This window comes from Pseudomonas sp. TSO6 (assembly GCF_056098905.1).
Genome location: NZ_JBLZWV010000068.1, coordinates 113,508 through 165,948, shown reverse-complemented (window position 1 = coordinate 165,948; position 52,441 = coordinate 113,508). Strand labels below are relative to the sequence as shown.

The 52,441-nt window shown below is 63.9% G+C and carries 51 protein-coding genes (1 of these 51 running past the window's edge); 23 read left to right on the top strand and 28 right to left on the bottom strand.

What is annotated here, in order from left to right; all coding sequences use genetic code 11:
* Positions 1-100: 100 nt before the first annotated feature.
* The 17 genes from ACN6NG_RS26895 to ACN6NG_RS26815 form a co-directional block, all read right to left on the bottom strand.
* Positions 101-616 carry a GNAT family N-acetyltransferase gene (locus tag ACN6NG_RS26895; protein ID WP_019473594.1) on the bottom strand — a complete coding sequence of 172 codons (516 nt, stop codon included), beginning with the start codon at positions 614-616 and terminating at the stop codon, positions 101-103.
* Between the two features lie 31 nt (positions 617-647).
* Entirely contained in the window at positions 648-1,346 is a 699-nt protein-coding gene (gene urtE / locus ACN6NG_RS26890; RefSeq protein WP_043200837.1) for an urea ABC transporter ATP-binding subunit UrtE, read from the bottom strand.
* A gap of 146 nt (positions 1,347-1,492) precedes the next feature.
* Positions 1,493-2,350, bottom strand: coding sequence for an urea ABC transporter ATP-binding protein UrtD (urtD, locus tag ACN6NG_RS26885; protein ID WP_063422745.1), 858 nt, complete (start codon positions 2,348-2,350; stop codon positions 1,493-1,495).
* Positions 2,347-3,426, bottom strand: coding sequence for an urea ABC transporter permease subunit UrtC (gene urtC, locus ACN6NG_RS26880; protein WP_258654149.1), 1,080 nt, complete (start codon positions 3,424-3,426; stop codon positions 2,347-2,349). Before urtC ends, urtD begins: the two co-directional genes overlap by 4 nt.
* The gene (urtB, locus tag ACN6NG_RS26875; protein ID WP_474317074.1) at positions 3,426-4,946 is read right to left on the bottom strand and encodes an urea ABC transporter permease subunit UrtB; all 1,521 of its coding nucleotides are present in this window, start codon (positions 4,944-4,946) and stop codon (positions 3,426-3,428) included. The genes urtC and urtB overlap by 1 nt, the downstream gene beginning before the upstream one ends.
* A 106-nt stretch (positions 4,947-5,052) precedes the next feature.
* Positions 5,053-6,318, bottom strand: a complete 1,266-nt coding sequence (gene urtA, locus ACN6NG_RS26870; protein ID WP_016395201.1) for an urea ABC transporter substrate-binding protein — start codon at positions 6,316-6,318, stop codon at positions 5,053-5,055.
* Between the two features lie 188 nt (positions 6,319-6,506).
* Complete coding sequence (gene cycA / locus ACN6NG_RS26865) at positions 6,507-7,913, bottom strand: D-serine/D-alanine/glycine transporter (protein ID WP_016501840.1); 1,407 nt, start codon at positions 7,911-7,913, stop codon at positions 6,507-6,509.
* Between the two features lie 238 nt (positions 7,914-8,151).
* On the bottom strand, positions 8,152-9,519 hold the full coding sequence (locus ACN6NG_RS26860; protein ID WP_063422747.1) for a PepSY-associated TM helix domain-containing protein: 1,368 nt from the start codon (positions 9,517-9,519) through the stop codon (positions 8,152-8,154).
* 58 nt (positions 9,520-9,577) lie between these two features.
* Positions 9,578-11,644: a TonB-dependent copper receptor gene (locus tag ACN6NG_RS26855; RefSeq protein WP_474317070.1), complete on the bottom strand. Its 2,067-nt coding sequence runs from the start codon at positions 11,642-11,644 to the stop codon at positions 9,578-9,580.
* A gap of 66 nt (positions 11,645-11,710) precedes the next feature.
* A complete protein-coding gene (locus tag ACN6NG_RS26850) occupies positions 11,711-12,142 on the bottom strand; it encodes a DUF2946 domain-containing protein (RefSeq protein WP_063422749.1) in 432 nt (143 codons plus the stop codon).
* A gap of 22 nt (positions 12,143-12,164) precedes the next feature.
* Positions 12,165-12,650: a copper chaperone PCu(A)C gene (locus ACN6NG_RS26845; protein ID WP_063422750.1), complete on the bottom strand. Its 486-nt coding sequence runs from the start codon at positions 12,648-12,650 to the stop codon at positions 12,165-12,167.
* 46 nt (positions 12,651-12,696) lie between these two features.
* Complete coding sequence (locus ACN6NG_RS26840; protein ID WP_474317067.1) at positions 12,697-13,086, bottom strand: DUF2946 domain-containing protein; 390 nt, start codon at positions 13,084-13,086, stop codon at positions 12,697-12,699.
* A 221-nt stretch (positions 13,087-13,307) separates the two neighbouring features.
* Positions 13,308-14,162 carry an SPFH domain-containing protein gene (locus tag ACN6NG_RS26835; RefSeq protein ID WP_016501834.1) on the bottom strand — a complete coding sequence of 285 codons (855 nt, stop codon included), beginning with the start codon at positions 14,160-14,162 and terminating at the stop codon, positions 13,308-13,310.
* A gap of 26 nt (positions 14,163-14,188) precedes the next feature.
* The gene (locus ACN6NG_RS26830; RefSeq protein ID WP_474317064.1) at positions 14,189-14,626 is read right to left on the bottom strand and encodes an NfeD family protein; all 438 of its coding nucleotides are present in this window, start codon (positions 14,624-14,626) and stop codon (positions 14,189-14,191) included.
* A gap of 242 nt (positions 14,627-14,868) precedes the next feature.
* Positions 14,869-15,660 carry a cobalt-precorrin-6A reductase gene (locus ACN6NG_RS26825; RefSeq protein WP_240979184.1) on the bottom strand — a complete coding sequence of 264 codons (792 nt, stop codon included), beginning with the start codon at positions 15,658-15,660 and terminating at the stop codon, positions 14,869-14,871.
* A complete protein-coding gene (locus ACN6NG_RS26820) occupies positions 15,657-16,751 on the bottom strand; it encodes a cobalt-precorrin-5B (C(1))-methyltransferase (protein WP_016501831.1) in 1,095 nt (364 codons plus the stop codon). Before ACN6NG_RS26820 ends, ACN6NG_RS26825 begins: the two co-directional genes overlap by 4 nt.
* Positions 16,744-17,955, bottom strand: a complete 1,212-nt coding sequence (locus ACN6NG_RS26815; protein WP_063422752.1) for a bifunctional cobalt-precorrin-7 (C(5))-methyltransferase/cobalt-precorrin-6B (C(15))-methyltransferase — start codon at positions 17,953-17,955, stop codon at positions 16,744-16,746. Before ACN6NG_RS26815 ends, ACN6NG_RS26820 begins: the two co-directional genes overlap by 8 nt.
* A gap of 243 nt (positions 17,956-18,198) precedes the next feature.
* Here ACN6NG_RS26815 and cobG point away from each other — a divergent pair, with 243 nt between their 5' ends.
* From cobG to ACN6NG_RS26780, 7 genes are all read left to right on the top strand, one after another.
* Positions 18,199-19,530 carry a precorrin-3B synthase gene (cobG, locus tag ACN6NG_RS26810; protein WP_081237785.1) on the top strand — a complete coding sequence of 444 codons (1,332 nt, stop codon included), beginning with the start codon at positions 18,199-18,201 and terminating at the stop codon, positions 19,528-19,530.
* Positions 19,523-20,149, top strand: a complete 627-nt coding sequence (locus tag ACN6NG_RS26805; RefSeq protein WP_016489386.1) for a precorrin-8X methylmutase — start codon at positions 19,523-19,525, stop codon at positions 20,147-20,149. Before cobG ends, ACN6NG_RS26805 begins: the two co-directional genes overlap by 8 nt.
* Positions 20,149-20,880 (top strand): precorrin-2 C(20)-methyltransferase, encoded by a 732-nt coding sequence (locus ACN6NG_RS26800; protein ID WP_063422754.1) that lies wholly within the window; start codon positions 20,149-20,151, stop codon positions 20,878-20,880. Before ACN6NG_RS26805 ends, ACN6NG_RS26800 begins: the two co-directional genes overlap by 1 nt.
* On the top strand, positions 20,868-22,565 hold the full coding sequence (cobJ, locus tag ACN6NG_RS26795) for a precorrin-3B C(17)-methyltransferase (RefSeq protein ID WP_474317059.1): 1,698 nt from the start codon (positions 20,868-20,870) through the stop codon (positions 22,563-22,565). Before ACN6NG_RS26800 ends, cobJ begins: the two co-directional genes overlap by 13 nt.
* A 93-nt stretch (positions 22,566-22,658) precedes the next feature.
* Entirely contained in the window at positions 22,659-23,339 is a 681-nt protein-coding gene (locus tag ACN6NG_RS26790; RefSeq protein ID WP_063422756.1) for a hypothetical protein, read from the top strand.
* 59 nt (positions 23,340-23,398) lie between these two features.
* Entirely contained in the window at positions 23,399-24,088 is a 690-nt protein-coding gene (locus ACN6NG_RS26785) for a hypothetical protein (RefSeq protein WP_197864407.1), read from the top strand.
* Positions 24,085-24,708 carry a hypothetical protein gene (locus ACN6NG_RS26780; RefSeq protein WP_474317056.1) on the top strand — a complete coding sequence of 208 codons (624 nt, stop codon included), beginning with the start codon at positions 24,085-24,087 and terminating at the stop codon, positions 24,706-24,708. Before ACN6NG_RS26785 ends, ACN6NG_RS26780 begins: the two co-directional genes overlap by 4 nt.
* On the opposite strand, the gene ACN6NG_RS26775 is transcribed toward ACN6NG_RS26780, so the two are convergent.
* The 9 genes from ACN6NG_RS26775 to ACN6NG_RS26735 all read right to left on the bottom strand — a co-directional run bounded on the left by ACN6NG_RS26775 (position 24,705) and on the right by ACN6NG_RS26735 (position 36,087).
* The gene (locus tag ACN6NG_RS26775; RefSeq protein ID WP_016489380.1) at positions 24,705-25,301 is read right to left on the bottom strand and encodes a MarC family protein; all 597 of its coding nucleotides are present in this window, start codon (positions 25,299-25,301) and stop codon (positions 24,705-24,707) included. The two genes, ACN6NG_RS26780 and ACN6NG_RS26775, sit on opposite strands and share 4 nt — an antisense overlap.
* Positions 25,302-25,475: 174 nt before the next feature.
* Positions 25,476-28,247, bottom strand: coding sequence for a hybrid sensor histidine kinase/response regulator (locus ACN6NG_RS26770; RefSeq protein WP_063422759.1), 2,772 nt, complete (start codon positions 28,245-28,247; stop codon positions 25,476-25,478).
* Positions 28,248-28,397: 150 nt separating this feature from the next.
* A complete protein-coding gene (gene purD, locus ACN6NG_RS26765) occupies positions 28,398-29,693 on the bottom strand; it encodes a phosphoribosylamine--glycine ligase (RefSeq protein ID WP_016501820.1) in 1,296 nt (431 codons plus the stop codon).
* Positions 29,694-29,875: 182 nt separating this feature from the next.
* On the bottom strand, positions 29,876-31,483 hold the full coding sequence (purH, locus tag ACN6NG_RS26760; protein ID WP_063422760.1) for a bifunctional phosphoribosylaminoimidazolecarboxamide formyltransferase/IMP cyclohydrolase: 1,608 nt from the start codon (positions 31,481-31,483) through the stop codon (positions 29,876-29,878).
* An 81-nt stretch (positions 31,484-31,564) separates the two neighbouring features.
* Positions 31,565-31,885 carry a DNA-binding transcriptional regulator Fis gene (gene fis / locus ACN6NG_RS26755; protein WP_003249693.1) on the bottom strand — a complete coding sequence of 107 codons (321 nt, stop codon included), beginning with the start codon at positions 31,883-31,885 and terminating at the stop codon, positions 31,565-31,567.
* The gene (gene dusB / locus ACN6NG_RS26750) at positions 31,882-32,895 is read right to left on the bottom strand and encodes a tRNA dihydrouridine synthase DusB (protein ID WP_016501818.1); all 1,014 of its coding nucleotides are present in this window, start codon (positions 32,893-32,895) and stop codon (positions 31,882-31,884) included. The genes fis and dusB overlap by 4 nt, the downstream gene beginning before the upstream one ends.
* 256 nt (positions 32,896-33,151) lie before the next feature.
* Entirely contained in the window at positions 33,152-34,510 is a 1,359-nt protein-coding gene (locus ACN6NG_RS26745; protein WP_063422761.1) for a DUF3426 domain-containing protein, read from the bottom strand.
* Positions 34,511-34,552: 42 nt separating this feature from the next.
* Positions 34,553-35,431: a 50S ribosomal protein L11 methyltransferase gene (gene prmA, locus ACN6NG_RS26740; RefSeq protein ID WP_016501816.1), complete on the bottom strand. Its 879-nt coding sequence runs from the start codon at positions 35,429-35,431 to the stop codon at positions 34,553-34,555.
* Between the two features lie 200 nt (positions 35,432-35,631).
* A complete protein-coding gene (locus tag ACN6NG_RS26735; RefSeq protein ID WP_063422762.1) occupies positions 35,632-36,087 on the bottom strand; it encodes a MaoC family dehydratase in 456 nt (151 codons plus the stop codon).
* A 143-nt stretch (positions 36,088-36,230) separates the two neighbouring features.
* Here ACN6NG_RS26735 and ACN6NG_RS26730 point away from each other — a divergent pair, with 143 nt between their 5' ends.
* The 3 genes from ACN6NG_RS26730 to ACN6NG_RS26720 are packed head-to-tail and all read left to right on the top strand — an operon-like array spanning position 36,231 to position 37,906.
* Positions 36,231-36,593 carry a CidA/LrgA family protein gene (locus ACN6NG_RS26730; protein ID WP_016501814.1) on the top strand — a complete coding sequence of 121 codons (363 nt, stop codon included), beginning with the start codon at positions 36,231-36,233 and terminating at the stop codon, positions 36,591-36,593.
* Entirely contained in the window at positions 36,590-37,306 is a 717-nt protein-coding gene (locus ACN6NG_RS26725) for an LrgB family protein (RefSeq protein WP_016501813.1), read from the top strand. Before ACN6NG_RS26730 ends, ACN6NG_RS26725 begins: the two co-directional genes overlap by 4 nt.
* Before the next feature lie 9 nt (positions 37,307-37,315).
* Positions 37,316-37,906, top strand: a complete 591-nt coding sequence (locus ACN6NG_RS26720) for an LON peptidase substrate-binding domain-containing protein (protein WP_016501812.1) — start codon at positions 37,316-37,318, stop codon at positions 37,904-37,906.
* 66 nt (positions 37,907-37,972) lie between these two features.
* Here the strand turns inward: ACN6NG_RS26720 and ACN6NG_RS26715 are convergent, their stop codons facing one another.
* Together ACN6NG_RS26715 and ACN6NG_RS26710 are read right to left on the bottom strand one after the other, a co-directional pair.
* Complete coding sequence (locus ACN6NG_RS26715) at positions 37,973-39,289, bottom strand: bifunctional DedA family/phosphatase PAP2 family protein (RefSeq protein WP_063422764.1); 1,317 nt, start codon at positions 39,287-39,289, stop codon at positions 37,973-37,975.
* Positions 39,290-39,291: 2 nt separating this feature from the next.
* Positions 39,292-39,960: a DNA-3-methyladenine glycosylase gene (locus ACN6NG_RS26710; RefSeq protein WP_063422765.1), complete on the bottom strand. Its 669-nt coding sequence runs from the start codon at positions 39,958-39,960 to the stop codon at positions 39,292-39,294.
* A 254-nt stretch (positions 39,961-40,214) separates the two neighbouring features.
* Here ACN6NG_RS26710 and ACN6NG_RS26705 point away from each other — a divergent pair, with 254 nt between their 5' ends.
* From ACN6NG_RS26705 to ACN6NG_RS26645, 13 genes are all read left to right on the top strand, one after another.
* Positions 40,215-41,486 (top strand): glutamate-5-semialdehyde dehydrogenase, encoded by a 1,272-nt coding sequence (locus tag ACN6NG_RS26705; RefSeq protein WP_016489368.1) that lies wholly within the window; start codon positions 40,215-40,217, stop codon positions 41,484-41,486.
* Between the two features lies 1 nt (position 41,487).
* Entirely contained in the window at positions 41,488-42,147 is a 660-nt protein-coding gene (gene nadD / locus ACN6NG_RS26700) for a nicotinate-nucleotide adenylyltransferase (protein ID WP_197864411.1), read from the top strand.
* A gap of 43 nt (positions 42,148-42,190) precedes the next feature.
* Positions 42,191-42,622, top strand: coding sequence for a ribosome silencing factor (rsfS, locus tag ACN6NG_RS26695; protein WP_016489366.1), 432 nt, complete (start codon positions 42,191-42,193; stop codon positions 42,620-42,622).
* Between the two features lie 9 nt (positions 42,623-42,631).
* Positions 42,632-43,099: a 23S rRNA (pseudouridine(1915)-N(3))-methyltransferase RlmH gene (gene rlmH, locus ACN6NG_RS26690; protein ID WP_003249722.1), complete on the top strand. Its 468-nt coding sequence runs from the start codon at positions 42,632-42,634 to the stop codon at positions 43,097-43,099.
* Between the two features lie 16 nt (positions 43,100-43,115).
* Entirely contained in the window at positions 43,116-45,005 is a 1,890-nt protein-coding gene (mrdA, locus tag ACN6NG_RS26685; protein ID WP_016501807.1) for a penicillin-binding protein 2, read from the top strand.
* A gap of 38 nt (positions 45,006-45,043) precedes the next feature.
* Positions 45,044-46,147: a rod shape-determining protein RodA gene (rodA, locus tag ACN6NG_RS26680; RefSeq protein WP_049275595.1), complete on the top strand. Its 1,104-nt coding sequence runs from the start codon at positions 45,044-45,046 to the stop codon at positions 46,145-46,147.
* Positions 46,148-46,164: 17 nt separating this feature from the next.
* Positions 46,165-47,175 (top strand): lytic murein transglycosylase B, encoded by a 1,011-nt coding sequence (gene mltB / locus ACN6NG_RS26675; RefSeq protein WP_063422768.1) that lies wholly within the window; start codon positions 46,165-46,167, stop codon positions 47,173-47,175.
* On the top strand, positions 47,175-48,176 hold the full coding sequence (locus ACN6NG_RS26670) for a septal ring lytic transglycosylase RlpA family protein (RefSeq protein ID WP_016501805.1): 1,002 nt from the start codon (positions 47,175-47,177) through the stop codon (positions 48,174-48,176). The genes mltB and ACN6NG_RS26670 overlap by 1 nt, the downstream gene beginning before the upstream one ends.
* 272 nt (positions 48,177-48,448) lie before the next feature.
* Complete coding sequence (locus ACN6NG_RS26665) at positions 48,449-49,609, top strand: D-alanyl-D-alanine carboxypeptidase family protein (RefSeq protein ID WP_016489361.1); 1,161 nt, start codon at positions 48,449-48,451, stop codon at positions 49,607-49,609.
* 73 nt (positions 49,610-49,682) lie between these two features.
* The gene (locus tag ACN6NG_RS26660; protein WP_063422769.1) at positions 49,683-49,958 is read left to right on the top strand and encodes a DUF493 domain-containing protein; all 276 of its coding nucleotides are present in this window, start codon (positions 49,683-49,685) and stop codon (positions 49,956-49,958) included.
* Positions 49,958-50,605, top strand: a complete 648-nt coding sequence (gene lipB / locus ACN6NG_RS26655) for a lipoyl(octanoyl) transferase LipB (RefSeq protein WP_063422770.1) — start codon at positions 49,958-49,960, stop codon at positions 50,603-50,605. The genes ACN6NG_RS26660 and lipB overlap by 1 nt, the downstream gene beginning before the upstream one ends.
* Positions 50,606-50,607: 2 nt before the next feature.
* Positions 50,608-51,624 (top strand): lipoyl synthase, encoded by a 1,017-nt coding sequence (gene lipA / locus ACN6NG_RS26650; protein WP_016501803.1) that lies wholly within the window; start codon positions 50,608-50,610, stop codon positions 51,622-51,624.
* An 87-nt stretch (positions 51,625-51,711) separates the two neighbouring features.
* Positions 51,712-52,441, top strand: the 5' portion of a protein-coding gene (locus tag ACN6NG_RS26645; RefSeq protein ID WP_063422771.1) for a S66 peptidase family protein. Its footprint extends 212 nt past the window's final position; 730 of the gene's 942 nt are visible here — the first part of the coding sequence; its start codon is at positions 51,712-51,714; its stop codon lies beyond the right edge, outside the window.

Sequence of the window (52,441 nt, the reverse complement as noted above, 5' to 3'; positions counted from 1 at the left end):
CTGTTGCAGGACGGGCAGCAGTGGCGCAGCGAGAACCGCATGCTGCGCCAGCGGCTGGGCTGGTTTACCCGCGAAGAGGCCAGCACAGCCGACATCAATTTCAGGTCGGTTCGGCCCCGGGGTTCAGCACCAGTTGCATGAAGGTCAGGTCCAGCCAGCGGCCAAACTTAACCCCCACCTGCGGCATCTGCCCGGTCACCACGAAGCCCAGCCGCTCATGCAGGCGCACCGACGCTGCATTGCCACTCTCGATGGCTGCCACCATCACATGCTTGCCACAACCGCGCGCACGCTCGACCAGCGCTGCCATCAACACCGGCCCCAGCCCTTTGCCACGCTGGTCGCCGCGGATATACACCGAGTGCTCCACGGTGTTGCGAAAGCCTTCGAACGGCCGCCAGTCGCCAAACGAGGCATAACCGAGCACGCCCGTGTCGTCCACCGCCACCAGGATCGGGTAACCCTGCTGCGCCCGCGCTTCAAACCAGGCCTGACGGTTGCCGAGGTCAACCGGCGTTTCGTTCCAGATCGCCGTGGTGTTGCGCACCGCGTCGTTGTAGATGTCGAGGATGCCCGGCACGTCGGTGGGCAGGGCGTCGCGGATTTCGTAACTCATGACAGCGTCTCGCAGGGTTGTTGCTCGCAGATTAAATGGTTACCAGGCCACGCACACCTTCGGCTTGCATGTTTTCGCCGCGGCCATGCTGCACGATCTCGCCACGGGCCATGACCAGGTACTGGTCGGCCAGTTCTTCGGCAAAGTCGTAGAACTGCTCCACCAGCAGGATCGCCATGTCGCCACGCTGGGCCAGGCGGCGGATGACCGCGCCAATTTCCTTGATTACCGAGGGCTGGATGCCTTCGGTCGGCTCGTCGAGAATCAGCAGCCGTGGGCGGCTGGCCAGGGCGCGGCCGATGGCCAGCTGTTGCTGCTGGCCGCCAGACAGGTCGCCGCCACGGCGCTGTTTCATCTGCTCCAGCACCGGGAATAGTTCGTAGATGAAGGCAGGCACTTCGCGGGCCTCACGGGCCGGGAAGCGTGACAGGCCCATCAGCAGGTTTTCCTCGACGGTAAGGCGTGGGAAAATTTCGCGGCCCTGGGGTACATAGGCGATACCGGCCTGGACCCGTTGCTGGGGCTTGAGGCTGGTGATGGGTTTGCCTTCCCATTCGATGCTGCCGTCACGGGCGGGTACCAGGCCCATCAGGCAGCGCAGCAGGGTGGTCTTGCCCACGCCATTGCGGCCCAGCAGGCAGGTGACTTCGCCGACCTTGGCTTCGAAGGACAGGCCGCGCAGGATGTGGCTGCCGCCGTAGTACTGGTGCAGGGTGTCGATCTTGAGCATGTGAGTGTTCCTGAAAGAGTTACTGTGCCTGTGCTGGCCCGTTCGCGGGCTTGCCCGCTCCCACAGGTGAAGCGCAAGCCTCAGGCCCTGTGGAGCTCTTGTGGGAGCTGGCTTGCCGGCGATAGGGCCGCTACAGGCGTCAATGTCTAGCGGCCCAGATACACCTCGACCACCCGCTCATCCGCCTGCACCTGGTCCAGCGACCCTTCTGCCAGCACACTGCCTTGGTGCAGCACGGTCACATGGTCGGCAATGCTGCCGACAAAGCCCATGTCATGCTCCACCACCATCAGCGAATGCTTGCCAGCCAGGCCCTTGAACAGCTCGGCGGTAAACTCGGTCTCGGCGTCGGTCATGCCGGCCACTGGCTCATCCAGCAGCAGCAATTGCGGCTCTTGCACCAGCAACATACCGATTTCCAGAAACTGCTTCTGCCCGTGCGACAGCAAGCCGGCCTGGCGCTGGGCCAGGGGCAGCAGGCGCAAGGTGGTCAGCACTTCTTCGATGCGCTGGCGCTGCTCGCCACCCAGGCGCGCGGCCAGGCTGGCCCACACCGACTTGTCGGTCTTCAGCGCCAGCTCCAGGTTTTCGAACACCGTCAGTGCCTCGAACACCGTGGGCTTCTGGAACTTGCGGCCAATGCCGGCCTGGGCGATCTGGTATTCGCTCATGCGGGTCAGGTCGAGGGTGTCGCCAAAGTAGGCGCTGCCAGTGTCGGGGCGGGTCTTGCCGGTGATCACGTCCATCATCGTGGTCTTGCCGGCGCCGTTAGGGCCGATGATGCAGCGCAGTTCGCCCACGCCGATGTACAGGTTCAGCCCGTTGAGCGCCTTGAAACCATCGAAGCTGACGCTGATGTCCTCCAGGCTCAGCACTGTGCCGTGACGGGTGTCGAGGCCGGCCTTGCGGCTTTGGCCCAGGCCGATTGCGTCGCGACTGGCGCCGAGGGTGTCGAACACCGGTTCGAGCATGAATTCAGGGTGGACCGGGGGCACGCCTCTCATGGCTGGCTCCTTTTCTTCAACAGGCCGACCACGCCCTTGGGCAGGTACAGGGTGACGAGGATGAACAGCGCGCCAAGGAAGAACAGCCAGAACTCCGGGAAGGCCACGGTGAACCAGCTTTTCATGCCATTGACCAGGCCGGCGCCGAGCAGCGGGCCGATCAGCGTGCCGCGCCCGCCCAGGGCTACCCACACGGCGGCTTCGATGGAGTTGGTCGGCGACATTTCGCTGGGGTTGATGATGCCCACCTGCGGCACATACAGCGCGCCCGCCAGGCCGCACAGCACGGCGCTGAGCACCCACACCAGCAACTTGAAACCGCGCGGGTCGTAGCCGCAGAACATCAGGCGGTTCTCGGCGTCGCGCACGGCGGTGAGCAGGCGGCCGAACTTGCTGCGGGTCAGGCGCCAGCACAGGTACAGGCTGGCCAGCAGCAGGCCGACGGTGAGCAGGAACAGCACCGCGCGGGTGCCTTGTGCGGCAATGTCGAAGCCCAGGATGGTGCGGAAGCTGGTGAAACCGTTGTTGCCGCCAAAGCCGGTTTCGTTGCGGAAGAACAGCAACATGCCAGCGAAGGTCAGGGCCTGGGTCATGATCGAGAAGTACACGCCTTTGATCCGCGAGCGGAAGGCGAACCAGCCGAACACCAGGGCCAGTAGCCCAGGCGCCAGCACCACCAGGCACAGGGCCCAGGCGAAATGCTGGGTACCGGCCCAGTACCACGGCAGCTCGGTCCATGACAGGAAGGTCATGAACCCCGGCAGGCCGTCACCGGCCGCCTGGCGCATCAGGTACATGCCCATGGCGTAGCCGCCCAGGGCGAAGAACAGGCCGTGCCCCAGCGACAGCAGGCCGGCATAGCCCCAGACCAGGTCCAGGGCCAGGGCGACGATGGCGTAGCAGAGGATCTTGCCGACCAGGGTCAGGGTGTAGGCCGACACCTGCAGCGCGTGATCCGCCGGCAGCAGCGACAGCAGCGGCAGGGCCAGCAACAGCAGGACGACGATGGCGCCGATGGCCAGGGTCAGGCGCGGCCCGGCCTTTTGCGTAGCGGTGACAAGCAGTGGCTGGTTCATCAGTCGATTACCCGTCCCTTGAGGGCGAACAGGCCTTGCGGGCGCTTCTGGATGAACAGAATGATCAACGCAAGGATGAGGATCTTGCCGAGCACGGCGCCGATCTGCGGCTCCAGCAACTTGTTGGCTATCCCTAGGCCGAACGCGGCCCAGAGGCTACCTGCCAGTTGCCCGACACCGCCCAGCACCACCACCAGGAACGAGTCGATGATGTAGCTCTGGCCCAGGTCCGGGCCGACGTTGCCGACCTGGCTCAGGGCCACGCCGCCGAGGCCGGCGATGCCAGAGCCCAGGCCAAAGGCGAGCATGTCGACGCGCCCGGTGGACACGCCGCAGCAGGCGGCCATGTTGCGGTTCTGGGTGACTGCGCGCACGTTCAGGCCCAGCCGTGTGCGGTTGAGCAGCAGCCAGGTGAGCAGCACCACGGCCAAGGCGAAGCCGATGATGACCAGGCGGTTGTACGGCAGCACCAGGTTGGGCAGCAGCTGAATGCCACCCGAGAGCCACGCCGGGTTGCTCACCTCGACGTTCTGCGCGCCAAACAGCAGGCGGATGGCCTGAATCAGCATCAGGCTGATGCCCCAGGTGGCCAGCAGGGTTTCCAGCGGGCGGCCGTACAGGTGGCGGATCACGGTGCGTTCCAGCGCCATGCCGACCCCGGCACTCACAGCGAAGGCCACCGGCAGGGCAATCAGCGGGTAGAACTCGATGGCACCCGGGGCGTAGCGCTGCACCAGCACCTGGACCATATAGGTGCTGTAGGCGCCGAGCATCAGCATCTCGCCGTGGGCCATGTTGATCACCCCGAGCAGGCCGAAGGTGATGGCAAGGCCGAGCGCCGCCAGCAGCAGGATCGAGCCCAGCGACAGGCCGCTGAAGGCCTGGCCGAGCAGTTCGCCCACCAGCAGCTTGCGTTTGACCTGGGCCAGGCTGGTTTCGGCAGCGGTGCGCACGCCCGGGTCGGCTTCAGCGTCTGGTTGCAGCAGCGCTTCAAGGCGGGTGCGGGCCAGCGGGTCACCGGTTTCGCCCAGCAGGCGCACGGCGGCCAGGCGTACTGCCGGTTCGCTGGCGCCCAGTTGCAGGTTGGCCAGGGCCAGGCCGATGGCGGCGTGCACGGCGGCATCCGGCTCGCTGGCGAAGCGCCGGTCGAGGAAGGCCATTTGCGCGGGTTGTGCGCTTTTTTGCAGTTGCTGGGCGGCGGCCAGGCGCGTTTCGCTGTTGTCGCTGAGCAGCTGGTGGCTGGCCAGGGCGTTGTCGATCAGGCCGCGCAGGCGGTTGTTCAGGCGCACCTTGCGGGTGTCGTCGGTGGCAATGCGGCCCTGGCGCAGGTTGTCCAGCAGTGGCAGGCGCGTGGCATCGGGTTGCGCCGCCCAGCTTTCGAGCAGGCGGGCCTGCTCGGCGGGCTTGGCGGTGAGGAAGAATTCGCCCTCGCTGGCCTGGGTGGCCATGGGGAGTAGCAGAAGCAGGGTGAGCAGCATTCTGAGCATGCGGGCAATCCTGGGAATCGGTGTTGGATTCATCGCCGGCAAGCCAGCTCCCACAGGTCTTCCACAGGCCTTGAGGGCGGTGCTTTCCTTGTGGGAGCTGGCTTGCCGGCGATTGGGCTGCAAAGCAGCCCCGTTGCACTCAGTTACCTTTCACTGCGTAGTCAGGTCGCTTGTCATTCCCTGGAATGAACGGGCTCCAAGGCTGCGCCCGCAGCGGCTGCTCGGTTTCCCACACCACACTGAACTGCCCGTCATCCTGGATCTCGCCGATCATCACCGGCTTGTGCAGGTGGTGGTTGGTCTTGTCCATGGTCAGGGTGAAGCCCGACGGTGCCTTGAAGCTCTGCCCGGCCAGTGCTTCACGCACCTTGTCGACGTCGGTGGACTTGGCCTTCTCGGCGGCCTGCGCCCACATGTGGATGCCCACGTAGGTGGCTTCCATCGGGTCGTTGGTCACCGCCTTGTCAGCGCCTGGCAGGCCCTTGGCCTTGGCGTAGGCCTTCCAGTCGGCGACGAACTTCTGGTTCACCGGGTTATCCACCGACTCGAAGTAGTTCCACGCGGCCAGGTGCCCCACCAGCGGTTTGGTGTCGATGCCGCGCAGTTCTTCTTCGCCTACCGAGAACGCCACCACCGGTACGTCGGTGGCCTTCAGGCCCTGGTTGGCCAGTTCTTTGTAGAACGGCACGTTGGAGTCGCCGTTGACCGTGGAAATCACCGCCGTCTTGCCGCCGGCGGAGAACTTCTTGATGTTGGCGACGATGGTCTGGTAATCGGCGTGGCCGAACGGCGTGTACACCTCTTCGATGTCCTTGTCGGCCACGCCTTTGCTGTGCAGGAAGGCGCGCAGGATCTTGTTGGTGGTGCGCGGGTAGACGTAGTCGGTACCCAGCAGGAAGAAGCGCTTGGCGCTGCCGCCGTCCTCGCTCATCAGGTATTCCACGGCAGGAATGGCCTGCTGGTTGGGGGCGGCGCCGGTGTAGAACACGTTCGGCGACATCTCTTCACCCTCGTACTGCACCGGGTAGAACAGCAGGCCGTTGAGCTCTTCGAACACTGGCAGCACCGACTTGCGCGACACCGAGGTCCAGCAGCCGAACACCACCGCGACCTTGTCCTGGGTCAGCAGTTGGCGGCTCTTTTCAGCGAACAGCGGCCAGTTGGAGGCCGGGTCGACCACCACCGGTTCGAGCATCTTGCCGTTCACGCCTCCCTTGGCGTTGATCTCGTCGATGGTCATCAGCGCCATGTCCTTGAGCGAGGTCTCGGAAATGGCCATGGTCCCCGACAGCGAATGCAGGATGCCAACCTTGATGGTCTCGGCGGCCTGGATGCTCCAGCTCAGGCCCATCGCCGCAATCGATGCGCTGAGGGTAAAGGCCTTGATCAGACTGCGACGCTTCATGTGCTCTCTCCGCTGAGTTTTTTAGAGTGTTGGGCAAGCGGGGAGGGGCTTTGCAAGGGGTGTGCCTAGTGGCGAAATGGGCGTAATAGAGGGGTTGTGCGAGGTGTTGGGGCGTTTGCGAGGTCCAGGTTGGTGCCTGGGACATTGATGTGCACAGGATTGGGGCTGCAGAGCAGCCCCCGAGGCAATCAGCCGTTGCGCACAGCCGAACGCGGATGGCGCCTGCTGCGTACAAACTGATAGGTCACCGCCAGCAATACGAACCAGATCGGCGTTACCACCAGCGCTGAACGCGTGTCCGCCTCCAGGCTCAGCAACACCAGAATGAAGGCAAAGAACACCAGGCACACGTAGCACATGAAGCGCCCGCCCGGCATCTTGTACTTCGACGCCTGATGCAGCGCCGCGCGGTTTTTGCGGTACTTCAGGTACGACAGCAAAATCAGCGTCCACACGAACATGAACAGCACCGCCGAAACCGTGGTCACCAGGGTGAACGCCTCGACCACGTTCGGCACCAGGTAGATCAGCACTGCACCGAGCAACAGGCAGGTGCAGGAGAAGTACAGGCCGTTGGCCGGCACCGAGCGGCTCGAAAGCTTCTCGAACGCCTTGGGTGCATCACCCTCCTGGCTCAGGCCGAAGAGCATGCGGCTGGTGGAGAACACGCCGCTGTTGGCCGACGAGGCCGCCGAGGTCAGTACCACGAAGTTGATGATGCTGGCCGCCGCTGGAAGGCCGGCCAGCACAAACAGCTCGACGAACGGGCTCTTGCCCGGGACCACGTCGCGCCAAGGTGTCACGGCCATGATCGCGATCAGCGCCAGCACATAGAACACGATGATGCGGATCGGGATCGAGTTGATCGCCCGCGGCAGGGTGCGCTCCGGGTTTTTCGCTTCGGCGGCGGTGGTGCCCACCAGCTCGATACCGACGAAGGCGAACACGGCGATCTGAAAGCCCGCGAAGAAGCCCATCAGCCCATGGGGGAACATGCCGCCGTCATTCCACAGGTTGGCCAGCTGTGCCGTGCGCCCGCTGGGCGAGGTGAAGCCGGTGATGACCATGTACAGGCCGGTGGCGACCAGGCCGAGAATGGCGATGATCTTGACCAGGGCGAACCAGAACTCCATCTCGCCGAACATTTTTACCGTCACCAGGTTCAGCGACAGCAGCAGCCCTACGCAGGTCAGCGCCGGTATCCACTGCGGCAGGTCGGGGAACCAGAACTGTGTGTAGGCGGCGATGGCGACCACGTCGGCGATACCGGTGACCACCCAGCAGAACCAGTAGGTCCAGCCGGTGAAGTAACCGGCCCAGGGGCCGAGCAGGTCGGCCGAGAAGTCGATGAACGATTTGTAGTTCAGGTTCGACAGCAGCAGTTCGCCCATGGCGCGCATGACGAAAAACAACATGAAGCCGATGATCATGTAGACGAAGATGATCGACGGGCCAGCCAGGCTGATGGTCTTGCCCGAGCCCATGAACAGGCCGGTACCTATCGCGCCGCCGATGGCGATCAGCTGGATGTGGCGGTTGGTCAGGTTGCGTTGCAGGTGCTGCTCTTCTTGTGGTTTTGGTGAAATTGCGGTCATAAGCTGCATTCCCTTGAAAGTCGCCGGCTAGGCTAACACGGGCGTTCCAATTCGAGATCGCGACAGATCGCCACGATTTTCAGATGGCAGCCGTGCTCTCGCAGGAAAAGTTCGAGACCTTCACCGGCCTCTTCGCGGGCTTGCCCGCTCCCACAGGTATCGCGCCACGCCTGAGGGCGGCAGAGATCCTGTGGGAGCGGGCAAGCCCGCGAAGAGGCCAGTGCAGGTTATGCAGGGCTCAGGCGCTGGCCAGCTCCCGGCGGCGGCGCACTATCAGGCTGTCCACCACCCACATCACCACCATCGAAACGCCCACCAACGGGAACATCACCCCCAGCACCAGCATCACCCCCACCGCCGCCTTCCATCGCGGCAGGTCATGGCGCAGCGGCGGCACACCCAGCCCGCCTTCGGGCCGGCGCTTCCACCACATCACCAGCCCGCTCACCGAACCCAGCAGAATCATCAGGCACACCAGCAGGATGATGATCTGGTTCAACGCCCCGAACATCTTGCCTTCGTGCAGCATCACCCCCAGCTCGGTGGCCCGAGCGACCGGGCTGTAGTCCTGCCAGCGCACATCGGCCAGGACCTTGCCGGTGTACTGGTCGACATGCAGGGTGGCGTCGTTGCGCGGGTCGTCGGCGAACACGGCAATGGTGAACACACCGTCTGCCGTGGTCGGCAGGGTAATGCTGTAGCCCGGCTCGACCTGGCGGGAGGTTGCGATGTCTTCGACCTGCTGCACGCTCACCTGGGGCGCCGCAGGCATGTCCGACATCATGTGGTGCCCGGCGTGTTCGGCGTGTGCACCAGACTGCGGCATCGGCGTGTTTTCCATCGCCCAGGGCACGGTCTGGCGGTGCGCGTTGTTCAGCTCACCTGCCTGCTGGTCCGACTTGGGCACGTCGTTCCACATGGCTGCCGGGAAACGGTTCCACAAATCGGCGTACTGCTTGCCCCACAGGCCGGTCCAGGTCATGCCGCTGAGCAGCATCAGCAACAGCAGGGCCGAACCCCAGAAGCCGGTTACCGCGTGCAGGTCGCGCCAAAGCAGCCGGCCGCGTGCCGACAGCCGTGGCCATAGCACGCCAGCGCCATTGCGCCCACGTGGCCACCACAGGTACAGGCCCGACACCACCAGTACGATGCCCCAGCCTGCGGCCAGCTCCACCAGGCGGTCACCGACTGTGCCGACCATCAGCTCGCCATGCAGGGCGCGGGCGATGGCCTGCAGGTTCTGCTTGCCGTCCTGCTCACCGAGCACCTTGCCGCTGTACGGGTCGACGAACACGTTCAGTTCGCGCCCGCCTTCATGCACCACGAACTGCGCACTGCGCTCGGCGTTGATTGGCGGCAGGTACTGGCCGACGTGGCCCTTGGGGTAAGCCTGGCGCACTTCGGCCAGCATCGCATCGGCGCCCTGCCGGTGGTGGCCGGCCTCGACCACCATCAGGTCGCGGTACAGCAGCGGGTCGAGCTGCGGCTTGAACAGGTAGATGATCCCGGTAATCGCCAACAGGATCATGAACGGGGCCACGAACAGCCCCGCATAAAAGTGCCAACGCCAGGCCAGGTTATAGAAATTGCTGCGTGTTCCTCTCATGGGAACCTCCTGTTTGACCAGCAGATGGGCGCAACCGAAGCTGCGCCCGTGGTTGTTGTCAGAAGCTGAAGTCGACCTTGGTCCAGAAGGTCCTGCCTGGCTCGTTGACCGGCTGTGGATCGGTAGCCGGGTAGCCGAACCCGGCGTTCCCGGCCAGGTTCAAGTGCTCGGCGTAGGTTTTGTCGAACAGGTTGTCGACCCCTGCGCTGAGCTTGAGGTTTTTGTTCACCTTGTAGGCGCCGTTCAGGGAGAACACGCCGAAGCCGGCGCTCTTGTCGTAGTCCTTGCCGACCACGTTGCCCTGGTTCTCGGCAATGCGGTTTTGCGCCGCCACCAGCCTCCACAGTGCACCGACGCTCCATACATCGCGGCTGTAGGTCAGGCCGAGGCGGCTTTCCAGGGGTGGCATTTGCGGTAGCGCTTTGCCATCACTGCTGTTCTTGCCCCAAGCGTAGGCCAGCGTGCCGTCGGCCTTCCAGTTTTCGGTCAGCTGGTAGGCGGCACCCAGTTCGCCGCCCATGATGCGGGCGTCGATGTTCTGTGCCTGCGAGGTGCTCATGCCCATCATGCCCGTGCGGTAGTCGAACAGGATGTAGTCGCGGATTTGCCCGACATAGCCCGAAGCCCAGGCTTCCAGGCGCTCGGTGCGGTACTGGATGCCGAAGTCGAGCTGGGTGGTCTTCTCTGGCTTGATGCCGTCAAAGGCATTTGCTGCACCGGGCGGTGCCAGCTTGGGCGAGAACAGCTCCCAGTAATCGGGGAAACGCTGGGCATGGCCGAGGCCGATATAGGTGGTGGCCGGGATGGCTGCCAGGTCGTGCTCATAGCGTATGAAACCGCTGGGCAGGGTGTCGGCGCGGCTATCACCTTCTGTGGCGCTGCCTTTACGGAAGTCTCGGGCCGAGGCGCGGTCCAGGCGGGCACCGGTGATCAGCCGGTCTTCACCGCTGACGTACCAGGTCAGTTCGCTGAAGGCACCGTAGTTGTGGAAGTCGGCGTCCTTGGTCCAGGCCTGGCCCTTGTGTGCGTCTACGCCCATGCCCCCACGCTGGCGATGTTCGTTGGTTTGCGCGTCGATGCCACTGATCAACTGCACATCGGCCCAGCGCCAGGTGGCCTTGATGCGTGCGCCCAGGGTGCGACGGTCGACGTTGCTGACCATCGGCATGCCCATCATGCCGCTGCCTGATGGGGTACGCAGGCTGTAGTTGTCCATCACATGGTCGGCGTAGTTGTAGTAGACCTGCGCCTCGACCTTGTCGAGCACCTCGCCAAGGTTGGACTTTTCAAAGCGCAGGCCCAGGCTTTCACGCTTGAACTGCGAGCCGTCCATGCCGCGCCCGGCATAGCGGGCCTCTCCATCGCCCTTGCCGGCCGTCAGCTCCAGCAGGGTGTCCTGGTCGGGCGTCCAGCCGAGGGCGACATCGCCGTTCCATTTTTCCCAGCGCGACGGCACGGTGTCGTTGTTGCCCTCGTGGTAGTCATCCGAGCGCGACTGGTTGCCGACGAAGCGGGCGTAGGCCTGGCTGTTGCCGGCGGCGGCATCCAGCACCTTGTCGAAGCGGCCGTTGGAGCCGGCCAGCAGGCTGGCGTTTACCCGGCTGCCGAGGGTGCCGAACTTTTCGGGTTCACGTTCGAAAAGAATGGTGCCTGCCGAACCGCCCGGGCCCCAGATCACGCTTTGCGGGCCTTTGATCACGGTCAGGCGGTCGTAGGTTTCCGGCGAAATATAGGACGTGGGCGCGTCCATGCGGTTGGGGCAGGCGCCCAGCATCAGGCCGCCATTGGTGAGGATATTCAGGCGCGAGCCGAACATGCCGCGCAACACCGGGTCACCGTTGGTGCCGCCGGCACGGATCGCCGAGAAGCCGGGGATGGTCTTCAGGTAGTCGGCGCCGTCGCTGGCCGGCACTGGCTGGCGCGGGTCTTTCGGGTTGGTGACGACGGTCAGCGGCGAGCTCGGGGCCACGGCGGTGATTACCGTCGGGCTCAGCTCGGGTGCGTCGTGCGCATGGCCTTCATGGCCAGGGTCGGCGGCCAGGGCCACGGGCGCGAGCAGCGAGCCGCACACGGCGGCGAGGGCCCCACGCAGGGACAAGGCAAAAACAGGGGTACAGCCGGACATAATGATTCCAGTCGATCAGTCATGAGTTAGCGCGAAGCCTCCTGGCTCCGTGCGCAAAATGTGGGTTCAGACGCTGATCGAGGAGGGTGGGGCGCGGCTGCGCGCACCGGGGAATACAGCCTGCCGGGCATGGCCCTGGTGCGTTGGCGCAAGCAGGTGGGTGGTGGGGACGACGCTGCCGGCGCTGAGCGGGCTGAGGGCCTGGGGCAGGGCCGGGCAGTTGAACAACAGGCTGCAATAACCGCACTTTTCCCACATCACATGCAACTGGCCATCGCCGCCGTGGCCGTGATCGGCGTCTCCGCCATGCTGATGGGCAGCCGCCATCGGCATGTCCATCGGCATGCTCATACCGGCGTGGTGGTCCATCGGCATCGACTGGGAAATCAGCGGGCCGATGAAGATCATCCACATGGCGAACAGGCTCAGCCATCCGCCACCGGCGCGCCTGCGGTCAGGGCGGGTAGTACGGCTGATGCTGTTGCGCGGCAGGCTCATGGCGAGTGCCTGTCAGCAGGTGTCAGTGCGCGTGTTCGTGGGCTTGCGGCTGGTCCGCTGGCGCCTGCTTCTGCACGGCCACTTCGACGGTGACGTCGCCGGCCTTCTCGAAGTGCAGGGTCAACGGGAAGCGCTTGCCGTCGCTGAGCAGGCTGCGGTCCTTGGGCTGCATCAGCATCACATGGTAGGCGCTGGGGGCGAAGGTCAGGTCCTTGCCGGCAGGCACTACCACGCTGGGTACTTGCTGCATCTTCATGGCACCGCTGGCGCTCATGGCATGCTCGTGCAGTTGCGCGTCATCGCTGATGGGGCTGTCGACACTCAACAGGCGGTCATCGGCCTGGCCATTGTTGTGCACCACGAAATACGCGGCGACATTGGGGGCGTTGGGCGGCAATTGCAGCGACCAGGGGTGGGCTATGTGCAGGTCGCCCACGCTGTATTCGTGGGCATTGGCAAAGGCGCCGGGCAGCAGCAGGGCGGCCATGACGAGGGCGTGCTTGAGCATGGTGAATCTCCGTTCTGTTCAGGTTCAGGCAGACAGCGAGATGAACTCAGGCCAGCGGAGAGGCACGGGGGTTTAACGCAGGCCAGAGCTGGCGCGGCGTGGGTTGGTAATCGGCGGGGGGCGGCAGCAGGCCGGCAAACAGTGTTGGCGGGTTGTGCAGCTGCGGCGGGTAGCCGGGCAGGGCCAGCAGTGGTGCAGCGCCCGAGCAGCACCAGCAATTCATCATGCTGGCGCTGTCGTCGCTTTGCGGGCCGAGGTCGATCTTGGCCAGGGCCTGGACGTCGACCTTGGCCTTGTTGGCCATGCTGGAACAGAAAGCCCCCCACAGCAGCTGCTCGCCCGGGCCCTTGGGCACGGCAGAGGCCAGCGGCATGGCCAGCAGGTTGAACAGCACTGCAAGGCAGGCTATCCAGGCGATGTGCCGACGTGGGGGCATGGAGAGATCCGGTCAGGAATCGTGGTGGCTATTGTAAGGCGGAGTATAGGTAAAAATGGCGGGGTGCGGTGAAGTGACGCAGGTGTCGGGTAATGGGGGCTGCTGCGCAGCCCATCGCGACACAAGGCCGCTCCCACAAGGACGGCGTACCGTTGGGCATTGTGCGGTCCCTGTAGGAGCGGCCTTGTGTCGCGATGGGGCGCAAAGCGCCCCCGACAATCTCAAGCCTTGTTACGGCCCATCAGGCCCCGGACGGTTTCCTGCAGATCCGCCGGCAGCACCACAACCTTGGCGTTGTTGCTGCTCGCCAGGTTCTCCATGGCCCCGACATAACGCTCACCCAGCAAATACATCGCCGGCACGGTCTCGTTGCCCACCGCTTCCTTGACCAGCGAAATCGCCCGCGCCGAGGCCTCGGCCAGGCTGATCTGTGCTTCGGCATCCAGCCTGGCCGCCTGCAGGCGTGCTTCCGCTTCCAGGATCGCGGCCTGCTTGGCACCTTCGGCGCGGGTTACATCGGCCTTGCGCTCACGCTCGGCCGCCGCCTGGCGCTCCATGGCCAGTTGCATGTTTTCCGAAGGCTTGATGTCCTGGATTTCCACCGAGCGCACGGTCACGCCCCAGTCTTCGGTCTGCTCCGACATCGCCTCGCGCAGGCGTGCCTTGATCTGCTCGCGGCTGGACAGCGCTTCGTCCAGGTCCATGGCACCGACGATGGCGCGCAGCGAAGTCATGGTCAGACTGGTGACGGCGAACGAGAAGTTCTGCACGCCATAGGAGGCTTTCTGCGGGTCGACCACCTTGGCGAAGCACAGGGCGTTGGCGACGATCACGGCGTTGTCCCGGGTGATGATTTCCTGCTGCTGCACATCGAGGATGATGTCCTTGGTCGGCAGGCGATAGGCGACCACATCCATGTACGGGATGAGGATGTTCAGGCCGGGCTTGAGCGTGCTGTGGTAGCGGCCCAGGCGCTCGACGATCCATTCCTCGCCCTGGGGCACGATACGTACCCCCTTGAACACGGTGATCAGGACGAACAGAGCGATGGCGGCGACGACGATGAGGCTGGTCATGATGCGAAATTCCTTTTAGTGCGGGTTCAGGCCCGGATGACGCGGGCAGTGTTGCCCTCAATGGCGGTAAGGCGTACCCGTTCGCCGGCTGCGATCTGGCTATCGGCGACGCAGGTCCATTCTTCGCTGCCAAGGATCGGCTTCTGGAAACGCACGCGGCCTTTCTGAAACTCCGAAACGCCAGCGGTCAGCAAGCCCACTTCGCCGATCACGCTGTCGGCGGTCCAGCGCACGTCTGGCTGCTTGCGCCGGCATACCTTGAACCACAGCGCGGTGGTGACAGACGACAGCAGTACCCACAGCAGCACCTGCATGTCCAGTTGCAGGCTGGGGGCGGCGAGCGAGATGAGCGAGACCAGCACGGCACCGATGCCGAACCAGAGGATGAAGAACGTCGGCATGACCAGTTCGAGCAGGATCAGCGCGATGCCGAAGACCAGCCAGATCCACCATTGCATTTCCATATGGGTGAAACCTTCCGGGGGAGGGGGCTAAAGCTTAATGCAGCGGGGTGCGCGAAGGCTATTCAGGTGAGACCGATTGGGCTGTAGGAGTGTTCTGAGATTGGCTGTGGGCTGATAGAGAAGAGGCTAACGGGTGTTTGTCGACAGGTATGCAGCGCTTATGAGATCGAGCGCCGCGCGGGCGGCGCTCGATCTTGAGGGCGCTAAATAACTTTCGTCGTACGAGCAGAAAGTGCAGCGACCTACAAATCTTCCCGCTTTTGCTCTTCCGGTTGATCGCGGGTGACCGTGAAGTCTGCGCAGGCGTCATCATCGAAGCGTTCCAATGCAGCCACCAGCAATTCCTGCGAATCGAAATCGCAATCCACGCTAGGTAATAGCGGACGCTTCAAAATGAGAACCGGAACCCCCCGTTCCCTAGCCACTTCCAGTTTCGGTTCTGTCGCCACGCTGCCGCTGTTTTTGCTGATCAGCACATCAATACCCCGCTCATCAAAAAGGCTGCGCTCATCTTCGATGTTGAATGGCCCGCGCGCGCCAATCACTTCGCAGCGCTCGTTGCCAGGGCACGCTTCCAGCGCACGCAGCGTCCAGAACTGCTCCGGTGGAATCTCGTCCAGGTGCTGCAGTGGCTCACGCCCCAGCGTAAACAGCGGCCTGCGGAACGGTTTGAGCGCGTCCATCAGCCCCGCCCAGTCCTCGACTTCGCGCCAGTCATCCCCCGCTTGCGCCTGCCAGGCCGGGCGGCGCAAGGCCCAGCACGGGATGCCAGCGTTGCGTGCGGCGCTGGCGGCATTGCGGCTGATCTGCGCGGCATAGGGATGGGTGGCATCGATCAGCAGGGTGATGCCCGCCTCGCGCAGGTAGTTGGCCAGGCCCTCGGCACCGCCAAAGCCCCCGACCCGCACCTGGCATTGCAGGCCCTGCGGCACGCGGCCGATACCGGCCAGGCTATAAACATGCTGTGGGCCGAGGTGGCGGGCGATGGCGAGGGCTTCAGTAACACCGCCCAGCAGCAGGATGCGCGTGGTCATTGCACACCTGCCTGGCCAACGATGCCGCCCTGGCGGTCGATGGCGAACACTTCCACTTGCACTTGCGCCGGGACGACGCTGCGGGCGAAGGCCAGGGCGTGAGCACACACTGCATCCCCCAAGGCGATACCGGCTGTATGCGCGAGGGCGAGCGCTTGCTGGCTGGTGTTGGCGCCGATGATGGCCGCTTGCAGCGTTTCGTCAGCGCCAATGTCTGCCGCCCAGCCGGCCAGTTGCGGCAGGTCGATGCTGGAATGGCGGCTGTGCAGGTCCATGTGCCCGGCGGCCAGTTTGCTGATCTTGCCGAAGCCACCACACAGGGTCAGGCGTGGCACCGGCACCTTGCGCAGGTGCTTGAGCACTGCGCCGACGAAATCGCCCATTTCGATCAGGGCGATTTCCGGCAGGCCGTAGACCCGTCGCATGGTGTCCTCACTGGCGTTGCCGGTGCAGGCGGCGATGTGCGTGTAGCCGTTGGTGTGGGCCACGTCGATGCCCTGATGGATCGAAGCAATGTAGGCCGCACAGGAGAACGGCCGCACGATGCCGCTGGTGCCGAGGATCGACAGCCCGCCGAGGATGCCCAGGCGCGGGTTCATGGTCTTGAGGGCGAGTTGGTCGCCGCCCTGCACATTGACCGTGACCTCGAAACCACCGAGGTAGCCGCACTCGTCGGCCAGGCGTTGCAGGTGTTCAGTGATCATGCGCCGTGGCACCGGGTTGATGGCCGGCTCACCTACCGCCAGCACCAGCCCCGGGCGGGTCACGGTGCCAACGCCGGCCCCGGCGACAAAGCGGATACCCGGTTCGCCCAGCAGGCGTACCTGGCTGTAGAGCAGGGCGCCGTGGGTCACGTCCGGGTCGTCGCCAGCATCCTTGAGGGTGCCCGCTTCGGCACGCTCGTCAATCAGGCGGCAGAATTCCAGGCGCATCTGCACCACCTTGCCCTTGGGCAGGGTAATGCTGACGGCGTCGCTGCTTTCGCCGTTCAGCAGCAAGCGAGCGGCTGCCAGGCTTGTGGCGGTGGCGCAGCTGCCGGTGGTCAGGCCGCTGCGCAGGGGCGCGGGCTGTTCGCGGGTTTCTTCACGCATCGACGGGTTTCACCACTTCCAGCAGGGTGATCGGCAGCGCCTGGCGCCAGGTGTCGAACGCGCCCAGGGGCTGGGCATGGGCGACATGGATGCGGGTCAGCTCACCACCGTGCTGCTCGCGGAAATGCGCCAAGGCCAGTTCGCTTTGCAAGGTCACTGCATTGGCCACCAGCCGCCCGCCAGGGCGCAGGTTGGCCCAGCACAGGTCCAGCACGCCTTCGCGGGTGACGCCGCCGCCGATGAAGATTGCATCGGGCTGCTCCAGGCCTTGCAGGGCTGCAGGTGCCTTGCCGCAGACCAGTTGCAGGCCGGGTACACCCAGCGCGTCCCGGTTGTGTTCGATGAAGCCTTGTCGGCCTTCGTCGGCCTCGATGGCCAGGGCGCGGCAGGCCGGGTGGGCGCGCATCCATTCGATGCCGATCGAGCCGCAGCCCGCGCCTACATCCCACAGCAGTTCGCCGGGCTGGGGCGCCAGGCGCGCCAGGGTGATGGCGCGGACATCGCGTTTGGTCAGCTGGCCGTCGTGCCGGAAGGCGCTGTCCGGCAGCCCGGCCAGCCGGTGCAGGCGTAGGGCATCGGGCGCGGCCAGGCACTCGATGGCCACCAGGTTGAGCGTGGCGATATTGGCGTGCGGCCAGTCCTGGGCGGTGCCGGCCAACTCGCGTTCTTCCTGGCCACCCAGGTGCTCGAAAACCCGCAGGCGGCTTGGCCCGAAGCCACGTTCGCGCAGCAGTGCAGCAATTGCCGCCGGGCTGTCGCCATCGTTGCTCAGCACCAGCAGGCGCATGCCGCTGTGCAGGTGGGTATTCAGCGCCGCCAGTGGCCGCGCCACCAGCGACACAACCTGCACCTCCTGTAACGGCCAGCCCAGGCGGGCAGCGGCCAGGGCGCAGGAGGAGGGCATCGACAGCACGCGCATTTCATCGGCGGGCACCTGCCGCGCCAGGCTGGCGCCGACGCCGAAGAACATCGGATCGCCGCTGGCCAGCACGCACACCGGCTCGCCGCGCAGGGCCAACACTGGGCCTAAGGAAAACGGGCTTGGCCAGCCCAGCCGCTCGCCGGGCACGCAGCGCGGCAGCAAGGCCAGCTGGCGCGGGCTGCCGAAGACCCGCGCAGCGCCCAGCAGCGCGCGCCGGGCCTGTTTGCCCAGGCCACTGAAGCCGTCTTCGCCGATGCCTACTACTGTCAGCCAGGGTGCCATGTATTTCATTCCGCCATTTTTGGGGCCGCTTCGCGCCCCTTCGCGGGCACGCCCGCTCCCACAGGTACAGCGCAGCCATTGAGGGTAGCGATGATCCTGTGGGAGCGGGCGTGCCCGCGAAGAGGGCGACACAGCCCTGGATTTCTCCTCAATCGATGAGGATGCTCGACCACCGGCTTTTCATGCCGCCGGACAAAGCAGGCATAATACCGCGCCTTCTACACTCAAGCGCATTTTCACAGATTGCCGGACACCCCTTTGACGCAGGCCCATGCCCCCAACGTTTCGCCCCGCCCCTCGGCCTGCCCGGGGTTGTGGCGCATTGTCAGTGCCCGTGATGGCGGTATCTGCCGCATCAAGCTGCCGGGTGGCCTGCTGCTGGCCGACCAGGCTGAAGCGGTGGCGACGGCAGCCGAGCGCTTCGCCGGCGGCGTGATCGAGGCCACCAACCGTGGCAACCTGCAGATTCGCGGCATTGGCAACGAGCATCGCGCCCTGGTGGAGACACTGCTCGCAGCCGGCCTGGGCCCGCGCGACGCGGCCGGTGACGATGTGCGCAACCTGATGCTCAGCCCGCTGGCCGGGCATGACCCGGCGATGCTGCTGGACGCACGGCCCTTGGCAGGTCAGATCCTCGACTTGTTGGAAGGCACCCCGCGCTTTCACCAGTTGTCGGCCAAGTTTGCCGTGCAGCTGGATGCCGGCGAACGCCTGGCCATGCTCCGACACCCCCACGACCTGTGGCTATCGGCCCTGCGTCTGGAGCAGCAGACCTGGCTGGCGTTCGGCCTGGCGGGCTGCCCGGCGGACGGCCAGGTGCTCGGCGCCGTGCCGCTGGCGCAGGGCCTGGCGCTGGTGCGTGCGGTGCTGGAGCGCTTTCTCGACCTGGCAACCCCGACGCAGTCGCGCATGCGGCAGTTGCTCGAGGTGTACTCGGCAACCGATTTCGTCGATGGGCTCGGCCTGGACATCCGCCGCGATGCCGCCGTGCTCGCCTGGCAACGCACACAGCACCGCGCCTCTTGGCTGGGCACGCTGCCGCAGGCAGATGGCGTTGCCCTTGGCGTAGCCCCGCCGCAAGGCCGCCTGACCCCGGCCATGCTGCGCGGCGCAGCGCGGGTTGCCCGTGAACGGGGCGATGGCAGCCTGCGCCTGAGCCCTTGGCAAAGCCTGGTGCTGACCAACCTGCAAGCCGACCACATCGAGCAAGCCCAAGCTGAACTGTCGGCCCTGGGCCTGCTGTGCCACGACCATGAACCCCTGGCGCGGATCAGCGCCTGCACCGGTGCCAGCGGCTGCGCCAAGGCGCTTGGCGAAACCAAGGCCGACGCCGTTGCCCTGGCCGCGCTGCTGGGCCCTGGCGTGCCCGCCAGCGTGCACCTGTCTGGCTGCCCCCGTTCCTGCGCCGTGGCCCATGTTGCCCCGGCCACCCTGCTGGCCCGCTCGCCGGGCCGATATGACCTCTATCTGCGTGACGCGCGCCAGCCGGGCTTCGGCGCCCTGCGCGCCACCGACCTTACCTTGAATGAAGCAGGCGCCATGCTCGACCTGCCGACGGAGCACCTTGATGATTGACTACATCCGCGATGGTCAGGAGATCTATCGCAATTCCTTCCGGATCATCCGTGAGGAAGCCCGACTCGAGCGGATCCCCGCAGACCTCGAAAAGCTCGCCGTACGCGTTATCCACGCCTGTGGCATGGTCGATGCCATCGATGGCCTGCAGTTCTCCGAAGGCGCCGGCCGGGCCGGGCGCGAGGCGCTGCTGAACGGCGCGCCAATCCTGTGCGATGCGCACATGGTCGCCGAAGGCATCACCCGCGCCCGCCTGCCAGCCGACAACAAAGTCATCTGCACCCTGCGCGACCCAAGCGTACCGGGCCTGGCCAAGGACGCCGGCAACACCCGTTCTGCCGTAGCCCTTGAGCTGTGGCGCCCGTACCTGGAAGGCAGTGTGGTGGTGATCGGCAATGCGCCCACCGCCCTGTTCTACCTGCTGGAGATGATTGACGCCGGTGCACCCAAGCCGGCGCTGATCCTCGGCTTCCCGGTCGGTTTCGTCGGTGCTGCCGAGTCCAAGGCGATGCTCGCCGCCGACAGCCGTGGCGTGCCGTTCGTGATCATGCAAGGCCGCCTGGGCGGCAGCGCGATGGCCGCCGCCGCGGTCAACGCCCTGGCCACGGAGGTGGAGTGATGGCGCCGCGTGGACGTCTGCTGGGCCTGGGCGTGGGCCCGGGCGACCCTGAACTGATCACCCTCAAGGCCCTGCGCCTGCTGCGCGAAGCGCCAGTGGTCGGCTATTTCGTGGCCAAGGGCAAGCGCGGCAATGCCTTCGGCATCATCGAGGCGCACCTGCAAGCGCAGCAGACGCTGTTGCCGCTGGTGTACCCGGTAACCACCGAAGCCCTGCCGGCGCCGCTGTCCTACGAGCAGGTGATCAGCGACTTCTACGACGAAGCCAGCGTGCAGGTGGCCGAGCACCTGGATGCCGGTCGCGACGTGGCGGTGATCTGCGAAGGTGACCCGTTCTTCTACGGGTCCTACATGTACCTGCACGACCGCCTGGCGCAGCGCTATGAAGCCGAAGTGATCCCCGGCGTGTGCTCGATGCTCGGTGGCGCCTCGGTGCTGGGTGCACCGCTGGTGTACCGCAACCAGAGCCTCTCGGTCTTGTCCGGCGTGTTGCCCGCCGAAGAGCTCAAGCGCCGCCTGGCCGATGCCGATGCAGCGGTGATCATGAAGCTTGGGCGCAACTTCCCTAAAGTACGCGCAGTACTGACCGAACTAGGCCTGCACGAGCGCGCGCTGTATGTGGAGCGGGCCACCATGGCCAACCAGAAGATCGTGCCGCTGGACCAGGTCGACCCACAGTCGTCGCCGTACTTCTCGCTGATCATCGTGCCGGGGGAAAAATGGCAGGGATGAGCATGCACAAGGCACCGGCAATCATCATTCTAGGCCCAGGCAGCCTGGCGACGGCGCAGCGTATCCAGCAATGTTATCCACAGGCCACGATCCATGGCCTGGAGGGGCGTGTCGAGGGTGCAGACCAATCGTACAGCTCGTTCGGCGATACCCTGCGCGGGTTGTACCAGCAGGACACGCCGATCATCGCCCTGTGCGCTGCGGGCATTGTCATCCGCAGCCTGGCCAGCCTGCTCAGCGAAAAGGGCCGCGAGCCGCCGGTTCTGGCCGTGGCCGAAGATGGCAGTGCGGTGGTGCCGCTGCTCGGTGGCCTGGGTGGCGTGAACGTGATGGCACGCGAAATCGCAGAGGCACTGGGCGTTGCTGCTGCGATCACCACCAGTGGCGAGCTGCGTTTCGGCACTTGCCTGCTGAACCCGCCGCAGGGTTATGCATTGGCGGACATTGAGCAAGGCAAGCGCTTTGTCTCTGATTTGCTGGCTGGCGAGGCGGTGCGCATCGAAGGTGATGCGCCGTGGTTGCAACAGGTGCAGTTGCCTGCCAGCGAAGCAGCCCGGCGCACCATCCATGTGGGGCATCAGGCCCGCCCGGCCAACCGCGACGAACTGCTGATCCACCCGCGCTCGGTGGTTGTAGGCGTTGCAGGTGGCAACCTGCACGGCATTCGTGCTGCGTTGCAGCAGGCCGGTATCGCCGAGCCATCTGTTGCCTGTGTGCTGGCGGACGAGCAAGCCATGGCCGACAGTGCCTTGCACGAGGCTGCGCGGGCTTTGGGTGTCGCCTTGCGCTTCGCTGCCAGGCCAGGCGATGTGGCCAGCATGGTGGCTGCAGCGTTGCCAGGCGCAGAGTTGATAGAACAGGCCGAGGTGGTCATCGCAGTGGCGCCTGCCCCGGTCGATGTGGCGCAGGTTGGCCGCCGCCGTGGTCGTCTGGCTGTTATCGGCCTGGGCCCCGGGGCCGCCGAACTGATGGTGCCGGCGGTCAAGGCCGAGCTGGCACGCGCCGAGGACATCCTCGGCTACGAAACCTACGTGCGCATGGCCGGGCCGTTCCGTGACGACCAGGTGCTGCACTGCACCGACAACCGTGAAGAGATGCAGCGCGCCCGGCATGCCTTCGAGCTGGCGGCACAAGGCCGTTCGGTGGTGGTGGTCTCGTCGGGCGACCCAGGCGTGTTCGCCATGGCCGCTGCAGTGCTCGAAGCGCTGCACGAATCCAGTGACCCGGCCTGGCAGCGCGTCGACCTCGAGATCCTGCCAGGGGTGTCGGCCTCGCTCGCTACCGCTGCGCAGGCGGGGGCACCGCTGGGGCACGACTTCTGCGTGATGTCGCTGTCGGACAACCTCAAGCCCTGGTCGATCATTGAAAAGCGCCTGGACCTGGCGGCCCAGGCTGACCTGGTACTGGCCTTCTACAACCCGATTTCCAAGTCCAGGCCGCACCAGCTCGGGGTGGCACTGGAGGTTGTGCGTCGTCACCGCGGGGGGAACACGCCTGTAGTCCTTGGGCGCGACATCGGTAGGCCGGGGCAGACGCTGAAGGTAGTCACCTTGGCCGAGCTGCTGCCGGAAATGGTCGATATGCGCACCATGGTGCTGGTCGGCTCCTCTACAACCTGTGTATTCCCTCGTCTGTCGGGCGGGGTGTGGGCCTACACCCCGCGTTGGTACCCCACCGCCGGCTAGTTGCGTCGGAAACCCTTCAGCGCGCTTCGTGGCAAGCGCGCTGGCTAAGGTGATTGCCCCTGGTTCAAGGGGCAACCATCAAGGAGTTTCCAGATGTCCGATGCAACACAAATCACCACCACCGATGCCGCCATCCTGGTAGAAGGCAACCTGCTTGCCTGCGGCGCGGGCATGTCTGCGCAAAGCCGTCACGATGTGAAAAATGCCTTCCACTTCGCCACATTGGTAGCCGACAAAGCCTTCAATGCCGAAAAGCAGAGCCGGGAGTGGTACGACAAATTCATCGATGTCATGCGTGACCTTGGCTTCACCATCCCACGCCGTACCTTCGACCTTGAAACTTCGGCGGAACTGTCCGTCACCGTTGGCGCCGTGGCCATCCGGGCGATAGGTGTGGTTGGCAATGCGATGCTGGGCGGCACCAAGCTGGGTGCAGTGGCAAAGATGGCCTTCGACAAACTGACCACTGTCGAAAACGACGCCAAGGTGATCGATCACAAGCGCAAGAACAAAGCCAGGGGCATGGTTGGCATGGCCGCCTGCATTGAAACCGAAAACAACGATGTGGTCATGGTAGTGAGCTGCATCCAGGCCTCTGCCCCAACACTGGACGACGACGTGCTGGGCATCCAGTGGAAGCTGGACAGGACCGAGTACTACGCCGGCACGGCAGTGCTCACCCTCAATAACTTTGTCTACGACAAAATCCGCGAAACCGTAGAAAACAAACTCGGCGTGCGCAGTGTCGAGAACGTGCTCGAGTACGACATCTGATGGCTCGGCGGCGTAGTCGCAACGCCGCCTTGTTCGGTTCTTTGTGACGAGGTAACACGATGGATAGAGCAGCTGAGCAACTGATGTTGATTGGCGGAACAGCATTGCTGTATTCGCCAGGCGCAGTCGAGGCACAACGCCAGGCCGCTTTCGATTCAGTCCTGTACGCACAGTTGGTAGCTAACAAGCACGCCGGTTCACGCGTTGACAATTACGAAAGCTGGTATGCCGCGTATCGGGAGGCCTACCGCCAACTGGGCTGGATCAAGCTGGCCAGTACCCATGACCTGAAACCGTTGGGGCGACCTGTGCGCAACGCGCATATACAGCCACTGGAAGCGTGGCTGAAGATGCGTTCGCTTCGCCATGAGGCCGTGCTGGCGGCGATAAAGACGGGCCTTGGCCAGTCTGCCGAAGGCTTCCGGCACTTGCTGAAGTTCTGCACGCATGATCAGGCGCAGTGCTCCACGCTGGTCATCGAGCTTGGCGTACTCAAGCCGGGCCCGGCGCTGGACTTGTGCAGCATCTCGCTGCAAATCGACAAGCCACTATCGCTAGTTTCGCTGGAGACATTTCTGGGCGAACAAGTACTTGAGGGCGAGGCCGAGTTCAACGGCGTTTCCCTGGCATTGGATGAAGGACGCTTCCAACGCCAGCGTGATGAATTGCAGGCCTTGATGAAAACCAAGGATGCACAGGCCGTTTACCGGTTCGACCCTTACGCACAACCTACAGGAGCAGCATCATGAGTGAAGCCACGTCTGCCGTGATCGGCGCTGGGATTGTTTCGTTCTTGCCGGGCATCGACGCCGCGCAGAAAAACAAGGTGAAACTGGCCTTGGCAATGGCCGAAAGAGCCACCGATACCGCTTACAAGGAGGGGCTGATTAAAGACTGGTTTGCTTATTACCGTAACCAGCTCAAATTCATGGGGTGGGATGCGGTAACGGCTGAGCAGATCCATTGGCCGGACAAGACGCGTACGCAACAGACGGATCACGTGCTGCAGACCCTGTCTAAAACTGCCGGGGACAGCTTTGCGTCGTCGGTCAAAGTGTCCATGCAAACGTTACTGACCAAGCCGTCGGTGCTGAAGGAACTTGAGAAAAAGGCATTCGAGATGCAGCACTTTCAAGTGTTGGCCTGTGCGCCGGCCGGTAATAACCGTGTCGACATGGTGATTTACCACGAAACGGACAAGCAGTCTGTTTTCAGTGCAGGGTTCATCAGCCGCAAGCGCAGTTACAAGAATGTGCGTGCGGAACTGGTCCGGTTCAATATTCTGGCCTTTGAGAACAGCGTATTGCCGAAAGTGCAGGAAAGCGTCGTCAAGGTATCCCTCGCGCGCATTCACGACGATGCCATCTAAGGCACCAGGTACCCTTTTATCCCGGTAAAGATGATCTGCGCCGCCAGGGCACAGACGAACAGCCCCATCAGACGGCTGACGATCTGCAGGCCCTGGTCGCCCAGGATCCGCTCGATACCGTGCGACAGGTAAAGCACCAGGCCGACAGTGAAGCTGGCCAGCGCGATACTGACGATGGCCAGCAGTTTGTCGTCCCAGTGCGGCTGGCTTACACCCATCACCAACAATGCACCGATGGTACCGGGGCCAACCGTCAGCGGAATGGTCAGTGGCACGATGGTCACATCCTGCTGCACGTTATCGGCCTGCACCGCCGGCTTGCCCTGGGCCATGCCCAATGCCGAGATGAACAGCACGCTGCCGGCACCGATGCGGAAGGCGTCGGCGGTGATGCCGAAAATGCCGAAGATCACCCGACCGAACAGGTACAGCAGCACGCTGGCGACCAGGGCTGCGAAGGCGACCTTCCAGGCCAGTTGCTTGCGCTCCTTGCTGGAGTGGCCGCGGGTCAGGCTGATGAAGCACGACAGCACGAAGAACGGGCTGTAGAGCACAAGCATTTTCAGGTAGACGCTGAACAACTCATGGAGCATGGGGTAGCCCCTTGCAGGGAAGTTGACGGGAAGTGTATCAGCAGCATTGTGGTTGTCTTCACTGGCCTCATCGCCGGCAAGCCAGCTCCCACAGGTACTGCACATGGCTTGAGAACGATGCGATCGAGGTGGGAGCTGGCTTGCCGGCGATGAGGCCAGTACAGGCACTACAGATCAGGAAGTATGCGCCGGGTCCACCTTGGCTTCCCGGTGATTGGCCCAGTACTGGATCAGCTCGCGCAACTGCGACAGCTCGACCGGCTTGGCCATGTGGCCGTCCATGCCCGCCAGACGGGCGCGTTCCTTGTGTTCTGTAAGAATGTGCGCGGTCAGTGCCACCACCGGGGTGCGTTGGCGCTGGTTGGCGGTTTCCCAGGCGCGCAGCTGCTGGGTGGCCGAGAAACCGTCCAGAATCGGCATTTCGCAGTCCATCAGCACCAGGTCATAGCGCTGGTTTTTCATCGCCTGCAGGGCCTCTTCGCCATTGCACGCGGTGTCGGGCTCAAGGTTCAGCTTGCCAAGCATGCCGCGTATCACCTTGGTGGAAATGCTGTTGTCTTCGGCAACCAGCACGCGGAAGTCGCCGGGCAGGTCCAGTGCCTGCGGGACACCGGGCAGGCTGGCCGGCACTGCCTGATCGCGGCCGCGTTGGGCCAGTTCTTCGGCCAGGGTGGTTTTCAGCGTGTAGCCGGCCACCGGCTTGGCAAGTATCCGTTTCACCCCGGCATTGCGTGCGATGACCTTGCTCGGCGCATTGCTGATGCCGGTGAGCATCACCACCAGGATGTCGTGGTTCAGGCTCGGGTCTTCCTTGATCTTGGCGGCCAGCTGCATGCCGGTCATGCCGGGCATGTTCTGGTCCAGCAGCACCGCGTCGAAGTAGTCGCGCAGGTGGGCCTTGGTGCGCAGAAGGGCCAGGGCTTCCTTGCCCGAGGGCACTGCGCTGACATTCATGCCCCAGGCGCTGCATTGTTGCACCAGCACCTTGCGGCAGGTGTCATTGTCGTCCACCACCAGCACGCGGGCATCGCGCAGCGGGCTGTCGAGGTCGGTCGGTGGCTGTTCCAGGCGAGAAGGGTCCAGCGGCAGGGTCAGCCACAGGGTGTTGCCCATGCCGGTGCTGCTCTTGATGCCGAACTCGCCCTGCATCAGGCCGATCAGCTGCTTGGCGATGACCAGCCCCAGGTGGCCGCCCAGCTTGTTGCTGGACAGGAAGTGGTGGCTGTGCAACTCGGCCTGCAACAAGGCTTCACGGTCTGCGGCGGCCAACGGCTCGCCGCTGTCCTGCACGGCGATGCGCAGGCGCGGTAGCTCACCCCGTTGGTCCAGTGCCACGACCAGCAGGATCTCGCCCTGGTCGGTGTTTTTCAGGGCGTTTTCCAGCAGGCTCGACAAGGCTTGGCGCAGGCGTGTCGGGTCGCCGCTGATCACCCGCGGTACTTGCGGCTGGGTAAAGCTGATCAGCTCGATGTTCTGCTGTTCGGCCTTGGCGCGGAAGATGTTCAGGCAGTCCTCGATCAGCGCGTTGAGGTCGAACTGCACGTCATCCAGTTCGATCTGCCGGGATTCGAGCTTGGAAATGTCGAGAATCTCGTTGATCAGCGTCAGCAGCTCGTTGCCGGCGCTGTGGATGGTCTGCACGTAGTCACGTTGTTTGACGGACAGCGGTGTGCCCAGCAGCAGCTCGGTCATACCCAGCACGCCGTTCATGGGGGTGCGGATTTCGTGGCTGATCTTGGCCAGGAACTCGGCCTTGGCGTTTATTTCGGCATCGCTGGCGGCCAGGGCGCGGCTGGCGCTGAAGCGCTCCTCGCTCATGCGGCGCAGGCGCTCGCTGACTGCCAGGTTGAGCAGCAGGCCGCTGGCAACGGCCAGCCCCAGCAGCACGCACAGCAGCCAGGGCGTCGAGGTGCGGGTCAGGCCCAGCAGTGCGGGCAGCAGCACCAGGCCGCCCAGGTTGAACACCACCATGGCCAGGCTGAACAGGCGCCCAGGCGCGTAACCCCGGTACCAGTGGTAGCTGCTGACCAGCAGCATGCTCACGCTGCCCAAGGCCATCAGGGCGTAGGTCATAAGGTTGAGGGGCAGGGTGTCGACAAACAACAGCACCAGCCCGCTGACCCCCACCACCAGCATTTCGCCCTGCAGCAGGCGGTTAAGCCGGGGTGAGTTGCACGGGTTGAAGAAGTGTTGGGTGAAATACAGCCCCGCCAGGCCGGCCAGTACCAGTGTCAGGTAGGCGGCCGGGGTTTGTGCGTTGTGCCAGACGTGCCACCAGGGGCCGCTGAGGTTCAGCAGGATCAGGCCGCTGAGCAGCATCAGGCCGTGGTACAACGCCAGGATCAGGGTGGTGGTCGAGCGGCTGTAGAGGAAGCGGATCAGGTTGTGCAGGATCAACATGACCAGGCCGCCGAACAGCATGCCGAACAGCAGTGGCTGGCTCTGGTCCGAGGCGGCTACGGCCGCAGGTTCCAGGCTGATGGCTGGGCGCAACTGGTGCTCGGAGACCAGGCGCAGGTAGATATCCAGCGGTTGCTTGCTGTTGGGCAGGGGCAGTACATGGTCGCTGCCACGCAGGGTCGGGCTGGCATTGCCGGCCTGGCGCCCGTGGTGCAGCTGACGCAGAAGTTGGTCGCCTTCGAGGGCGTAGAGATCAAGGCCAGACAGGTCCGGGGCAAATACCCGTAGCAGTTGCTCCTGGTCGCCTGGTTCCAGGCGGTAGTGCAGCCACAAGGCCTGTTCCGGCGGGGCGGCATCCAGCTCGGTAAGCACCAGCGGGCTGAACTGGTTGCGGTAGCGCTCCGAGCGTACATCGCTCAGTTGCAGGTTGGCCTGTTCGTCGAGCAAAACGGTCCAGCCTGCGTCATGTTCGGCTGCAGCCGGGAACATGCAGAGCAAGGTCAACAAGGTGACGATCAGAGCTGAGGCAATCCGAAGCCGACGCACTACGAAATCCCTTCTTAGCCGATGTGCCGGGTACTAACTATGCGCGGCGCGCCAAGTCGAAAGCAAGGCCCGTGCCGGGCCTTGTCGACGAGCCGGATGCCGTGCGCCGGGCGGTTGACAGCCCTGGGCGGCACGGCGCTCCGGTAGTGCTTACTGCTGGTGCTCACCGCGCTCGCGGGCGATGGCCCGGTAGCCGATGTCAGTGCGGTAGAAGCTGCCGTTCCAGCTTACTTCCCTGGCCAGGCGGTAAGCCTGCTGCTGCGCATCGGCAACCGTGCTGCCCATTGCCGTGGCGCACAGCACGCGCCCGCCGTTGGTGGCCACTTGGCCGTCCTTGAGCGAAGTACCGGCATGGAATACCTTGCCTTCGATCTTGGCTGCTGCGTCCAGGCCGCTGATCACGTCGCCCTTGGCGTAGTCGCCCGGGTAACCGCCAGCCGCCAGCACAACGCCCAGGCTCGGGCGTGGGTCCCACTGGGCTTCGACCTTGTCCAGCGCCTTGGCGAAGGCGGCTTCGATCAGCAGCACCAGGCTCGACTCCAGGCGCAGCATGACTGGCTGGGTCTCTGGGTCGCCGAAGCGGCAGTTGAACTCGATGACCTTGGGGTTGCCTGCCTTGTCGATCATCAGGCCAGCATAGAGGAAGCCGGTGTAGACGTTGCCTTCCTCGGCCATGCCGCGCACGGTTGGCCAGATTACCTGGTCCATCACGCGCTGGTGCACGTCGGCGGTAACGACCGGGGCAGGGGAGTAGGCACCCATGCCGCCCGTGTTCGGGCCGGTGTCCTGGTCGCCGACGCGCTTGTGGTCCTGGCTGGTGGCCATGGGCAGCACGTTGTGGCCGTCGACCATGACGATGAAGCTGGCTTCTTCGCCGTCGAGGAACTCTTCGATCACCACACGCGAACCGGCTTCACCGAAGGCGTTGCCGGCCAGCATGTCACGCACGGCGGCTTCGGCTTCTTCGAGGGTCATGGCGACGATCACGCCTTTGCCCGCAGCCAGGCCGTCGGCCTTGATCACGATCGGCGCACCTTTTTCCTGCAGGTAGGCCAGCGCCGGCTCGATTTCGGTGAAGTTCTGGTAGTCGGCGGTCGGGATCTTGTGACGCGCCAGGAAGTCCTTGGTGAAGGCCTTGGAGCCTTCCAGCTGGGCCGCACCCTTGGTTGGGCCGAAGCAGTCCAGGCCACGGCTGCGGAACAGGTCGACCACACCGATGACCAGCGGTGCTTCCGGGCCGACGATGGTCAGGTCGACGTTCTTCTCGGCGAAGTCGGCCAGTTGTTCCAGGGCGCACACGTCGATGGCGACGTTCTCGCACTTGGCTTCAATGGCGGTGCCGGCGTTGCCAGGGGCGACGAAGACTTTTTCGACGCGTGGGTCCTGGGCAACTTTCCAGGCCAGGGCGTGCTCACGACCGCCGCTGCCGATGATCAAAACTTTCATGTCAAAACCTCGAATTCTTTCGGGCGCAAGGCGAAGCCTCACGCTGTACGAGGTCGCAATGAAGCAGGTAGATGCAAGGCGGGGCCGGTTCCGATGAGCGGAGTTGCCTTCTGGCAATGAGCATCAGCGGAACCGGCCCCAACGCAGCAGATGCCTGCTTCAGTGCGGCCGATTGCCGTAAATCAGTGGCGGAAGTGGCGCATACCGGTGAATACCATCGCGATGCCGGCTTCGTCAGCGGCGGCAATCACCTCGGCATCACGCATCGAGCCACCCGGCTGGATCACGGCGCTGATACCCACTTTAGCCGCATTGTCGATGCCATCACGGAACGGGAAGAACGCATCCGATGCCATGACTGCGCCTTGCACTTGCAGGCCAGCATGCTCGGCCTTGATTGCAGCAATGCGGGCGGAGTTGACGCGGCTCATCTGGCCAGCGCCGACGCCGATGGTCTGGCGCTGCTTGGCGTAGACAATGGCGTTGGACTTGACGAACTTGGCCACTTTCCAGGCAAACACCAGGTCGTGGACTTCTTGCTCGGTCGGAGCACGCTTGGTGACGATCTTCAGGTCGTCTGCGGTGATCATGCCGATATCGCGGCTTTGCACCAGCAGGCCACCGTTGACGCGCTTGAAGTCCCAACCGGCAGCGCGCTCAGCTGGCCACTCGCCGCACTCCAGCAGGCGCACGTTCTGCTTGGCAGCTACCACGTCGCGGGCAGCCTGGGAAATTTTCGGGGCGATGATCACTTCGACGAACTGGCGCTCGACGATGGCCTTGGCGGTTTCGCCGTCCAGTTCGCGGTTGAAGGCAATGATGCCGCCGAAGGCCGACTCGGTGTCGGTGGCGTAGGCCAGGTCGTAGGCCTTGCGGATGCCGCCTTCGTCTTCAGGCACAACGGCCACGCCGCACGGGTTGGCGTGCTTGACGATGACACAGGCGGGCTTGACGAAGCTCTTCACGCACTCCAGCGCGGCGTCGGTGTCGGCCACGTTGTTGAAAGACAGTTCCTTGCCCTGCAGCTGGGTGGCGGTGGAAATGCTGGCTTCGCCTTTTTTGGCTTCTACGTAGAACGCCGCGCTCTGGTGCGGGTTCTCGCCGTAGCGCATTTCCTGGGCCTTGACGAACTGGCTGTTGAAGGTGCGCGGGAATTCGCTGCGTGCGGCAGTCGAAAGGGTGTCCTTGGCCTGGTCGATGGTGCCCATGTAGTTGGCGATCATGCCGTCGTAGGCGGCAGTGTGCTCGAACGCCTTGAGCATCAGGTCGAAGCGCTGGGCGTAGGTCAGGCCGCCGGCCTTGAGGCCTTCGACGATGCCGGCGTAGTCACTGGCGTTGACCACGATAGCAACATCTTTGTGGTTCTTGGCTGCCGAACGGACCATGGTCGGGCCGCCGATGTCGATGTTCTCGATGGCGGTCGGCAGGTCACAGCCAGGCTTGGAAATGGTGGCTTCGAACGGGTACAGGTTGACCGCAACCAGGTCGATCGGCTTGATGCCGTGCTCGTTCATGATGGCGTCATCGGTGCCGCGACGGCCGAGGATGCCACCGTGGATTTTCGGGTGCAGGGTCTTGACCCGGCCATCCATCATTTCGGCGAAGCCGGTGTAGTCGGCCACTTCCACCGCGTTCACGCCGTTGTCCTTGAGCAGCTTGTAGGTGCCGCCGGTGGACAGGATCTCGACACCGAGCTGCTGCAGCTCACGGGCGAATTCGAGGATACCGGTCTTGTCGGAGACGCTGATCAGGGCGCGGCGGACTGGCAGGCGGGTAGTCTGGTCGGTCATTTCGGGTTCCAATAACGCGGTGGAGTCTGCAAAAAAGGCGCCTCTGTTCAGGGAGCCGCCTTTTCTGGTTGGGATTCTGTCTTACAGCAAGTCGTACTGCTTGAGCTTCTTGCGCAGGGTGCCTCGGTTCAGCCCGAGCATCTCGCTGGCCTTGGTCTGGTTGCCCTTCACGTAGTTCATCACGCTTTCGAGCAGGGGCGCCTCCACTTCGGAGAGCACCAGGTTGTACACGTCCGTCACGGTCGCGCCTTCCAGGTGGGCGAAGTAGTTGTGCAGCGCCTTCTCGACGCTGTCGCGAAGGGTCTGGCCCTCTTCGCTCGGCGTGTTGAGGTGCTGTTTCAGGTTGGCGTTGTCGCTCACGGGCGTTGTTCCACTCACAAAATTCTCGGTCATCATCGTCATGCGGCCACCCCTTGTCCGTCCTCTGTCTCAAGGCTCTGTCGACGCTCGCTGAAAAACGCACGAACGTTGGCGCACTGCGCTTGTGTGTCTTCCAAAGCGTTGAACCGGGAGCGAAACTCCTTGCCGCCGGGTCGTGTTGCCAGGTACCAGCCAACGTGCTTGCGGGCGATACGTACGCCCATCACATCGCCATAAAAGGCATGCAACGCGGCCAGGTGCTCCAGCAGGATGCGTTCCACTTCGTCCAGTTGCGGCGCTGGCAGGTATTCGCCAGTGCGCAGGTAATGCTCGATCTCGCGAAAGATCCATGGCCGCCCCTGGGCAGCCCGGCCGATCAACAGGCCGTCGACCCCGGTGGCATCCAGCACCGCCCGGGCCTTTTCTGGCGAAGTGATATCGCCATTGGCAAAGACCGGGATAGACACCGCTTGCTTGATGGCCGCGATGGTGTCGTATTCGGCTTCGCCGGTGTACAGGTCGGCGCGTGTGCGGCCATGCACCGCCAGCGCCTGGATGCCGGCCTGTTCGGCGATCTTCGCCACGTTCAGGCCGTTCTTGTTTGCCCGGTCCCAACCGGTGCGGATCTTCAGGGTTACCGGGACGTCCACAGCGCCGACCACGGCGTGGAGGATCTCGCTGACCAAGGCTTCATCTCTCAATAAAGCAGAGCCTGCAGCTTTGTTGCAGACTTTTTTAGCCGGGCAGCCCATGTTGATGTCGATGATCTGGGCACCCGCTTCGACATTGGCCTTTGCTGCCGCAGCCATCATCTGCGCATCACCACCGGCGATCTGCACCGAGCGTGGCTCGGGATCACCTTCATGGATGCGGCGCAGGCTCGACTTGCGGCTGTTCCACAGGCTCATATCGCTGGAGACCATTTCCGAGACCACCATGCCCGCACCCAGGCGCTTGCAAAGTGTACGGAAAGGCTGGTCCGTGACCCCGGCCATGGGCGCGAGGATCAGGTTGTTGCGTAGTGTGTATGGGCCGATGCGTACCGCCGACATAGGTGATCCCTGTTGTGGGGCCGAATCTTGGAGTTCGAAAAAGGGTGGGCATGATACCCGCTCTCGGTGACCGGATAAAGATGGATTTGGATAAAATCTGAACAGTTGTCGGCTTATGACTTTTGGTATGAGCCAAGACCCGGGTGTCGCGCGGACCCCTGTGGGAGCGGGCGCGCCCGCGAAGCAGACGCCGCGGTGCATGGCACGGGCTTTGCCCGGGTTCGCGGGCATGCCCGCTTCCACAGGGTTGTGCTGACTATTCCGGCGAGCGGAAGCTGAGGCTGTAGTTCACGGCCTTTGGCCCCGGGTCGAGGATGTCCAGGGCGATATGGATCGGCGTCTGGCTTGGCATGTCGCCACGCCCGGCCAACTCGCCGGACAGGTACTCGCTGGGCTTGAAGCGCCGGCTGGCGATCAGCTGGCCATTGAGGTCGGCAAAACGCAGTTCCAGCAGCGGGAACGGTTGGGCGAACGGTGCACGGTTGTAGATGATCGCATCGACGATCAGTGCGCCCTTGAAGTCCGGGTGGCTGCGCACCACCAGGTTGCTGCTCTTGATTCTTGCGATATCGACGCGGGTCGGCACCTGGCACCCGACGATCGGGCAAATTTGCTGGAAGATCGGCCGGTACTGGTCCTGGCGGGCCATTTCGTCGAAGTGGAACCACACATACTGGAACGCCAGCAGGCCAGCGGCCAGCAGGGCCAGGAAGCCCCACAGCAGGCGCTTGCCCCAGTTGGGCGCGGGTTTTTCCCAGCCCAGTTGCAGCGGGTCGTCGACTACATCGACCAGCGGCTCCTTGCGCGCCTGGCGCTCGGGCTTGCTGGCAAGGCCTGGCTCCAGGCGTTCACCCGGCAGCGGCTCGACAGGGTCGTCGTCGCGCGCCGACAGGTGTAGCGCCAGCGGTTCATCGTCGCGGGCGCTCAGGCCTTTTTCCGGGATTTCGTCATCGTGGGTGCGCAGCGGTTCGCTGAAGGCGGGCTGGTCGTCGATTTCAGCTGCGCGGTGTACGGGCGGCTCGTCATCGATGTCCAGGTCAAGGTTACGGCCCAGGGTCGGCTCGGTGCGCTCGCCGGGTACGGGCTCCAGGTCCAGCTCCAGCGGCTGCGGCTCCAGCAACACAGGTGCGGGCTCTGCCGGCGTTTGCGGCTCGAAGGGCTCATCGGTGGCGTTGCCGAACAGGTCGTCCGCATGCTCGTCCGGGTGCAGTTCGTCACGCCGCGCTTGCAGCCCGCCATCCAGGTTGGCGGGGCGTGCCGGGGCCGGCTGGCCGCGCCGCTCCAGGCGTGCCAGTTCCTGGTCGAGGTCGAGTGCGTCCAGCGCCTGGGCGGTCAGGGCCCAGTCCTCGTCAGGCGTGATGCTGCGCTCGCGGGTGACAGGCTCGGGGGTAACCGGCGGCTCGACCACTGGCTCGGCAGTTGCCGCTGGCACAGGCGCCGGTACCGGCACCTCAGGTGCGCTTGCGCGGTTCTGTTCCAGCAGTTGCTTGGCGGCATTGAACACCTGCAGGCAATGGCCGCAGCGAACCACGCCGCGGGCCACGCTCAACTGGTGGTGGGTGACGCGAAAGCTGGTCTGGCAATGCGGGCACTGGGTGACGAAACTGTCGGTCATGCGGCAATCCGGGAGCTGTGCAGAGAGATATTCTAGGCCCGCTTAGCGGCGACGACCACTGATGCGCACCCAGCCGTCGCGGACGACGATCGGGTCCAGCTCGAAGTCGGCGGCGTAGGCCGCGGCCACCTCCTCGCCCTGTTCGGCCAGAATGCCGGACAGGGCCAGCAGGCCGCCAGGGCGGACCAGGCCGGACAACTGCGGCGCCAGCGACACCAGCGGGCCAGCGAGGATGTTGGCGACCAGCACGTCTGCCTGCATGGCCGGCATGTGCTCGGGCAGGTACAGGGCCAGCTTTTCATCGGCGATGCCGTTGCGTTGGGCATTGTCGCGCGAAGCCTCGATGGCCTGCACGTCGATGTCGGTACCGACTGCTTCACGGGCGCCCAGCAGCAGCGAGGCGATGGCCAGGATGCCGGAGCCGCAGCCGAAGTCCAGCACCTGGGTGCCTTCGAGTTGCTGGCCGTCGAGCCATTCCAGGCACAGGGCCGTGGTGGGGTGGGTGCCGGTGCCGAAGGCCAGGCCCGGGTCCAGCAGCAGGTTGACGGCGCCTTTTTCCGGTGCCTCGTGCCAGCTTGGCACGATCCACAGGCGGCGGCCGAAACGCATGGGCTGGAAGTTGTCCATCCAGCTGCGCTCCCAGTCCTGGTCCTCGATCACTTCAGCCTGGTGCTGTGGCAGCTCGGCGCCGGTCAGCAGGCGCAGGTGGGCAAACACCTGCTCGGGCTCGGCATCGGCCTCGAACAGGGCCAGCAGGTGGGTGTGCGACCACAGCGGGGTGGTGTTGAGGTCAGGCTCGAAGATCGGCTGATCTTCGGCGTCCATGAACGTGACCGAGACGGCGCCTACTTCGAGCAGGGCATCTTCGTAGGTTTCGGCTTGTTCCGGGCTGATGGCCAGGCGTACTTGCAGCCAGGGCATGGCGGGCACCTTTGGTAAATCGACAGGGGCAGCCCTAGGCTGCGCGGAGGCTGGCAGTCTACGCGAGTGCGGAAGATTTGTGGATCGGGGGCTGCTGTGCAACCCATTCGCAGCACAAGGCTGCTCCTACAGGAGATCGCATACCCCTGTAGGAGCAGCCTTGTGCTGCGAATGGGGCGCATAGCGCCCCCGGGGATAAATCAGACGAAACAGAGCGAGAGCGACTCAGCTATATAAGCAGGTTTGTCTTCACCCTCGATTTCCAGCGTGGCAATCGCCTTGAGCAACCACTGCCCCGGCTTTTTCTCCACCACTTCGGCCAGGTCCACTTTAAGCCGAACCTGGCTGTTGACCTTGACCGGCTGAATGAACCGTACGCTGTCCAGCCCATAGTTCACCACCATCTTCAGCCCTTCTGGCAGGACCAGAATGTCCTCGATCAGCTTGGGGATCAGTGACAATGTCAGGAAGCCGTGGGCAATGGTGCCGCCAAACGGGGTTTTGGCCGCCTTTTCAGGGTCGACATGGATGAACTGGAAATCGCCCGTCGCCTCGGCGAACAGGTTGATGCGCTGCTGGTCGATTTTCAGCCAGGCGGAGCGGCCCAGTTCCTTACCAACATATTGCGAAAGCTCTGTAACCGGTACATAGGGCATCGCGGACTCTCCAGGTTGTCAGTTGGTACGAAAGTGCAAGATCGGCACGGCGAACCGTTTCAGTCAAGTTGTCTGCTTTTCGGCGAATATCGGTCTATAGCTGCGCGTGCTTATAATGGCGGCCATGCCCGAGGGAGATGCTTATGCTGTTGCGTGGTTTGACCTGGCTGGTGCTGTTCCAGCTGCTGGGAACGGCGATCAATCACCTGTTGGTGCCGTTTCTGCCGGGGCCGATCATTGGCCTGGTGTTGCTGTTGTTCTTCCTTATGGCCCGTGGTGAGGTGGGCAAGCCGCTGAACGAGGCGGCCAGCAGCCTGCTGCGCTACCTGCCGCTATTGCTGGTGCCGCCGGCAGTGGGGGTGATGGTATACGCCAAGGACATTGCTGCTGACTTCTGGGCGATTGCCGGCGCCCTGCTGATTTCCTGCCTGGTGACGCTGGTGTTTGTTGGTGTGCTGATGCAAAAGCTCATGCATCGCCAGGGCAAGCGCGAGGAGCAGCCATGATGCTCGATTGGCAAGGCGCGCTGAATGCCGTGGTGCACCATCCTTTGTTCGGTATCGGTATCACGCTCGGTGCCTACCAGGTGGTGCTGGCGGCCTACGAGAAAACCCGCTGGATCTTCCTGCAGCCGGTATTGGTGTCGATGTTGCTGGTAATCGGCGTGTTGCTGCTGTGCGGCATCGAATACAGCGAGTACCGCAAGAGCACCGAAATCATGAACATCCTGCTGGGCCCCGCCACCGTGGCGCTGGCCGTGCCGCTCTATCTCAACCTGCGGCGTATCCGGCAGCTGTTCTGGCCCACATTTACTACGCTGGTAATCGGGGGGCTGTTCGCCACGCTCTGCTGCCTGTTGCTAGGCTGGTGGTTCGGTGCCGAGCACATGATCCTGATGACCATGGCACCCAAGTCGGTGACCTCGCCAATCGCCATGCTGGTGGCAGAGCAGATTGGCGGTGTGGCGGCGCTGGCGGCAGTGTTCGTACTGATCACCGGGGTGATCGGCGCGATCTTCGGCCCGGCGCTGCTGAGCCGCTTCGGCGTGCACAGCCCTGAGGCGCGCGGCATGTCGTTGGGTGTGACCGCGCATGCGGTGGGTACTTCGGTCGCCCTGCAGGAAGGTGACGAATGCGGCGCTTTTGCCGCGCTGGCGATGAGCTTGATGGGGGTAGCCACGGCAGTGTTCCTGCCGTTGGCGGTCAGCCTGGTGGCTTGAGGAGTTGTGATGACACTACCGCTGTTTCCGCTCAATACCGTGCTGTTCCCGGGCTGCTTTCTCGATTTGCAGATTTTCGAGGCGCGTTACCTGGACATGATCGGGCGCTGCATGAAGCAGGGCGAAGGCTTTGGGGTGGTCTGCATCCTGGAGGGCGAGCAGGTTGGCAAGGCGCCACCGATGGTCGCGTCGATCGGCTGTGAAGCAGTGATCCGCGACTTTGTGCAGCAGGACAACGGTTTGCTGGGGATCCGCGTCGAGGGCGTACGGCGCTTCAACCTGGAAAGCACCGAAGTGCAGAAGGACCAGTTGCTGGTGGGGCAGGTGCAATGGCTACCGGAGCAGGCGGACAGCCCGTTGCTCGAGGCCGATGACGACCTGCTGGCGCTGCTGGTGGCGCTGGGCGAGCACCCGATGGTCGAGGCGCTGGACATGCCGCGCCCGGTGGACGGGCGCCAGGCGCTGGCCAATCAACTGGCGTACCTGCTGCCGTTCATGGAAGAAGACAAGCTGGACCTGCTGACCCTCGACTCGCCGCAGCAGCGATTGGGGGAAATTCAGAAATTGCTGGAGCGGATCCAGGGCGAGCTGTTTGCCTGACACTGATGTGTTGTCTGTGCAGGCCCTTTCGCGGGTGTACCCGCGAAAGGGCCAGCACAGGCGATATCAATATTGGTATCTGAGCAAAGCCTGCGGCAGCGCATGCATGGCAAAGAACGCCAGCAGCGCGATACATGCCGGCAACACCAGCCACCACACCCGCAGCGGCAGGGCCGGCAGTGTTTGCTGGCGCTGCACCACTGCCAGGCTAAGCGCACACACGCAGCACGCCAGCAGCGCCCCAGCCAGGATATCGGTCGGCCAGTGCGCCCCCAGGTACACCCGTGACAGGGCAATCGCCAGCGCCGGAATACAACCCAGCATCACCCAGGTCAGGCGCATCCGTGGCGGCTGGCCGCGCCCTGCCAGTACCGCCATCACCAGAAAGAACGCAAACGACGCCGAGCTGTGGCCGCTGGGCATGCTGTAGCTGGTCAGTGGGTCGGTCAGCACTTCCGGCCTTGCGCGGGCGAACAGCCATTTCAGCGTACCGTTGGCGATTGCCGTGCCCATCAGCGCGCCAGCGGCAAAAAAGGCGTGCCGCCATTGCCGGGCAAGCAGCAGCAGGCCGGTCAGCAGGCCGCCAAGAAACAGTTGCGTGCGGAAATCGCCCAGCCGGGTCACCAGTACCACGGCGCCATCGATGGCCTGGCTGCGATGCTCCTGCACCAGTGTCATCACGCCTTGGTCGAACTCGTGCAGGTAAGGCCAGCCAAGGAATACCCCGGCCAAGGCAGCGAAGCTCATACCGGCGATCAGTCGCGTGCCATGGCGCTGGTCACGAATGCTGGTGGTCAGGCTAAGGCCGATGATGACTGCCAAGGTGCCGGCGATGATGCCAGCATCCAGCCAGAAGCCTTCCGGTAGCGGCAGGCGCATGGCCGCGCCGGTGGCCCAGCCTGGCAGCAGGTAGGCCACCGACCAGCCGGCGCCGGCCACCAGGCTGACGGCGATGAAGCGTGGCAGGGGCATGTCGAACATGCCGGCGACCATTGGCAGCATGGGCCGCAGCGGCCCGATGAAGCGCCCCACCAGCAGGCTGGCGATGCCGTAGCGCTGGAAGTAGGTTTCGGCGCTGCCGATCCACTCAGGGTGATGGCGCAGCAATGGCAGGCGGCGAATGTTCTGGTGGAAGTACTTGCCCAACGTGTACGACACCGCGTCGCCCAGCAAACCGCCGAGAAACCCCAGTAGTAATGTTTCGCCCAGGCTGAAGGCGCCACTGCCGGCCAGTACCGCGACGGCGAACAGCAGCACGGTGCCAGGTACGATGATGCCGGCAATGGCCAGGCACTCGATGCAGGCCACCAGGAAAATCGCCAGGCCAAGCCACTGCGGGTTGGCGCTGAGCCAGCCGGTCAGGCTGTCGAGCCATTGGCCCATGTTCAGCTTCCTTGTTCGAGAATGAAGAAGTCACGGCCTTCGACTTGGCCGCGACGTAACGGGTTCCGCGTGCAGAACCGGGCGTACTCGGCGTCGACGAAGCGGTAGGGCAGGTGCTCGTCGCGCCCGTGCGGGATGCCCAGCCTTGCGGTCTGGATCACCCTCGGTACGGCATTGCCGCAATCGTCCACGTACAGCCGCTCGGCGTCAAAGCGCTGGGCGTCCCAGTGGGGCACTTTCAGGCCCAGCGCCCGGCAGAGCAGGGTCTGGCCGGCGCACAGGCGCGCATCCGGGCGCAGCTTGCCGCTGGCGTCGGGGTTGTTCAGTTGCATCTGCGCCAGGCTGTTGGGCCCCGAGAGGGCGTCCTGCCAAGGGTAGGCAGACTTGATCAGCACTGCGTTACCCGGGCCTTGGGCGCTGAAGTTGAGCGAGTCGCCGCCGCGGGCGTAGTACATGTAGATGTGCCCGCCATCGAGGAACAATGCCTTGCGCTTTTCGGTGTAGCCGAGCGAGGCGTGGCTGCCCTTGTCAGTGAGGTAGTAGGCCTCGGTCTCAATGATGCGCGCAGCCAGCCACAGGTCGCCGTGGCGATGGCGGATTACCTTGCCCAGCAGTGCCTTGGCCACGGTCTGGGCATCACGGTTGAAAAAGCTGTCGGGCAGGGCTGGCATGCGGGCAGTTCGTGGCTGGGGAGGCGGGGATGATAACAATGAATGGCTTAATCTTGGCTGAACCTGTGGGGCGATTGATTGGTATCCATATGTTTCATTGGTAGCGGCTGTCAGGGGTTCGCCTTGATGTGTTTGGTGCCCGTGAAATCCGTGAGACGAACACCCATTTTCTACCATCCGCCACCCGCCGCTGGGCGTACACCTGCGCGGCAGTTATAATCAGCCGATTTCCCCTTCGCCAAGACACCGAACCCATGACTGAGTCCGTTCTTGACTACATGACCCGTTTGGGTCGCGCTGCCCGTGAGGCTTCCCGGGTGATCGGCCGTGCCAGCACCGCGCAGAAGAACCGCGCCCTGCAAGCCGCTGCCGATGCGCTGGATGCTGCCCGTGCCGAACTGACTGCCGCCAACGAGCTGGACCTGGCTGCCGGCCGCGCCAATGGCCTTGAGCCGGCGCTGCTCGACCGCCTGGCGCTGACCCCCGCGCGCATCGACGGCATGATCACCGGCCTGCGTCAGGTCGCCAGCCTGCCGGACCCGGTCGGTGCAATCCGCGACATGAGCTACCGCCCATCCGGTATTCAGGTCGGCAAGATGCGCGCACCGCTGGGGGTGATCGGGATCATCTACGAGTCGCGCCCGAACGTGACCATCGATGCCGCCAGCCTGTGCCTGAAGTCGGGTAACGCAACCATCCTGCGTGGCGGCTCCGAAGCCATCCATTCCAACCGCGCCATCGCCACCTGCATCCAGCGTGGCCTGGCCGCTGCCGGCCTGCCGGCCGCCGTGGTGCAGGTGGTCGAGACCACTGACCGCGAAGCCGTGGGTGCGCTGATCAGCATGCCGCAGTTTGTCGACGTCATCGTGCCGCGAGGCGGCCGTGGGCTGATCGAGCGCATCAGCCGCGATGCCCGCGTTCCGGTCATCAAGCACCTGGACGGCATCTGCCACATCTATGTCAGCCAGCATGCCGACCTGGACAAGGCCTGGAACGTTGCCTTCAACGCCAAGACCTACCGTTATGGCATCTGCGGCGCCATGGAAACCCTGCTGGTCGACCAGCAAGTGGCCGAGCGCTTCCTGCCGGAAATGGCCCGCCGCTTCCAGGAGAAGGGCGTGGAGCTGCGTGGCTGCGAGCGTACCCGCGCGCTGATCGAGGCCAAGCCGGCCACTGAAGACGACTGGCATACCGAGTACCTGGACGCGATCCTGTCGATCCGCGTCGTCGATGGCCTGGACCAGGCCATCGAGCACATCAACCACTATGGCTCGCACCACACCGACTCGATCATCAGCGAACACCAGGGTGAAGCACGCCAGTTCATGGCTGAGGTCGACTCGGCGTCGGTCATGCTCAACACCCCGACCTGCTTCGCCGACGGTTTCGAGTACGGGCTGGGTGCGGAAATCGGTATTTCCACCGACAAGCTGCATGCCCGTGGCCCGGTCGGCCTGGAAGGCCTGACCTGCGAGAAGTACGTAGTGATCGGCGACGGCCAGCTGCGCGGTCAGGAGTCCTGCTGAGTTGAGCAAGGCCCAGGCAGTCCGGCGCATCGGCATTCTAGGCGGCACCTTCGACCCCGTGCACATCGGCCACCTGCGCAGCGCGCTGGAAGTGGCCGAGTTCATGGGGCTGGACGAGCTGCGCCTGTTGCCCAACGCCCGGCCGCCGCACCGCGACACCCCGCAGGTGGCCGCGCAGGATCGCCTGGCCATGGTCCGCGAAGCGGTGCAGGGCGTTGCTTGCCTGAGCGTCGATGCCCGCGAGCTGGAACGGAACAAGCCGTCGTACACCATCGATACGCTGGAATCGATCCGCGCCGAACTGGCCGGCAACGACCAGTTGTTCCTGGTGCTGGGCTGGGATGCCTTCTGTGGCCTGCCTGGTTGGCACCGCTGGGAAGAATTGCTGCAACATTGTCACATCCTGGTGCTGCAACGCCCGGATGCCGACGTAGAACCCCCTGACGAGCTGCGCAACCTGCTGGCTGCGCGCTCGGAGAGCGATCCCGCCGCCATGTCCGGCCCGGCGGGAAATATTTCGTTCGTCTGGCAGACGCCGCTTGCGGTGTCGGCTACACAGATCCGACAGCTGCTGGCCAGCGGCAAATCGGTGAGGTTCCTGGTGCCGGACGCCGTACTGGCCTACATCGAGGCGCGCGAACTGTATCGTGCGCCTAACTGACGGTGCCTCTGGCGCCTCATCCAACGAGTTGAACGAGTTTTATATGAGCAAGCAGAAAACCAATGGCATCAGTGGCGAAGAACTGGTCAAACTGACCATTAGCGCTCTGGAAGACGTCAAAGCCCAGGACATCCAGGTTATCGACGTGCGCGAAAAGCACAGCCTGACCGACTACATGATCATTGCCACCGGTACCTCCAACCGCCAGATCAACGCGATGCTGGAAAAGGTCCGTGAAGCGGTCAAGAAACAAGGCGCGCAGCCGCTGGGCGAAGAAGGCAAGGGCGACAGCGACTGGGTGCTGCTGGACCTGAATGACGTCATCGTGCACATGATGACTGCCGCTGCCCGCCAGTTCTACGACCTGGAGCGTCTGTGGGCGGGTGCCGAGCAGAGCCGTGCTGCTGATGCCAAGCATCACAGCCCGGAAAACGCCAGCGCCTACTTCGATGACAAGATCAAAGACCGGGAATAAGGAAGCGTCGTGCGTCTGCGCCTGATCGCGGTCGGCTCGCGCATGCCGAAGTGGGTCGAGGAAGGCTGGCATGAATATGCCAAGCGCCTGCCCGCCGAGCTGTCGCTGGAGCTGGTGGAAATCCCGCTGAATACCCGTGGCAAGAATGCCGATGTCGCCCGCCTGATCCGTCAGGAGGGCGAAGCCATGCTAAGCAAGGTTCAGCCAGGGGAACGCATTGTCACCCTCGAGGTCCATGGCAAGCCCTGGAGCACCGAGCAGCTGGCGACCGAGCTGGACCGCTGGCGCCTGGATGCGCGCACGGTGAATTTGATGGTGGGCGGCCCGGAAGGCCTGGCGCCTGAGGTTTGCGCACGCGCCGAGCAACGCTGGTCGCTGTCGCCGCTGACCTTGCCGCACCCGTTGGTAAGGATACTCATCGGCGAGCAGATCTACCGCGCCTGGACCGTGTTGTCCGGGCACCCTTACCACAAATGAGCCTGTAAGCAGTCAGATGTCGCAGCCGATCCGCCTCAAGGACCACGAGAAAGACGCCCGCCTGGTGCGCAACCGCGTCGTGGTCGGCGCGGTGGCTATCGTGCTGCTTATTTGCGTGCTGATTGCGCGGTTGTACTACCTGCAGATCATCCAGTACGACTACCACTCGACGCTGTCGGAGAACAACCGGGTGCATGTGCAGCCGATCCCGCCGACCCGCGGGCTGATCTTCGACCGCAACGGGGTGATCGTTGCCGACAACCGGCCCAGCTTCAGCCTGTCGATGACCCGCGAACGTGCGGGAAACTGGCAGGAAGTGCTGGATACCATCGTCGAAGTGCTGGATTTGACGACCGACGACCGGGCCCTGTTCGAGAAGCGCATGCGCCAGGGCCGTCGGCCGTTCGAGCCGGTGCCGATCCTGTTCGAACTCAACGAAGAGCAGATCGCCCGGGTGGCGGTGAACCAGTTCCGCCTGCCAGGCGTGGAAGTGGTGGCCCAGCTGGTGCGGCATTACCCGCAGGGTGCGCATTTCGCCCACTCGGTGGGTTATGTGGGGCGCATCAACGAGAAAGAGCTGAAAACCCTCGACCCGGTGAACTACAGCGGCACCCACCATATCGGCAAGACCGGCATCGAGCGCTTCTACGAAGACGACCTGCACGGCCAGGTCGGCTACGAGGAAGTCGAGACCAACGCCCGAGGCCGCGTGCTGCGGGTGCTCAAGCGCACGGACCCGAAACCGGGCAAGGACATTGTGCTGAGCCTGGACATCAAGCTGCAGGAAGCCGCCGAGGCCGCCCTGGGTGGCCGGCGGGGCGCAGTGGTAGCACTCGACCCACGTACTGGCGAGGTGCTGGCGATGGTCAGCCAGCCAAGCTTCGACCCCAACCTGTTCGTCACCGGCATCAGCTTCAAGGCCTATGCCGAACTGCGCGACTCGATCGACCGGCCGCTGTTCAACCGCGTGCTGCGTGGCCTGTACCCGCCCGGTTCGACCATCAAGCCGGCGGTGGCCATCGCCGGCCTGGACAGTGGCGTGGTCAATGCCAGCAGCCGGGTGTTCGACCCGGGTTATTACCAACTGCCCAACTATGACCACAAGTACCGTAACTGGAACCGCTCCGGCGATGGCTGGGTCGACCTGGACACCGCGATCATGCGTTCCAACGACACCTACTTCTACGACCTTGCGCACAAGATGGGCATCGATCGGCTGTCCAGCTACATGAACAGATTCGGCATCGGCCAGCGGGTTTCCCTCGACATGTTCGAGGAGTCTGCCGGGTTGATGCCGTCGCGCGAATGGAAGCGTGCCACCCGCCGCCAGGCCTGGTTCCCTGGTGAAACCCTGATTCTCGGTATTGGCCAGGGCTACATGCAGGCCACGCCGCTGCAGCTGGCCCAAGCCACTGCGCTGATCGCCAACAAGGGCGTGTGGAACCGCCCGCACCTGGCCAAGACCATCGAAGGCCAGCAGCCTGTGGACGAAAACCCCATGGAAAACATCGTGCTGCGTGACAAGTCCGACTGGGCCAAGGTCACCCATGGCATGGAGCAGGTAATGCACGGCGCCCGCGGTACTGCGCGCAAGGCTGCCGCCGGCGCCCAGTACCGCATTGCCGGCAAGAGCGGTACCGCCCAGGTGGTGGCGATCAAGCAAGGCGAGAAGTACGACCGCAACAAGCTTCAGGAGCGCCACCGCGACCACGCCTTGTTCGTCGCCTTTGCCCCGGCCGAAGCCCCGAAAATCGTGGTATCGGTGATGGTCGAGAACGGTGAGTCCGGCTCGGGCGTGGCTGCGCCCGTGGTACGCCAGATCATGGACGCCTGGCTGCTCGACGAAAATGGCCGGCTCAAGCCCGAGTTCGCGCCTGCCACCGTTACCCAGGAATCAGCCCTGTGATGAACAATTTCGATCGCATGCTCTCCAGTGAGGATGTGATGCGTCGGCGCGCCAGCTTTCTGCAGCGCATCCATGTCGACGGCCCCTTGCTGATCATTCTGCTCACCCTTGCGGCCGGCAGCCTGTTCGTCCTTTATTCGGCCAGTGGCAAGAACTGGGACCTGCTGCTCAAGCAGGCCACCTCGTTCGGCATCGGCCTGGTGTCGATGTTCGTCATCGCCCAGCTGGAGCCGCGCTTCATGGCGCGCTGGGTGCCGCTGGCGTACCTGACCGGGGTGCTGTTGCTGGTGGTGGTGGACGTGATGGGCCACAACGCCATGGGCGCCACGCGCTGGATCAACATTCCCGGCGTGATTCGCTTCCAGCCCTCGGAATTCATGAAGATCATCATGCCGGCGACCATCGCCTGGTACCTGTCCAAGCGCACCTTGCCGCCCCACTTGAAGCACGTGGCGATCAGCCTGGTGCTGATCGGCGTTCCGTTCATCCTGATCGTGCGCCAGCCCGACCTGGGCACGGCGCTGCTGATTCTCGCCTCCGGCGCCTTCGTGCTGTTCATGGGTGGACTGCGTTGGCGCTGGATCCTCAGTGTGCTGACGGCGGCGGTGCCGGTGGCGGTGGCGATGTGGTTTTTCGTCATGCACGACTATCAGAAGCAGCGGGTATTGACCTTCCTCGACCCGGAAAGCGACCCGCTGGGCACGGGCTGGAACATCATCCAGTCCAAGGCGGCGATCGGCTCGGGCGGGGTGTTCGGCAAGGGCTGGCTGCTCGGCACCCAGTCGCACCTGGATTTTCTGCCGGAAAGCCACACCGACTTCATCATCGCCGTACTGGGCGAGGAGTTCGGCCTGGTCGGTATCTGCCTGCTGCTGATTGTCTACCTGCTGCTGATCGGCCGTGGCCTGATGATCACCGCCCAGGCGCAGACCCTGTTTGGCAAGCTGCTCGCGGGCAGCCTGACCATGACCTTCTTTGTATACGTGTTCGTCAATATCGGGATGGTCAGCGGCCTCCTGCCCGTGGTGGGCGTGCCGCTACCCTTCATCAGCTATGGCGGAACATCGTTGGTGACGCTGCTTTCAGCGTTTGGCGTTCTGATGTCGATCCACACGCACCGCAAATGGATCGCACAGGTTTGAATAAGGTGAAGAATTTCATGCAAGCAGTGCGTAACTGGGCTGCCCGTTGTGCGCCGTGGATCGGCGCGGTGGGCCTGTTCGGCGCTGTACAGCTGGCCCATGCCGGCGATTACCAAGGCTCACCGCAGGTGGCCGAGTTTGTTGGCGAAATGAGCCGCGACTATGGTTTTGCCCCTGAGCAGCTGATGGGCGTGTTCCGTGAAGTGCAGCGCAAGCAGTCGATCCTCGACGCCATCTCGCGCCCGGCCGAAAAGGTCAAGCCGTGGAAGGACTACCGGCCGATGTTCCTCACCGACGCGCGCATTGCCCGTGGTGTGGACTTCTGGCGCCAGCACGAGGCCGTGCTGGCCCGTGCCGAGCAGGAATACGGCGTGCCGGCGCAGTACATTGTTTCGATCATCGGTGTGGAAACGTTCTTTGGCCGCAACACCGGCAACTACCGGGTGATCGACGCGCTGTCGACGCTGGGCTTCGACTACCCGCCGCGGGCCGAGTTTTTCCGTAAGGAACTGCGCGAGTTCCTGCTGCTGGCCCGTGATGAACAGCTCGACCCGCTGACGCTCAAAGGCTCCTACGCCGGGGCCATGGGCCTGCCGCAGTTCATGCCGAGCAGTTTTCGCAACTACGCGGTGGACTTCGACGGCGATGGCCACATCAATATCTGGAATAACCCGGACGATGCCATCGGCAGCGTCGCCAGCTACTTCAAGCGCCATGGCTGGGTGGCGGGCGGAGGCGTGGTCAGCCGCGCCTGGGTGGACGGTGCACGTGCCGACCAAGGCCTGACCACCGGCATCGAGCCGGTGAAGACGGTAGGGGAGTTGCGCGCGCTTGGCTGGTCGGTTCATGATTCGCTGCGCGATGATCTGCCGGTTACTGCCTTCCGCCTTGAGGGCGACAATGGCCCCGAGTACTGGGTGGGCCTGAAGAACTTCTACGCGATCACTCGCTATAACCGCAGCGTGATGTATGCCATGGCGGTGCATCAGCTTGCGCAACAGCTGGTTCAAGCACGGGGCGTCAAGTAATGCGCGCAATCATTTCTGCCAATTCCTTCAAGCTGTTGACCTGCCTCGCCGTTGGCGTGGTGCTGGCCAGCTGTTCATCCAGCCGCCCGCCCCAGCAAAGCAGTGGCAACGTCGTGCGGGCCCAGCCGGGGCTGGACATCAACCGGGCCCACAAGGACGGCGCGCCTTGGTGGGATGTGGATGTGAACAAGATCCCCGATGCCACGCCGACCGTGCACACCGGTAACTACAAGGCCAACCCCTACACGGTGCTGGGCAAGACTTATTACCCGATGCAGGACTCGCGCAATTACCGCGCCGAGGGCACCGCGTCGTGGTACGGCACCAAGTTCCACGGCCAGAACACCGCCAACGGCGAGCTGTACGACCTGTATGGCATGAGCGCGGCGCACAAGACCCTGCCGCTGCCGGCCTACGTGCGGGTGACCAACCTTGCCAACGGCCGGAGCGTGATCCTGCGGGTGAATGACCGTGGCCCGTTCTATTCGGACCGCATCATCGACCTGTCCTACGCGGCGGCGAAAAAGCTCGGCTATGCCGAGACCGGCACCGCGCATGTGCGTGTCGAGGGTATCGACCCGCAGCAGTGGTGGGCCCAGCGTGGCCAGACGCCGCCGATGGTGCTGAAAGAGCCGCAGGTGGCCCAGACCCAGGCGATCCCGGCCACTACCGGGCGTGTTGAGCAATGGACCCCGCCGGCCCAGCAGCATGCAGCGCCGGTAGTGCCGGTGCAGGTCGGGGGCAACAACGTACCTGGCGGCAATGGCGGCAGCTTCCTGCAGGTGGGCGCCTTCGCCAACCCGGACGCCGCCGAACTGCTGCGCTCCAAGCTCAGCACCATGGTCAGCGCACCGGTGTTCATCAGCTCGATCGTGCGTAACCAGCAGACCCTGCACCGCGTGCGCCTGGGGCCGATTGGCAGCCAGGGCGAGATCCAGCAAGCACAAGACAGCATCCGCCTGGCGAACTTGGGGCAGGCCAAGCTGGTCACAGCAGACTGACCGCGTCGTCTTCTTCGCGGGCACGCCCGCTCCCACAGGGGTATGCGACACCCTGTGGGAGCGGGCGTGCCCGCGAAGAAGGCAACACCAAACTGTCGGTTTTGTCATGAATTGCCGGGCGCGGCCATGTACAATGACGGCTTTTGCCCGCAGCGACATAAAGCCGCACATGCGCGGGCCAGGCCAACGGCCATAAAACTAGACTGACTGGCGCTGGGCACACGATCTTGCCCAGGGAACATCTCAGACCATTAGCGATTTTCGAGAGACGGATGAACATCACCAACCTTGCCAAACGACTTTGCCTGCCTGTACTGCTGATGATCACGCCTGCCGCCTTCGCGGCAGAGCAGATGACGCCGGCGCCACCGCAACTGGCAGCCAAGTCCTACGTACTCATGGACGCGTCCAGCGGCAACGTGCTGGTCGAGAACAACGGTGACGAGCGTCTGCCGCCAGCCAGCCTGACCAAGCTGATGACCGCCTACATCGCCACCCTGGACATCCGCCGCGGCCAGATCGGTGAGAACGACCCGGTTACCGTCAGCGAAAACGCCTGGCGTACCGGCGGTTCGCGCATGTTCATCAAGGTCGGCAGCCAGGTGACTGTCAGCGACCTGCTGCACGGCATCATCATCCAGTCCGGTAACGACGCCTCGGTCGCCCTGGCCGAGCACATCGCCGGCAGCGAAGATGCCTTTGCCGACATGATGAACAAGACGGCTGCCGACCTGGGCATGAGCAACAGCCACTTCATGAACCCGACCGGTCTGCCGAACCCGGAGCACTACTCGTCGGCTCACGACATGGCTACCCTGGCCCGTGCGATCATCACCGTCGACCCGGCCCACTACGCCATTTACTCGCAGAAAGAGTTCTTCTGGAACAACATCAAGCAGCCTAACCGCAACCTGCTGCTGTGGCGTGACAAGACCGTCGATGGCCTGAAAACCGGTCACACCGACGAAGCCGGCTACTGCATGGTGGCTTCGGCCGTTCGTGATGGCCAGCGCCTGATCGCCGTGGTGTTCGGCACCAACAGCGAGCAGTCCCGTGCTGCCGAGACCCAGAAGCTGCTGACCTACGGCTTCCGCTTCTTCGAAACCCAGACCTTCTACCAGAAGGGCACCGAGCTGACCCAGGCCCCGGTCTGGAAGGGCGCCACCAGCCAGATCAAGGCTGGCCTGGCTGACGACCTGACCATGACTATGCCTAAAGGCCAATTGAAGCGCCTGCAGGCTTCGATGACCATGAACCCGCAGCTTACCGCGCCAATCGCCAAAGGTGACGTGATCGGCAAAGTGGAAGTCAAACTGGACGAGAAAGTGGTTCACAGCGCCGACCTGATCGCCCTCGATGGCGTCGAGGAAGGTGGTTTCTTCCGCCGTATGTGGGATAGCATCCGTCTATTCTTCTTCGGGTTGTTCAACTGATACGTGACCTGCATGCCCCCGCGTAGCTCGCGGGGGCGTTGTTGTTGCCACGGCTTACGAGGCCGTTTCCGCCATGACCGAACCAGACGTCAAGTCGCACAAGATCGAATTCCCTTGCGCTGATTACCCGATCAAGGTGATCGGCGATACCGTTGTCCATTTCAAGGACACGGTCGTCGAGATCTTGAAGAAATATGCTGAGGTCGACATGAAGACCTTGGCTGAGCGCCAGAGCAAGGAAGGCAAGTACACCACCGTGCAATTGCACATCGTTGCCACCAGCGAAGACCAGTTGCACGACATCAATAGCGCCCTGCGCGCTACCGGCATCGTGAAAATGGTGCTCTGATGTCCGCCTGTCTCGGTTTTCGCGAGCTTGGCCTGCAGCCCTACGAACCGGTGCTGGATGCCATGCGTCGCTTTACCGAGCAGCGCAGCCCGGACAGCCAGGATGAAATCTGGCTGGTCGAGCACCCCGCAGTCTTCACCCAGGGCCAGGCCGGCAAGGCCGAGCACCTGCTGGTGCCGGGTGACATCCCGGTGGTGCAGACCGACCGCGGTGGCCAGGTGACCTACCATGGCCCCGGTCAGCAGGTGGCCTACCTGCTGCTGGACGTGCGCCGGCTGGGCTTTGGCGTACGCGAGTTGGTCAGCCGTATCGAACAGGCCCTGATCGGCCTGCTCGCCAGTTACGACGTGCAGGCATCGGCCAAGCCCGATGCCCCGGGCGTCTATGTCGACGGAGCGAAGATCGCCTCCCTCGGCCTGCGAATTCGCAACGGCCGTTCGTTCCACGGCCTTGCCCTGAACGTGGACATGGACCTTGCGCCATTCCGCCGAATCAACCCCTGCGGCTATGCGGGGCTGGCCATGACCCAGCTGCGCGATCTGGCAGGTCCGATCGAACTCGACGAGGTCAGGACAAGGCTGCGCGGACAGCTGGTCAAGCACCTCGACTACGCTGAGCAGACGACCCTCACGGGCGGAATCGACTGAATATGACAACTGTGCAAGAAGCCGTGCCGAACCTGATACCTACCCTGGATGCCACCCCGCGCCAAGCGCCGAAAAAGGTGGAAGCCGGGGTCAAACTGCGTGGTGCCGACAAAGTCGCGCGCATCCCGGTAAAGATCATCCCGACCGATGAGCTGCCGAAAAAGCCTGACTGGATCCGCGTGCGTATCCCGGTTTCGCCCGAGGTAGACCGCATCAAGCAACTGCTGCGCAAGCACAAGCTGCACAGCGTGTGCGAAGAGGCCTCCTGCCCGAACCTGGGTGAGTGCTTCTCTGGTGGCACCGCCACCTTCATGATCATGGGTGACATCTGCACCCGTCGTTGCCCGTTCTGTGACGTTGGCCACGGCCGACCGAAACCGCTGGACCTGGACGAGCCAAAAAACCTGGCGGTCGCCATTGCCGACCTGCGCCTGAAGTACGTGGTGATCACCTCGGTGGACCGCGACGACCTGCGTGATGGCGGCGCCCAGCACTTTGCCGACTGCATCCGCGAAATTCGCGCGCTGTCGCCGGGTGTGCAGCTGGAAACCCTGGTGCCGGACTACCGTGGCCGCATGGACGTTGCGTTGGCGATCACTGCGCAAGAGCCGCCAGATGTGTTCAACCACAACCTCGAGACCGTGCCGCGCCTGTACAAGGCCGCGCGCCCGGGTTCCGATTACGACTGGTCGCTGGACCTGCTGCAGAAGTTCAAGCAGATGGTGCCGCACGTACCGACCAAGTCGGGCCTGATGCTCGGCCTGGGCGAGACTGACGAAGAAGTGATCGAGGTGATGCACCGCATGCGTGAGCATGAAATCGACATGCTCACCCTCGGCCAGTACTTGCAGCCATCGCGTAGCCACCTGCCGGTGCAACGTTTCGTTCACCCGGACACCTTCGCCTGGTTCGCCGAGGAAGGTTACAAGATGGGCTTCAAGAACGTCGCCTCCGGCCCGCTGGTGCGTTCTTCGTATCACGCTGACCAGCAAGCTCACGAAGCCAAGATCAAGCTCTGAGCCAAAAGCAGAGCTACGTATGCCGATGCACGCCGAAAGGCGGCATCGGCATTTTTATTTGTGCCACCTGCGCTGCAAGGAGCCGCGATGAATTGCGCCGAAACCTTCCAACCCAGCCTGCCAGCTGCGCTGCCGGCTAACGCCTGTTTTGCCATTGTCGCGCCGGCGGGCGCGGCGCGGCTGGATACGCACAAGGTCAGCAAGTGGTTCGTTGACCGCGGCTACCGTTGCCGTATCTACCCGGGTGCCCTGCAGGCGCAGGGTTATCTGGCAGGGCCGGACCAACAGCGTCTGCAAGACCTGCACGATGCCTTTGCCGACCCGGGCATCGACGCCATCCTGTGCATGCGCGGGGGCTATGGCAGCATGCGTTTGCTCGATCAGCTCGACTTCGAGCTCATTCGCCGCAACCCTAAACCGTTGATCGGCTACAGCGACATTACCGCACTGCACACTGCGATCTACCGGCATTGCGGCGGGCTGGTTACCTTCCACGGGGGGATGCTGAATGCCGATCTGCTGGGGGCCAAGTTGCCGCCGACCGAATCGTCGTTGTTGGCACAGTTGGGTGGGCTTGTGCGGGGCGGCGAGCAGATCGCGCACCCGGCGGACTATGCCTTGACCACGGTGTTGCCGGGTGTGGCCAGCGGGCCGCTGCTGGGCGGTAACCTGTCGATGCTGGGGGCGACCATGGGGACGCTTGCCGAGCTGGATACTGAGGGCTGCATCCTGTTCATCGAGGACGTCAACGAGCCGTTGTACCGGGTGGACCGGCTGCTGACCCAGTTACGCCTGGCGGGTAAGCTGGAGGGGATCA

Coding starts and splice junctions, on each gene's coding strand:
- ACN6NG_RS26895 (WP_019473594.1), bottom strand. CDS start 616: ATGAGTTACGAAATCCGCGACGCCCTGCCCACCGACGTGCCGGGCATC.
- urtE (WP_043200837.1), bottom strand. CDS start 1,346: ATGCTCAAGATCGACACCCTGCACCAGTACTACGGCGGCAGCCACATC.
- urtD (WP_063422745.1), bottom strand. CDS start 2,350: ATGAGAGGCGTGCCCCCGGTCCACCCTGAATTCATGCTCGAACCGGTG.
- urtC (WP_258654149.1), bottom strand. CDS start 3,426: ATGAACCAGCCACTGCTTGTCACCGCTACGCAAAAGGCCGGGCCGCGC.
- urtB (WP_474317074.1), bottom strand. CDS start 4,946: ATGAATCCAACACCGATTCCCAGGATTGCCCGCATGCTCAGAATGCTG.
- urtA (WP_016395201.1), bottom strand. CDS start 6,318: ATGAAGCGTCGCAGTCTGATCAAGGCCTTTACCCTCAGCGCATCGATT.
- cycA (WP_016501840.1), bottom strand. CDS start 7,913: ATGACCGCAATTTCACCAAAACCACAAGAAGAGCAGCACCTGCAACGC.
- ACN6NG_RS26860 (WP_063422747.1), bottom strand. CDS start 9,519: ATGAGAGGAACACGCAGCAATTTCTATAACCTGGCCTGGCGTTGGCAC.
- ACN6NG_RS26855 (WP_474317070.1), bottom strand. CDS start 11,644: ATGTCCGGCTGTACCCCTGTTTTTGCCTTGTCCCTGCGTGGGGCCCTC.
- ACN6NG_RS26850 (WP_063422749.1), bottom strand. CDS start 12,142: ATGAGCCTGCCGCGCAACAGCATCAGCCGTACTACCCGCCCTGACCGC.
- ACN6NG_RS26845 (WP_063422750.1), bottom strand. CDS start 12,650: ATGCTCAAGCACGCCCTCGTCATGGCCGCCCTGCTGCTGCCCGGCGCC.
- ACN6NG_RS26840 (WP_474317067.1), bottom strand. CDS start 13,086: ATGCCCCCACGTCGGCACATCGCCTGGATAGCCTGCCTTGCAGTGCTG.
- ACN6NG_RS26835 (WP_016501834.1), bottom strand. CDS start 14,162: ATGACCAGCCTCATCGTCGTCGCCGCCATCGCTCTGTTCGTCCTGATC.
- ACN6NG_RS26830 (WP_474317064.1), bottom strand. CDS start 14,626: ATGGAAATGCAATGGTGGATCTGGCTGGTCTTCGGCATCGCGCTGATC.
- ACN6NG_RS26825 (WP_240979184.1), bottom strand. CDS start 15,660: ATGACCACGCGCATCCTGCTGCTGGGCGGTGTTACTGAAGCCCTCGCC.
- ACN6NG_RS26820 (WP_016501831.1), bottom strand. CDS start 16,751: ATGCGTGAAGAAACCCGCGAACAGCCCGCGCCCCTGCGCAGCGGCCTG.
- ACN6NG_RS26815 (WP_063422752.1), bottom strand. CDS start 17,955: ATGGCACCCTGGCTGACAGTAGTAGGCATCGGCGAAGACGGCTTCAGT.
- ACN6NG_RS26805 (WP_016489386.1), top strand. CDS start 19,523: ATGATTGACTACATCCGCGATGGTCAGGAGATCTATCGCAATTCCTTC.
- ACN6NG_RS26800 (WP_063422754.1), top strand. CDS start 20,149: ATGGCGCCGCGTGGACGTCTGCTGGGCCTGGGCGTGGGCCCGGGCGAC.
- cobJ (WP_474317059.1), top strand. CDS start 20,868: ATGGCAGGGATGAGCATGCACAAGGCACCGGCAATCATCATTCTAGGC.
- ACN6NG_RS26790 (WP_063422756.1), top strand. CDS start 22,659: ATGTCCGATGCAACACAAATCACCACCACCGATGCCGCCATCCTGGTA.
- ACN6NG_RS26785 (WP_197864407.1), top strand. CDS start 23,399: ATGGATAGAGCAGCTGAGCAACTGATGTTGATTGGCGGAACAGCATTG.
- ACN6NG_RS26780 (WP_474317056.1), top strand. CDS start 24,085: ATGAGTGAAGCCACGTCTGCCGTGATCGGCGCTGGGATTGTTTCGTTC.
- ACN6NG_RS26775 (WP_016489380.1), bottom strand. CDS start 25,301: ATGCTCCATGAGTTGTTCAGCGTCTACCTGAAAATGCTTGTGCTCTAC.
- purD (WP_016501820.1), bottom strand. CDS start 29,693: ATGAAAGTTTTGATCATCGGCAGCGGCGGTCGTGAGCACGCCCTGGCC.
- purH (WP_063422760.1), bottom strand. CDS start 31,483: ATGACCGACCAGACTACCCGCCTGCCAGTCCGCCGCGCCCTGATCAGC.
- fis (WP_003249693.1), bottom strand. CDS start 31,885: ATGACGATGATGACCGAGAATTTTGTGAGTGGAACAACGCCCGTGAGC.
- dusB (WP_016501818.1), bottom strand. CDS start 32,895: ATGTCGGCGGTACGCATCGGCCCATACACACTACGCAACAACCTGATC.
- ACN6NG_RS26745 (WP_063422761.1), bottom strand. CDS start 34,510: ATGACCGACAGTTTCGTCACCCAGTGCCCGCATTGCCAGACCAGCTTT.
- prmA (WP_016501816.1), bottom strand. CDS start 35,431: ATGCCCTGGCTGCAAGTACGCCTGGCCATCAGCCCGGAACAAGCCGAA.
- ACN6NG_RS26735 (WP_063422762.1), bottom strand. CDS start 36,087: ATGCCCTATGTACCGGTTACAGAGCTTTCGCAATATGTTGGTAAGGAA.
- ACN6NG_RS26730 (WP_016501814.1), top strand. CDS start 36,231: ATGCTGTTGCGTGGTTTGACCTGGCTGGTGCTGTTCCAGCTGCTGGGA.
- ACN6NG_RS26725 (WP_016501813.1), top strand. CDS start 36,590: ATGATGCTCGATTGGCAAGGCGCGCTGAATGCCGTGGTGCACCATCCT.
- ACN6NG_RS26720 (WP_016501812.1), top strand. CDS start 37,316: ATGACACTACCGCTGTTTCCGCTCAATACCGTGCTGTTCCCGGGCTGC.
- ACN6NG_RS26715 (WP_063422764.1), bottom strand. CDS start 39,289: ATGGGCCAATGGCTCGACAGCCTGACCGGCTGGCTCAGCGCCAACCCG.
- ACN6NG_RS26710 (WP_063422765.1), bottom strand. CDS start 39,960: ATGCCAGCCCTGCCCGACAGCTTTTTCAACCGTGATGCCCAGACCGTG.
- ACN6NG_RS26705 (WP_016489368.1), top strand. CDS start 40,215: ATGACTGAGTCCGTTCTTGACTACATGACCCGTTTGGGTCGCGCTGCC.
- rsfS (WP_016489366.1), top strand. CDS start 42,191: ATGAGCAAGCAGAAAACCAATGGCATCAGTGGCGAAGAACTGGTCAAA.
- mrdA (WP_016501807.1), top strand. CDS start 43,116: ATGTCGCAGCCGATCCGCCTCAAGGACCACGAGAAAGACGCCCGCCTG.
- rodA (WP_049275595.1), top strand. CDS start 45,044: ATGCGTCGGCGCGCCAGCTTTCTGCAGCGCATCCATGTCGACGGCCCC.
- mltB (WP_063422768.1), top strand. CDS start 46,165: ATGCAAGCAGTGCGTAACTGGGCTGCCCGTTGTGCGCCGTGGATCGGC.
- ACN6NG_RS26670 (WP_016501805.1), top strand. CDS start 47,175: ATGCGCGCAATCATTTCTGCCAATTCCTTCAAGCTGTTGACCTGCCTC.
- ACN6NG_RS26665 (WP_016489361.1), top strand. CDS start 48,449: ATGAACATCACCAACCTTGCCAAACGACTTTGCCTGCCTGTACTGCTG.
- ACN6NG_RS26660 (WP_063422769.1), top strand. CDS start 49,683: ATGACCGAACCAGACGTCAAGTCGCACAAGATCGAATTCCCTTGCGCT.
- lipB (WP_063422770.1), top strand. CDS start 49,958: ATGTCCGCCTGTCTCGGTTTTCGCGAGCTTGGCCTGCAGCCCTACGAA.
- lipA (WP_016501803.1), top strand. CDS start 50,608: ATGACAACTGTGCAAGAAGCCGTGCCGAACCTGATACCTACCCTGGAT.